This window comes from Cellulomonas sp. P1_C4 (genome assembly GCF_056406355.1).
Genome location: NZ_JBFUAI010000016.1, coordinates 1 through 57,671, shown reverse-complemented (window position 1 = coordinate 57,671; position 57,671 = coordinate 1). Strand labels below are relative to the sequence as shown.

Annotated in this window: 47 protein-coding genes, 2 tRNA genes and 1 pseudogene (1 of these 50 running past the window's edge); 13 read left to right on the top strand and 37 right to left on the bottom strand. The window is 72.0% G+C overall.

The window, feature by feature from the left end:
• Nucleotides 1-1,121, top strand: the 3' portion of a protein-coding gene (wecC, locus tag AC1DYZ_RS14015) for a UDP-N-acetyl-D-mannosamine dehydrogenase (RefSeq protein WP_477065793.1). The gene continues 136 nt to the left of window position 1, outside the view; 1,121 of the gene's 1,257 nt are visible here — the last part of the coding sequence; its start codon lies off the left edge, out of view; its stop codon occupies nt 1,119-1,121.
• A 4-nt stretch (nt 1,122-1,125) separates the two neighbouring features.
• Here the strand turns inward: wecC and wecB are convergent, their stop codons facing one another.
• Nucleotides 1,126-2,277 (bottom strand): non-hydrolyzing UDP-N-acetylglucosamine 2-epimerase, encoded by a 1,152-nt coding sequence (wecB, locus tag AC1DYZ_RS14010; protein WP_477065792.1) that lies wholly within the window; start codon nt 2,275-2,277, stop codon nt 1,126-1,128.
• Entirely contained in the window at nt 2,274-2,987 is a 714-nt protein-coding gene (locus tag AC1DYZ_RS14005; protein ID WP_477065791.1) for a hypothetical protein, read from the bottom strand. Before AC1DYZ_RS14005 ends, wecB begins: the two co-directional genes overlap by 4 nt.
• A gap of 183 nt (nt 2,988-3,170) precedes the next feature.
• On the opposite strand from AC1DYZ_RS14005, the gene AC1DYZ_RS14000 reads away from it, so the two are divergent.
• The 3 genes from AC1DYZ_RS14000 (at nt 3,171) to AC1DYZ_RS13990 (ending at nt 6,836) form a co-directional block, all read left to right on the top strand.
• A complete protein-coding gene (locus AC1DYZ_RS14000) occupies nt 3,171-4,100 on the top strand; it encodes a hypothetical protein (RefSeq protein ID WP_477065790.1) in 930 nt (309 codons plus the stop codon).
• A gap of 1 nt (nt 4,101) precedes the next feature.
• Nucleotides 4,102-5,457 (top strand): O-antigen ligase family protein, encoded by a 1,356-nt coding sequence (locus AC1DYZ_RS13995; RefSeq protein ID WP_477065789.1) that lies wholly within the window; start codon nt 4,102-4,104, stop codon nt 5,455-5,457.
• Nucleotides 5,458-6,047: 590 nt separating this feature from the next.
• A complete protein-coding gene (locus tag AC1DYZ_RS13990) occupies nt 6,048-6,836 on the top strand; it encodes a right-handed parallel beta-helix repeat-containing protein (RefSeq protein WP_477065788.1) in 789 nt (262 codons plus the stop codon).
• Nucleotides 6,837-6,855: 19 nt separating this feature from the next.
• On the opposite strand, the gene AC1DYZ_RS13985 is transcribed toward AC1DYZ_RS13990, so the two are convergent.
• Nucleotides 6,856-8,073, bottom strand: coding sequence for a glycosyltransferase family 4 protein (locus AC1DYZ_RS13985; protein ID WP_477065787.1), 1,218 nt, complete (start codon nt 8,071-8,073; stop codon nt 6,856-6,858).
• A 58-nt stretch (nt 8,074-8,131) separates the two neighbouring features.
• Here AC1DYZ_RS13985 and AC1DYZ_RS13980 point away from each other — a divergent pair, with 58 nt between their 5' ends.
• Nucleotides 8,132-9,028: a glycosyltransferase family 2 protein gene (locus AC1DYZ_RS13980; protein WP_477065786.1), complete on the top strand. Its 897-nt coding sequence runs from the start codon at nt 8,132-8,134 to the stop codon at nt 9,026-9,028.
• Here AC1DYZ_RS13980 and AC1DYZ_RS13975 read toward each other — a convergent pair.
• On the bottom strand, nt 8,958-10,316 hold the full coding sequence (locus AC1DYZ_RS13975) for a hypothetical protein (RefSeq protein ID WP_477065785.1): 1,359 nt from the start codon (nt 10,314-10,316) through the stop codon (nt 8,958-8,960). The genes AC1DYZ_RS13980 and AC1DYZ_RS13975 overlap by 71 nt on opposite strands.
• 434 nt (nt 10,317-10,750) lie before the next feature.
• On the bottom strand, nt 10,751-13,174 hold the full coding sequence (locus AC1DYZ_RS13970; RefSeq protein WP_477065784.1) for a glycosyltransferase: 2,424 nt from the start codon (nt 13,172-13,174) through the stop codon (nt 10,751-10,753).
• 68 nt (nt 13,175-13,242) lie between these two features.
• Here AC1DYZ_RS13970 and AC1DYZ_RS13965 point away from each other — a divergent pair, with 68 nt between their 5' ends.
• Nucleotides 13,243-14,109: a glycosyltransferase family 2 protein gene (locus AC1DYZ_RS13965; RefSeq protein WP_477065783.1), complete on the top strand. Its 867-nt coding sequence runs from the start codon at nt 13,243-13,245 to the stop codon at nt 14,107-14,109.
• Between the two features lie 17 nt (nt 14,110-14,126).
• Here the strand turns inward: AC1DYZ_RS13965 and AC1DYZ_RS13960 are convergent, their stop codons facing one another.
• The 7 genes from AC1DYZ_RS13960 to AC1DYZ_RS13930 form a co-directional block, all read right to left on the bottom strand.
• Nucleotides 14,127-15,662 (bottom strand): lipopolysaccharide biosynthesis protein, encoded by a 1,536-nt coding sequence (locus AC1DYZ_RS13960; protein ID WP_477065782.1) that lies wholly within the window; start codon nt 15,660-15,662, stop codon nt 14,127-14,129.
• Nucleotides 15,655-16,788: a DegT/DnrJ/EryC1/StrS family aminotransferase gene (locus AC1DYZ_RS13955; RefSeq protein ID WP_477065781.1), complete on the bottom strand. Its 1,134-nt coding sequence runs from the start codon at nt 16,786-16,788 to the stop codon at nt 15,655-15,657. Before AC1DYZ_RS13955 ends, AC1DYZ_RS13960 begins: the two co-directional genes overlap by 8 nt.
• Complete coding sequence (locus AC1DYZ_RS13950; RefSeq protein ID WP_477065780.1) at nt 16,785-17,504, bottom strand: NeuD/PglB/VioB family sugar acetyltransferase; 720 nt, start codon at nt 17,502-17,504, stop codon at nt 16,785-16,787. The genes AC1DYZ_RS13955 and AC1DYZ_RS13950 overlap by 4 nt, the downstream gene beginning before the upstream one ends.
• Before the next feature lies 1 nt (nt 17,505).
• Entirely contained in the window at nt 17,506-18,618 is a 1,113-nt protein-coding gene (locus AC1DYZ_RS13945) for a DegT/DnrJ/EryC1/StrS family aminotransferase (RefSeq protein WP_477065849.1), read from the bottom strand.
• A gap of 14 nt (nt 18,619-18,632) precedes the next feature.
• Entirely contained in the window at nt 18,633-19,640 is a 1,008-nt protein-coding gene (locus AC1DYZ_RS13940) for an NAD-dependent epimerase/dehydratase family protein (protein ID WP_477065779.1), read from the bottom strand.
• The gene (locus AC1DYZ_RS13935) at nt 19,637-20,695 is read right to left on the bottom strand and encodes a Gfo/Idh/MocA family protein (protein ID WP_477065778.1); all 1,059 of its coding nucleotides are present in this window, start codon (nt 20,693-20,695) and stop codon (nt 19,637-19,639) included. Before AC1DYZ_RS13935 ends, AC1DYZ_RS13940 begins: the two co-directional genes overlap by 4 nt.
• A 209-nt stretch (nt 20,696-20,904) precedes the next feature.
• Nucleotides 20,905-25,614, bottom strand: a complete 4,710-nt coding sequence (locus AC1DYZ_RS13930) for a DUF4082 domain-containing protein (protein WP_477065777.1) — start codon at nt 25,612-25,614, stop codon at nt 20,905-20,907.
• Between the two features lie 252 nt (nt 25,615-25,866).
• Here AC1DYZ_RS13930 and AC1DYZ_RS13925 point away from each other — a divergent pair, with 252 nt between their 5' ends.
• Nucleotides 25,867-26,469 (top strand): acyltransferase, encoded by a 603-nt coding sequence (locus AC1DYZ_RS13925; protein ID WP_477065776.1) that lies wholly within the window; start codon nt 25,867-25,869, stop codon nt 26,467-26,469.
• Here the strand turns inward: AC1DYZ_RS13925 and AC1DYZ_RS13920 are convergent.
• From AC1DYZ_RS13920 to AC1DYZ_RS13895, 6 genes are all read right to left on the bottom strand, one after another.
• Nucleotides 26,463-27,974, bottom strand: coding sequence for a sugar transferase (locus AC1DYZ_RS13920; RefSeq protein WP_477065775.1), 1,512 nt, complete (start codon nt 27,972-27,974; stop codon nt 26,463-26,465). The two genes, AC1DYZ_RS13925 and AC1DYZ_RS13920, sit on opposite strands and share 7 nt — an antisense overlap.
• Nucleotides 27,975-28,144: 170 nt before the next feature.
• Complete coding sequence (gene pth, locus AC1DYZ_RS13915; RefSeq protein WP_477065774.1) at nt 28,145-28,771, bottom strand: aminoacyl-tRNA hydrolase; 627 nt, start codon at nt 28,769-28,771, stop codon at nt 28,145-28,147.
• An 89-nt stretch (nt 28,772-28,860) separates the two neighbouring features.
• A complete protein-coding gene (locus tag AC1DYZ_RS13910) occupies nt 28,861-29,490 on the bottom strand; it encodes a 50S ribosomal protein L25/general stress protein Ctc (protein ID WP_456823130.1) in 630 nt (209 codons plus the stop codon).
• Nucleotides 29,491-29,752: 262 nt separating this feature from the next.
• Nucleotides 29,753-30,736, bottom strand: a complete 984-nt coding sequence (locus AC1DYZ_RS13905; protein ID WP_456823129.1) for a ribose-phosphate diphosphokinase — start codon at nt 30,734-30,736, stop codon at nt 29,753-29,755.
• Nucleotides 30,733-32,340: a bifunctional UDP-N-acetylglucosamine diphosphorylase/glucosamine-1-phosphate N-acetyltransferase GlmU gene (gene glmU / locus AC1DYZ_RS13900; protein ID WP_477065773.1), complete on the bottom strand. Its 1,608-nt coding sequence runs from the start codon at nt 32,338-32,340 to the stop codon at nt 30,733-30,735. The genes AC1DYZ_RS13905 and glmU overlap by 4 nt, the downstream gene beginning before the upstream one ends.
• 109 nt (nt 32,341-32,449) lie before the next feature.
• Nucleotides 32,450-32,521 (bottom strand) — tRNA-Gln (locus AC1DYZ_RS13895).
• A gap of 104 nt (nt 32,522-32,625) precedes the next feature.
• On the opposite strand from AC1DYZ_RS13895, the gene AC1DYZ_RS13890 reads away from it, so the two are divergent.
• Genes AC1DYZ_RS13890 through AC1DYZ_RS13880 form a run of 3 tightly spaced genes read left to right on the top strand, consistent with a single transcriptional unit; the run spans nt 32,626 to nt 34,965 of the window.
• The gene (locus AC1DYZ_RS13890) at nt 32,626-33,225 is read left to right on the top strand and encodes a TetR/AcrR family transcriptional regulator (RefSeq protein ID WP_477065848.1); all 600 of its coding nucleotides are present in this window, start codon (nt 32,626-32,628) and stop codon (nt 33,223-33,225) included.
• Between the two features lie 35 nt (nt 33,226-33,260).
• A complete protein-coding gene (locus AC1DYZ_RS13885; protein ID WP_456847032.1) occupies nt 33,261-33,785 on the top strand; it encodes a MarR family winged helix-turn-helix transcriptional regulator in 525 nt (174 codons plus the stop codon).
• Nucleotides 33,786-33,789: 4 nt separating this feature from the next.
• Nucleotides 33,790-34,965 (top strand): MFS transporter, encoded by a 1,176-nt coding sequence (locus AC1DYZ_RS13880; RefSeq protein WP_477065772.1) that lies wholly within the window; start codon nt 33,790-33,792, stop codon nt 34,963-34,965.
• Here AC1DYZ_RS13880 and AC1DYZ_RS13875 read toward each other — a convergent pair.
• A complete protein-coding gene (locus AC1DYZ_RS13875) occupies nt 34,962-36,278 on the bottom strand; it encodes an ABC-F family ATP-binding cassette domain-containing protein (RefSeq protein WP_477065847.1) in 1,317 nt (438 codons plus the stop codon). The genes AC1DYZ_RS13880 and AC1DYZ_RS13875 overlap by 4 nt on opposite strands.
• Nucleotides 36,279-36,280: 2 nt before the next feature.
• Nucleotides 36,281-36,749 (bottom strand): annotated as a pseudogene (locus AC1DYZ_RS13870) (ATP-binding cassette domain-containing protein); the annotation flags it as partial.
• Between the two features lie 86 nt (nt 36,750-36,835).
• Between AC1DYZ_RS13870 and AC1DYZ_RS13865 the strand changes: the two are divergent.
• Nucleotides 36,836-38,044, top strand: a complete 1,209-nt coding sequence (locus AC1DYZ_RS13865; protein WP_477065771.1) for an LCP family protein — start codon at nt 36,836-36,838, stop codon at nt 38,042-38,044.
• 62 nt (nt 38,045-38,106) lie between these two features.
• Here AC1DYZ_RS13865 and AC1DYZ_RS13860 read toward each other — a convergent pair whose 3' ends face one another.
• From AC1DYZ_RS13860 to rsmI, 11 genes are all read right to left on the bottom strand, one after another.
• The gene (locus tag AC1DYZ_RS13860; RefSeq protein WP_477065770.1) at nt 38,107-38,574 is read right to left on the bottom strand and encodes an SRPBCC family protein; all 468 of its coding nucleotides are present in this window, start codon (nt 38,572-38,574) and stop codon (nt 38,107-38,109) included.
• 13 nt (nt 38,575-38,587) lie between these two features.
• Nucleotides 38,588-38,932: an ArsR/SmtB family transcription factor gene (locus AC1DYZ_RS13855; protein WP_477065769.1), complete on the bottom strand. Its 345-nt coding sequence runs from the start codon at nt 38,930-38,932 to the stop codon at nt 38,588-38,590.
• A 47-nt stretch (nt 38,933-38,979) separates the two neighbouring features.
• Complete coding sequence (locus tag AC1DYZ_RS13850; RefSeq protein WP_477065768.1) at nt 38,980-39,918, bottom strand: 4-(cytidine 5'-diphospho)-2-C-methyl-D-erythritol kinase; 939 nt, start codon at nt 39,916-39,918, stop codon at nt 38,980-38,982.
• Nucleotides 39,915-40,853, bottom strand: coding sequence for a 16S rRNA (adenine(1518)-N(6)/adenine(1519)-N(6))-dimethyltransferase RsmA (rsmA, locus tag AC1DYZ_RS13845; protein ID WP_477065767.1), 939 nt, complete (start codon nt 40,851-40,853; stop codon nt 39,915-39,917). The genes AC1DYZ_RS13850 and rsmA overlap by 4 nt, the downstream gene beginning before the upstream one ends.
• 68 nt (nt 40,854-40,921) lie before the next feature.
• On the bottom strand, nt 40,922-42,208 hold the full coding sequence (locus AC1DYZ_RS13840; protein ID WP_477065766.1) for a ubiquitin-like domain-containing protein: 1,287 nt from the start codon (nt 42,206-42,208) through the stop codon (nt 40,922-40,924).
• Between the two features lie 354 nt (nt 42,209-42,562).
• Nucleotides 42,563-43,762, bottom strand: a complete 1,200-nt coding sequence (locus tag AC1DYZ_RS13835; RefSeq protein ID WP_477065765.1) for an aggregation-promoting factor C-terminal-like domain-containing protein — start codon at nt 43,760-43,762, stop codon at nt 42,563-42,565.
• A 166-nt stretch (nt 43,763-43,928) separates the two neighbouring features.
• Nucleotides 43,929-44,831: a TatD family hydrolase gene (locus tag AC1DYZ_RS13830; RefSeq protein ID WP_477065764.1), complete on the bottom strand. Its 903-nt coding sequence runs from the start codon at nt 44,829-44,831 to the stop codon at nt 43,929-43,931.
• Complete coding sequence (metG, locus tag AC1DYZ_RS13825) at nt 44,832-46,625, bottom strand: methionine--tRNA ligase (protein WP_477065763.1); 1,794 nt, start codon at nt 46,623-46,625, stop codon at nt 44,832-44,834. It abuts the gene before it with no gap.
• Nucleotides 46,626-46,774: 149 nt separating this feature from the next.
• Entirely contained in the window at nt 46,775-47,635 is an 861-nt protein-coding gene (locus tag AC1DYZ_RS13820) for a DUF559 domain-containing protein (RefSeq protein ID WP_477065762.1), read from the bottom strand.
• Between the two features lie 300 nt (nt 47,636-47,935).
• Nucleotides 47,936-49,060, bottom strand: coding sequence for a PQQ-dependent sugar dehydrogenase (locus AC1DYZ_RS13815; RefSeq protein ID WP_477065761.1), 1,125 nt, complete (start codon nt 49,058-49,060; stop codon nt 47,936-47,938).
• A gap of 54 nt (nt 49,061-49,114) precedes the next feature.
• Nucleotides 49,115-49,981 carry a 16S rRNA (cytidine(1402)-2'-O)-methyltransferase gene (gene rsmI / locus AC1DYZ_RS13810; RefSeq protein ID WP_477065760.1) on the bottom strand — a complete coding sequence of 289 codons (867 nt, stop codon included), beginning with the start codon at nt 49,979-49,981 and terminating at the stop codon, nt 49,115-49,117.
• 65 nt (nt 49,982-50,046) lie between these two features.
• Between rsmI and AC1DYZ_RS13805 the strand changes: the two genes are divergently transcribed.
• Nucleotides 50,047-51,822: a dolichyl-phosphate-mannose--protein mannosyltransferase gene (locus tag AC1DYZ_RS13805; protein ID WP_477065759.1), complete on the top strand. Its 1,776-nt coding sequence runs from the start codon at nt 50,047-50,049 to the stop codon at nt 51,820-51,822.
• 4 nt (nt 51,823-51,826) lie between these two features.
• Here the strand turns inward: AC1DYZ_RS13805 and AC1DYZ_RS13800 are convergent, their stop codons facing one another.
• The gene (locus tag AC1DYZ_RS13800) at nt 51,827-53,293 is read right to left on the bottom strand and encodes a family 20 glycosylhydrolase (protein ID WP_477065758.1); all 1,467 of its coding nucleotides are present in this window, start codon (nt 53,291-53,293) and stop codon (nt 51,827-51,829) included.
• 66 nt (nt 53,294-53,359) lie between these two features.
• Nucleotides 53,360-54,334, bottom strand: coding sequence for a bile acid:sodium symporter family protein (locus tag AC1DYZ_RS13795; protein ID WP_477065757.1), 975 nt, complete (start codon nt 54,332-54,334; stop codon nt 53,360-53,362).
• 99 nt (nt 54,335-54,433) lie between these two features.
• Here AC1DYZ_RS13795 and AC1DYZ_RS13790 point away from each other — a divergent pair, with 99 nt between their 5' ends.
• The gene (locus AC1DYZ_RS13790; protein ID WP_477065756.1) at nt 54,434-54,709 is read left to right on the top strand and encodes a GlsB/YeaQ/YmgE family stress response membrane protein; all 276 of its coding nucleotides are present in this window, start codon (nt 54,434-54,436) and stop codon (nt 54,707-54,709) included.
• 130 nt (nt 54,710-54,839) lie between these two features.
• Here AC1DYZ_RS13790 and AC1DYZ_RS13785 read toward each other — a convergent pair.
• The 4 genes from AC1DYZ_RS13785 to AC1DYZ_RS13770 all read right to left on the bottom strand — a co-directional run.
• Nucleotides 54,840-54,912: transfer RNA gene (locus AC1DYZ_RS13785), tRNA-Ala, on the bottom strand.
• Nucleotides 54,913-54,975: 63 nt separating this feature from the next.
• Complete coding sequence (locus AC1DYZ_RS13780; RefSeq protein WP_477065755.1) at nt 54,976-56,202, bottom strand: hypothetical protein; 1,227 nt, start codon at nt 56,200-56,202, stop codon at nt 54,976-54,978.
• A gap of 63 nt (nt 56,203-56,265) precedes the next feature.
• The gene (locus AC1DYZ_RS13775; protein ID WP_477065754.1) at nt 56,266-56,862 is read right to left on the bottom strand and encodes a GNAT family N-acetyltransferase; all 597 of its coding nucleotides are present in this window, start codon (nt 56,860-56,862) and stop codon (nt 56,266-56,268) included.
• Nucleotides 56,862-57,671 (bottom strand): molybdopterin molybdotransferase MoeA (locus AC1DYZ_RS13770; RefSeq protein ID WP_477065753.1); only part of this gene is annotated, 810 nt, incomplete at its 5' end. The genes AC1DYZ_RS13770 and AC1DYZ_RS13775, both read right to left, overlap by 1 nt.

Genomic DNA, 57,671 nt, shown 5'->3' with positions numbered 1-57,671 from the left:
CCAATGGCGAGGTGCCGTTCGTCGAGCCGGACCTCGCCGTGGGCGTGAGCGGCGCGGTCGGCATCGGCCGCCTCACGGCCACCACGACCATGCCCGAGGCCGACGCGTTCATCATCGCGGTGCCGACGCCCTTCCTCGACGACCGCACGGCCGACCTCGCCTTCGTCCACGCGGCGACAGTCTCGGTCGCCGCGGAGCTGCGCGGCGGCGAGCTGGTCGTCCTCGAGTCGACGTCACCTCCCGGGACGACCGAGCAGGTCAGCCGGTGGATCGCCGAGCTGCGCCCCGACCTCCGCCTGCCGCACGCCACCGACGGGGTGCCCGACGTCTTCGTCGCGCACTGCCCCGAACGCGTCCTGCCGGGCCGCATCATGATCGAGATGATCACCAACGACCGTGTGGTCGGCGGCATCACCCGGCGGTGCGCAGCCAAGGCGGCCTCCCTGTACCGAGTTTTCGCGCAGGGCAAGATCCTCGAGACCGACGCCGCCTCGGCAGAGATGGCCAAGCTGGTCGAGAACGCCTACCGCGACGTCAACATCGCGTTCGCCAACGAGCTGTCGCTGATCAGCGAGCACCTCAAGCTCGACGTGTGGGAGGTCATCCGGCTGGCCAACCACCACCCGCGCGTCAACATCCTGTCGCCCGGACCGGGCGTCGGAGGCCACTGCATCGCCGTCGACCCGTGGTTCATCGTCGGTGCCGCCCCCGGCCTCGCCCGGCTGATCCGCACCGCGCGCGAGGTCAACGACTCCAAGCCTCAGCACGTCGCGGAGCAGGTCGTCGCGAAGACCTCCCGGTTCCGCAACCCGACCGTCGTCTGCCTCGGCCTTACGTTCAAAGCCAACGTCGATGACATGCGCGAGAGCCCCGCGGTCGACGTCGTCGCCGCGATCGCCGACGCCCTGCCCGACCTCGACCTGCGCGTCGCCGAGCCGTACACCGACGACCTGCCGCGCGCCCTGCACGGCCGGCCGAACATCCGCCTGCAGTCGGCCAACGACGCCCTGGACGACGCCGACATCGTGGTGCTGCTGGTGGACCACGACCAGTTCCGCTCGATCAGTCGCTCGCGGCTGGAGGGCAAGGTCGTCTACGACACCCGCGGCGTCTGGCGCTGAGCGGTCAGGCCGCGCCCGGAACGAAGTCGTCCGGGCGCGGCCCCAGCCCGAACAAGTGCTCGATCGCCCCGACGACCCGCGCCGCAGCACGACCGTCGCCGTACGGGTTCACGGCATGCGCCATCGCGTCGTACGCGTCCTGGTCGGTGAGCAGGCGGGTGACCTCGTCGACGATGACCTCCTCGTCGGTGCCCACCAGTTTCACCGTCCCGGCCTCGACTGCCTCCGGTCGCTCCGTCGTCTCGCGCAGGACCAGGACCGGCTTGCCGAGGCTCGGTGCCTCCTCCTGGACCCCGCCGCTGTCGGTGACGACGAGCGTCGATGCCGCCATCACGCGGGCCATGTCGGCGTAGTCGAGCGGCTCGGTGACCCGAACGTTGTCCAGCCCGACCAGCGGCGGCAGCAGCACCTCGCGCACCCCAGGGTTCAGGTGAGCCGGCAGGACGAACACGGTGTCGGGGAACGCCTTGGCCACCCGGGCGAGCGCCCGGCCTGTCCGCGCCATCGGCTCGCCCCATGACTCGCGCCGGTGGCTGGTCACCAGGACCACCCGCTCGGCGTCCTCGATACCGGCCAGCGCCGGATCGGTCAGTGGGAGGTCCCGCTGGACCACGTCGAGCAGCGCGTCGATGACCGTGTTGCCGGTCACGACGACGTCGGCGGGGTCGATGTTCTCCGCCAGCAGGTTCGCCCGGGACGTCGGCGTCGGCGCGAGGTGGAGCGTCGTCAGGCTGGACGTGAGCCGGCGGTTGATCTCTTCCGGGAACGGGTTGTACCGGTCCCCCGTCCGCAGGCCGGCCTCCACGTGGGCCACCGGCACCTTGGCGTAGAACGAGGCGAGCGCGGCGGCGAACACGGTCGTGGTGTCGCCCTGGACCACCACGAGGTCGGGGCGCTCGTCCGCCAGCACGCCTGCGAGGCCCTCCAGCGAGCGCGTCGTGATGCCGGTCAGGTCGGGGCGGTCCTTGAGCAGGTCGAGGTCGTGCGCCGGCGTGATGTCGAACAGCCGGTTGACCTGGTCGAGCATGTGCCGGTGCTGGCCGGTGACCACGACGACCGGCTCGACCGTGCCAGACGCCTCCAGGGCCTTGACCACCGGTGCGAGCTTGATCGCCTCAGGGCGCGTGCCGTAGACGATTAGGACCTTGGGGGTCATGTGGCGCTCCCGGCCGACAAGCTCTCAGGTGCCCGGTCGACGGCGTCGTGGGCAGGACGTACATGCGACCGACGACCCGTCGATCGCATGGCGATGCGATCGACGCCCACGACCGCCGCCAGGGTGAGCAGGAAGCCCAGCAGCAGGATCGCCATCATGGCCCGCTTCGCCTGTGTAGAGATGAAGTAGACGACGGGCGACGTCGGAGCGTACTGCGTCGTGATCCGATTGAACTCGTCTGCACCGCCGCTGACCTGCAGCTCGTCGAGCGTGCTCTGAATCTGCTCGAGCAGGACGTTCAGCTCGGCGTGCACTGCTTCGCGCGACGGTCCGACGACCTGGACGTCGAGAACCGGGCGCGTGTAGTTGTCCGCCCACTGCCCGCCCGCGTTCGGGAGACGGACGGAATGCCCATCGCGGATGCCCTCGCCGACGAGGCTGACGCTGGACGACGACAAGGCACTCGACTTCTTTCCGTCGTTGACCCGCAGGGCGACGACGCCGGCTGTCGAGATGAGGCTCTGCGAGGTGACCTCGAGCGAGTTGGGGTTGCGAGCGCTCTGCGGGACGAGGAACACGACGTCCACCTGTGTCCAGAAGACGCCCTGAGCACGCTGTGCACCGACGCAGGCGAGCGCGACGACGAGAAGTCCCGCGACGGCGACGTACCACCGTCGCCGGATCGCTCCTAAGACGTCGGTCGCAGTCATCGGTCCCCCCTCACTCGCCCATCCTCCCAACGGGCCTCCCGATCTCATCCGCCGAAAGGGTCAATCGGGCGGATGAAATGTGACGAGTTGGGAGAGAAGCAACGCTTGTCGCGAATGCCCGACTTATGCTTCGAGAACGAGGATCGACCCACTCTGACCACCTACACGAGCAGGGGCCACACGATGCAGCTCAAGGATCTCAGCGGAACTCTCGTTCGTCGCTGGTACCTGACGCTCGCCGGCCTGCTCGCCGTCGGCGGGGTGTGCGTCGGCGTGTTCGAACTGATCCCGCCGACGTTCGAGACCGAGGCCAATGTCGTCCTCCTACCACCTGAGTCCAGCGTCGGTGAAGGCGGGAACCCGTACCTCTACCTTGGCGGTCTTGACCAGGCGGCCGATGTCCTCACCCGCGCACTGACCTCCGACGCCAGCCGCACGCAGGTGATGACCACGCTCGGGCACGCCGACTACGACGTGCTGCCCGACTGGGCCACCAGCGGTCCGATCCTCATCATCACCGGCCGCGGCGACTCCGCCGCACAGGCCGACGAGGTGCGGCAGGCCGTCCTCGAGAGCGTGCCGTCCACCCTGGTCGTCCTGCAGAAGGCGCTCAACGTCCCCGACGGCTCCCAGATCACATCGATGGTGCTGACGTCCGACGACAAGCCGACACCCGTGGTGAAGGCACGAATGCGCGCCGTCGCAGCGGCCGGGGCGGCGTCACTCGTCGCCGTCGTGATGCTCATCGGCCTGCTGGACGGCATGCTCAAGACCCGAACACTCCGTCGCTCGCGGCGACTGGCCGACTCGAACGCCTCCGCCGCCGCCATGTCGAGTACGGCCAGCGCCCAGTCCGACCCAACGCCGGCGGGGGCGGGAGCTCCCGAGCCGTCACGTCGATCCGTTCGTGACGACGCTGCGAGAGATCTCACGTCCGAGGGGAGCGAGGAGAGCGAGCCAAGTGCCGCGCTCGAGGCGTCGGGGGTGGCGGAGGACGCCGCGGAGTCGCCTGAGACCGAGCCCGCATTGGGATCGTCGATCGCGGAACTGAACGCTCTCCTCCAGCTGCCATCGCGCTACCCGGACCGGCCGACACACAATGACAACTGGTGAGGTGACCGCGGGCGGGCTTCCCGCGGTCGGCGACCTGACGGACGGCAAGCGCGCCGAGGGCGGCATCGACACCGTCACGATCCTCACCGTCTACATCGTCCTGCTCTATGCCCTGCCGTCGAAGCTCGTCTTCGCCCCGCTCGGGGGCGCGGGCACGCCCGCACTGCTCGTCGGCCTCGGCTGCGCCCTCTTGTGGACCTGGCACCACGTCCACCGGTCGACGCCCACCGGCGCAGGTCGTCAGCCGGTCCGGCTCGCCGCCGGAGTGTTCTTCCTTTGCGTGCTGACCAGCTACGTCGTCGCGATGATGCGCCCGATCCTCGCCGAGGAGAGCAGCACCGCGGACCTCGGCCTGGTGGCGGTCCTCGGGTGGACGGGCGTCCTCCTCATTGCGACCGACGGCATCTCGACGATAGAGCGCCTGACCACCCTGACCCGGCGCCTGGCCCTCGCCGGTGGTGCTGTCGCGACGCTGGGGATCGCACAGTTCGCCACCGGCCAGGCATTCGTGAACTACATCGACATCCCCGGCCTCACCGCGAACCAGGCCTTGACCGGCGCGGTCGCCCGCGACGGCTTCACCCGCCCGGCCGGAACCGCCAGCCACCCGATCGAGTACGGCGCGGTCCTCACGATGCTGCTGCCGATCGCCCTCAACAGCGCGATGACGAAGGATGGGCGAAGCGCCTTGCGTCGTTGGTACCCACCCCTCGTCCTCGGGCTCGCGATCCTGCTGTCGATCTCGCGCTCCGCGATTGTGGGCGCGGCGGTCGGGCTCCTCGTCCTCATTCCTACCTGGTCGCGCTCCGCCCGCGCCTGCGTTGCCGGTGTGGTCGCCGCAATGCTCCTGTTCGTGTTCGTGGCGGTGCCCGGGATGATCGGGACCATCACCGGCCTCTTCACCGGCATCGGCGGTGACTCGTCCGCCCAGTCGCGAACGGGGAGCTATGCCGTCGCTCTCGAGTTCATCGGCAAGGAACCCTTCTTCGGACGCGGCTTCTCGACGTTTCTCCCGCGCTACCGGATCCTCGACAATCAGTACCTCCTCCTGGCTATCGAGGTGGGTCTCGTCGGCCTCGCCGCGGCGCTCCTGCTCATCGCCACCGGGTTCTTCGCGGCCCGCGCCGCCCGCCGCGCGTCCATGTCGTCCGACGTTCGGCAGCTCTGTCAGGCGCTCGCCGCATCGATCGCGGCCGGGGGCGTCTCATTCGCCCTGTTTGATGCATTTTCGTTCTCGAGCGTGCCCGGCACGCTCTTCCTGATCCTCGGCATCGCGGGCGCAACATGGCGCCTCGTCCGGGTATCACCAAGCCTGTCGCCCGCGGCACTTGACGGCGGGAGTGCGCGAATCGGGTGATACGGTCGGGGCGGTTTGGGGCTGGATCGTGATTTTTCCGCCTCAAGGGGGCACCGCAACGCCTTGTCACCGACACTGAGGAGCACACCGACATGCGTCACGTGAAGTCGCGACGACGCGCGATCGTGAATGCGTCCCGCGTTCGACGAACCCTTCTGGCAGCCACGTGCGCCGTCCTCCTGCTCGCGACATCAGCGAGTGCCTCGTCGTGGCGGGGCCACGACCGCGGCGAACGGGGCGACCGCGGATACCACCAGGGCTGGTGGCCCTGGTCGGGGCACTGGCACAACCACGGCGGGAGTTCCAACGGCTCGGCAACGCCCTCGCCGTCACCGACCGACTCCGGCACCACGAGCCCGGACCCGACGACGGAGCCGACTCCGACCCCAAGCGACAGCGCCACACCCACGGCCACCCCGACTCCGACGGCAACGGCGACGCCCGAGCCGACGGCCTCGGCGACGCCTACGCCGACTGCTTCCGCCACTCCGAAGCCGACGGCGACGCCCACCGCACCGCCGACGACGCCGCCGCCGACGACGCCGCCGCCGGTGACGCCACCCGGGTCGAGGCCCACAGGATGCGCCTCGGTGCCGAGCGCCTGTGGCTATCCGGACGCCACCAACACTGGGGTGCCCAAGGGCGTCACCTTGCGCGCGTCCGGGTCAGTCACCGCGTCCACTCCCGGGCAGGTCATCGATGGGCTCGACATCACGGGTGAGATCAACGTGACCGCACCCAATGTCACCATCAAGAACACGAAGGTGACCGGCGGACGCGGCGCCGGCGCAGCCGACTGGGTCATCATCCTTCGACCGGGTGCCACCGGCCTCACTGTCGTCGACTCGGAGTTCACGACACCCGCCGGCAGCGCACAGGACATCGCCTGCATCTTCAACATCGGCGACGGCGCACCCACGATCACCCGAGTGAACATCCACGGATGCAGCGCAGGCATCTCATCGGGGGGCGGGACGGTCACCGACTCCTACATCCACGACATGGCCCAGGTTCCCGGGTTGTCGCACGATGTCGGTATCGCCTCCAACGGCGGCGGCGGGATGACGATCCGGCACAACACGATCTTCAACCAGCTGTCCCAGACCGCGACCATCGCGTTCTACCAGGACTTCGCGCCGGTGCAGAAGAACAACCTCGTCCAGGACAACCTGATCGCTGGCGGGGGCTACTGCCTCTATGGCGGCGACGGGAAGTTCGGCGCAACGTCGAACATCCGCTTTGTGGACAACCGGCTGAGCAAGAAGTTCTTCTCCGGGTGCGGCAGCTACGGCATCATCGCGTCGTTCACCGAGTCCAACTCTGGCAATGCGTTCACCGGCAACTACTGGGACGAGAACCTCGCCCCGGTGAACAACTGACCACAGGCTCGCGGGCGGATCAGCGCGGCTCGTTCGCCTGACCGCCCGCGAGCTCGTCGTAGAGGGCACCGATCCAGTCGATCTTGCTCTCCCAGAGCCCGATGGTGGCCGCTCGTTCGCGGGCGGCACGCCCCAGCTGGGCTCGACGGTCGGGCTGGGTGACAAGCTCACGCACGGCCTCAGCGATGTCCTCCGCGTATTGCTCCGGGGTGACCGGCGTGACTCGCACGCCGCAGGTGTCGTCGACGACGTTGGCGGGGCCGCCGCGATCACTGACGACCAGGGGCAGGCCGTAGCCCATGGCCTCGAAGGCGACGTTCCCGCCGGGCTCCCGGTAGCTCGGGAACACGAACACGTCCGCTCGACGGTACGACTCGGCGACGGCGTCGCGGCCGGCCATGCCGTGGAAATGCACGCGGTCGTCTACACCGAGTTCCGCGGCGAGACGCTCGCATGCCTCACGGTCGAAGCCGTCCCCGACCACATCGAGCCGGACCGACAGGTCATGCAGGTGTGCCATGGCACGGACAGCGTCCCTGGCGCCCTTGGTTCGTACGAGCCGGCCCACGAAGACGAGGCGCACGGGCGCATCACGATCCGAACGGTCCACCGGCTCCGGAAGCACCTCGAGCGCGGTCTCCGGCAGGTACTCCATCCGTCGGATGGACAGGCCGCGGAGTGCGTCGCCGACGTAGGGGGCGATGCCGAGCACGCAGTCCGCATCCTCGTAGGTCCGTCGCAGCGTCCGGTCGTGGCGTAACCGCCAACCGTCGAGGCGACGCAGTCCGACATACCAGGGCGCGGTGTCGTCCCCCTCGAAACTTGGGGGCGAGTCCAGGCTGCCGCCGACCGGCCCCACGACGAGCGGAATGCCGAGACCAGCTGCCGGCGACGGGTAGCGCATGGCGACCGGGACTACCTGGTGCGCGACGTCGAATTCGGCGCCTCGACGCTGCGCGTCCTTGATCCAGCGGCGGGCGCGGCGGTAGAACGCCACGTAGCCCGGCTTCAGCAGGCTGTTCAGGCGCTCCGCACGACCGACGAGCGGCGGTTCCACCCACTCCACTACTCGAGCGCCCGGAAGCTGGGACGCGATCGACGGCTTCCCCCGCTTGCGGTAGGTCAGGACCGTCAGCTGATGACGCTCGGCCAGTCGGCTCGCCCACTGGTAGGCGACCCATGCCTCGCCGACGTCCGCTTGGTCGATAGTCGGGGCGATGAGCAGGACATTCAACACCTCGCTACCTCCCTGAGCGGAACGTTGTCGGGCCGGGCTGTACCCGTACTATCGGGCCGTGCCTGCGGATGTCACGGTCGTCGTCATTACCTACAACAGTTCGCACGTCGTGGAGGGATTGCTCGACTCCCTGCCAGCGGCCCTCGACGGGATGCCAGCCGATGTCGTGGTCGTCGACAACGGGTCCACCGACGACACCCGGGAGGTCGTCGCCGCTCGCGACGACGTCCGCCTTGTCGCGTCGACGAACACCGGATACGCGGGCGGCCTCAACACCGGCGCAGCGGCTGCCCCGGACACGCCGGCGATCCTGGTCCTCAACCCGGACGCGAGGCTCGCTCCTCGTGCGGCGCGGCTGCTTGTCGAGCGCCTCGGCGGTCGCACGGGCATCACAGCGCCACGGGTCCTCGGTGCCGACGGCCACCTGCAGCTCTCGCTCCGACGAGAGCCGACGATCGGCCGCGCCTCCGGGCTGGCCTGGACAAAGCGTCCCGCCTTGTCGGAATACGTCCAGGACGAGCGTGCCTACGAGATCGAGCACGACGTCGACTGGGCGCTCGGTGCCGTGCTGGCCGTCTCTCGGGCCTGCTACGACGCGCTCGGCGGCTGGGACGAGTCCTACTTCCTTTACTCGGAGGAGACCGACTTCTGCCTCCGGGCACGCGACCTCGGCTGGGTCACGACGTTCGTGCCTGGCGCCGGCGCCATCCACATCGGCGCGCAGTCGGGCACGTCTCCAGAGATCCATGCGATGCAGATCCTCAATCGTGTGCGCCTCTACCGGCGGCGGCAGGGCACGCTGCGTGCGAGCGCCTACTACGCCGTCACGGTCCTCAGCGAGCTCAGCTGGTGGATTCGCGGCCATCGGCAGTCTCGTCATGCCGTTACCACGCTGCTGCGCCCTTCGACGCGTCCGGTACAGCTTCCGCGCGACCCGGGTCTGATCCCCCGCTGACCTTTGCGGCGACGCAGAGGTTGACCAGGAGCGCGACGGTCGACGGACCCGCGTCGACGGAGCCCTCGACGAGCCTCTCGAGCCACCCGGCATCGAAGACACCGAGCTGTGCGACGCCGGCGAGCTCACTGGGAGTGGCACGCCAGTGCTCGACGACCCGGCTCGCTAGCACGTCCGCGCCCGCCGGAGGTCGACGGGTCCGGGACAGGCGCTGCGCGACCTTCCCCTTCATCCGACGCGCCTCGGTTAGACCGAGAGTGACCGTCCGTCGGGCTCCCGTGGTCGCGAACGTGGCGGGTGCGGGCCGACCATCCATGGGGATCGAGGCCAGCTCGTCGTCGAGCTCAACGAGGATCGAGCTGAGGTACCGCGCGCCACGCTTCTCCCGCGGAGCCACGCTCCGGGCGAGATCGAGGAAGCGGTGGTCCAGCATCGGGTTGACGACCGCGCGGTCGAAGGCGGTTGCCGACGCGAGCGTTCCCGCCCACCGTCGCATGCGCTCGCCCAGGTAGAACTCGTCGGTGGCATCCCACCATGACGCGTCCGTCGCGACGAAGGCGTCATGGATCGCGTCGACGGCGGTCGACGACGCCCAGCGGTCGAACTCCGGGTCGAGCGCGGACCGGTCGACCGACTCGTTGGGGAACATGCGCCACCGTGCCAGGCGCTCCACGCGCGCGCGAGACACCGGAAGCTCGCGAAGTCGCCCGAAGTAGTAGAACCCGCGGGCGAACTCACCGCCGAGGCCAGACAACCGCGGGCGTGGTTCGATCCGCGACTCCGGGAACGCCAAGGACGCGTACGCGACCGGGTCCGCGCTGCAGTCGAGGCGGACCGCCGCCCGGCAGCACAGGTCGTACGCCTCCGAGGGCTCGAGCTCCTCCGCACCCTCGAGCGTGACCACGTGATGCCTCATCCCGTACCGCTTGGCGATCGTCGCGGCGATGTGGGCGTCCTCGCTGCCGGGGACGGCGAGTGTCATCACGTCCACCTCGCGGCGACGAGAGCGCGGGATCGCACCGAGAAGTATGCGAGAGTCCTGCCCACCGGTCAGCTGCAGGATGGCATCGGGATGCTCATCGAGGAACGCCGACAGCAGCTCCCGGAGCAGCTGGGCCGCAGCGGGGGCAGCATCGGCGAGACTGCGTCGCGGCACGTGCGGCCGCCGAATCGCCGGCGACGTGTCGAGCCGTCCGGCCCGCAGCTCAACAGCGGCGCCCGGCCCGAGGACCGAGACCCCCTCGAACGGCGTCGCACCGCCGACCTGCCACCCGAGTCGCGACTGCACAGCGATCGCAGCCCGATCCACTCCGCGTCGCAGTGCAGACGCAAGGGCGATCGATGACGTCGATAGCCCGACAGCATCCGCAGTCGCCGCGGAGTAAATCTGGCGGAAGCCCAGTGAGTCGGTCCTCACCGTCGTGACGGAGCCGTCCCGGACAGCCACGGCGAAGGGCGGCAGGACGTCACGACCTCCGCCCACCGCGGCGGCGCGCGCGGCCTCGGGAGCGAGATCTCGAGCCTCGTTGCGCGCACCGAGCACCAGGACTGTTCCCGCACCGTCCGCGGGAGCATCGACGGCACCCCACGTCACGGTCGTTCCAGCGCCGTCGTCGGACACGCGCAGGGTGCTGCCGACCGCGTGCCTGATCCGTGCCGCGGAGTCGACCGGTACCGATCCTTGGAGGACCACGAGTCCGGCAGCGGACGACAGGTCGGGGATCATCGGTCGCTCTCTTCGGACAGCATCGCGATCATCGACTCGAGTTGTTCGGCTCGCGCCGCCCACGACTGTCCTCGAGCAATCTCGCGCCGTTCCGCCCGCGCGGCGGGGGTCCCGCTCTCCCGCAGCGCCTCGTTCACCTCGTCCACGAACCCGTGCGACGTCCGCGCTAGCCGGACGTGCGCGGTGTCGAGCGCGCGGGCCGCCGGCAGGTCCGTCGAGACAACGGGAAGGCCCGCTGCGAGGTACTCCAGCGTCTTGAGCGGGGCGCTGGCCCGATTGAACGGGGTGTCCAGGTAAGGAGTAAGTCCGACGTCGATCGCCGCCATCCAGGACGGGAGGTCCTCGAACGGTTGCCGGCCCACCCACTCCACGTTGTCGAGCTCGATGAGTCCGTCGAGCCGGGCGATCGTCTGAGGCTGCTCCTCGTACCGGGGACCGACGAGTAGGACGCTCGTCCCGGAGCGCGCGACGGCCTCAAGAAGGCCGATGTCCAGCCGGTCGTTGAGCTGACCCACGACCCCGGCGACGGGAGAGGCCAGCGTGGTGGTCGCCGGCACGAGCCGGTCGACGTCCGCGAACAGCGCGGGGTGGCAACCATTGGCCAAGACCCCGGCGGGGTGGCCGGAACGACGCAGGATCGCCGCCAGCTCTTCGGTCACCGCGACCGTCAGGTCCGCCGACCGCAGGTTCGACGTCCGAGCGCGGGACGCGTGTCGTACAGAGGTGCCGAGGATTCGGGCCCCCGCGACGAAGTCGTCCGTCGCGTAGTAGATCGTCGGCGCGACGCCCCGCCAGCCCCGCAGGGCTGCCTCCGGACTGGATGCGACGACCGCAGCCACCCGATGGGCCGACCGCGACAGCACTCGACGCGCATGCGCGAGCACCTGAACTTGCGCGACGTCCCTGAGCACCGGGCGGCTCACCCCTGGAAGGACGACCGTGTGCACCCTTACGATCCCCTGACCCACAGTCGACACCGGGGGCGTGGTCTGACCACGGCGACGGCGGGACCACCACGACACGGGTGGGTCGACCCACAACACCGGACCATGCGCCGCCAGCTCGACTGCGAGATGCCGGTCGGTCCCGGTGACCGCGTCCCACGGAGCCCCGGCCAGGTACACGAGAACCGCGTCGTTGCGTCCCACGGCCGGCGACGCCGTCGTGGCCGGGCGCCGCGCCGCGGGCGCGTCCGATCGGGCGACCGGGCGCGCGTTGAAGTCGTCCGCGGCACCCCTGCCGAGTGCGCGGGCGAGCTTGCGTCGGCCCTGGTAGGCCAGGTAGCCGACCCCAGCACGTGCGAGGTCGGGGATCCCGGGTCCGCAGGCACGTTGCACCGCACCTTCGTAGACGGCGAGCTGAAGATCCGCCGCATGCTCGACCGAGAAGTCGTCATGGACGAGCGAGCTTCCATAGGCCCCGAGGTGAGCTCGTCGCGGGGCATCGGGAAGGAGGTCGTCGAGGATCTTGCGGAGCTCGTCGGCGCCGCAGTCGGCGTCCTCGCCGTACCCGTACCATCCGGCCCAGCGGAACTCGGGCTCGGACTCGGGGGTCAGGAGCCGCCAGTATCCGTTCTCGCCCTGGACGACCAGCGGAGCGCCGAAGGCCAGCGCACGGAGCGCGGACCCTCCCATACCGAGCGAGAGGTCGGCGACGGCGTAGGCCGGTCGGGGGTCCGACAGCTCGCCCGTGAGCACGACGCACCCGTCGCCGTGCAGCGCGTTCGCCGTGGCAGCAGCCGCCTCGACCGTCGCGCGGGCAGGACCGTCCCCCACCACGAGCAGCCGGACCGGCACCGACTCTGCGAGCTCGGACACCACGCGGATCGCCGTCAACAGACCTTCGAGCTTGAGCTGCTGCGCGAATCGGGTCACACAGACGACAGTCAGCCGGTCTGGCGTGAGTCCCCACTCGGCACGAAACTCGTCGAGACCGGAAACGTCCGCGGGGTCGTTGTGCACGAGGTCGACGGGCGGCTCGATGACCTCGACGTGCAGACGCCCCGACGCACGCTCGACGGCGGCGATCTGCGCGGTCCCGACCACCAGGTCGACCGACTTCGGCAGGAACGGGGCTACGGCCATAGACATCACGGTCCCCACCACGGCAGTTCGGTCCCGCGAGCGCGCCGCAAGTGTGGCCTCCAGGATCGGCGGCCACTCGTATCCGTGGATCACGTCGACCTGACGCTCCTGAACGAGGTTGGTGAGCGCGCGGACCACCGCCGGACTCGGGCGGCGTCGCGGATCAGGCGACTCGATGAACTCAAGGCCGAGCTGACGAACCCGGTCGACCAGGGGACCGTTCGGGCCGAAGACGATGCACTCGTGCCCCCGCGCCCGCAGGGTAGCGGCGATCTCGATGGCGTTGAGCTGGCTCCCGCCGACCGACAGGTCGTGGGGGTAGACCACGATCCTCACGACGGCTCCTCACGACGGCGGGACATTGTGTCTTCTGCGGCCATGTTCGTCCGTGCCACCATGTGGGCGTGGAACCCCTCGGCACCGCCACCCCCACGATCGGTGTCGTTATCCCGGCTCATGATGAGGAACGGCAGATCGGTCGCCTGCTCGACGCGCTGCTCGACGGCGCGCGACCCGGCGAACTCGAGATCGTCGTCGTGTGCAACGGCTGCCACGACCGCACCGCGGAAATGGCCCGACACCGCGGGAACGACGTGACAGTGCTCGAGATCCCCGAGCCATCGAAGCGGCTGGCGCTGCGAGCCGGTGACCGGGTGGCCGCCGCGCTCCCCCGGATCTACGTCGACGCCGACGTAGTCCTGGACATCGACTCGGTCCGCGCGCTCGCGGCCAGGCTCCGGGACGACGACGTGCACGCTGCCGCACCACGTCGTGTGCTTCCTCGCGACGGCGTCGCTCGGCTCGTCAGCTGGTACTACGACGTCTGGGAGAGCCTCCCCCAGGTGGAGGCCGGCCTGTTCGGTCGGGGTGTGGTGGCTCTCGACGACATCGGAGTGTCCCGCGTCGGTGCGCTGCCGCCCTCGATGTCCGACGACCTCGTCATGTCGGAGGCCTTCGCGCTCGACGAGCGGGCGGTCGTCAGCTCCGCAACCGTTGTGGTGCGCCCCCCCAAGACCTTGCGCGACCTGCTTAGGAGGCGCATCCGCGTCGTGACCGGCAACGCCGAGGCACAGCGAGCGGGCTTGCGGTCGGACGAGGCCAGGACGTCGCTGCGGACCCTCGGCCGACTCGCGCGCGAACAGCCGCGGCTGATCCCGAAGGTGCCGGTGTTCGCCGGTGTCACCGTCGCCGCACGGCTGAGCGCGCGCCGCCGGATCCGCCAAGGCGACTTCTCGACGTGGCTCCGTGACGAGAGCAGCCGCACGTCCTAGCCGCAACAGCTCCATGGTTATGCCACCCCGCTGGTGGCGGTGGCGTTGCCGCGGAATCTGCTGGTCAGCTCGAAGCGCATCGGGTAATAGACGGCGGCACAGGCGACCGAGACGGCGACGCCGCCGACGACGAGCTGCAGCAGCGGGCCGGGCACCGCCTCCAACACCGCCAGCCCGACCGCGATCGTCAACACCGTCGCCGCGACCGGACGCGCCAGTGCGCCCACCAGGCCGGCGACCTTGACATGGCTGCGGTGCAAGATCCACAGCGCGGCGGGAAGCACCACCAACCCGGCGACGAGCGAGTGGCCGATCGCCACGCCGACGATCCCGTCCGCGCGGGCGCCGATGATCAGCGCGGGCACGAGCGCGGCCACCCAGAGGACCTGCAGGCCCAGGTTGATGCGGCCGCGGCCGACGGCGACCAGGTAGTCGTAAACCAGCTCGAGGGCAACACGCAGCGCGCCGAGCGCGCAGAGGGCTCTGAGCGCCCCGGCCGACGCGAGCCATTGCTCGCCGTACAACACCCGGATCGTCGGCGTGGCGAATACCGCGAGGAACGCGCACATCGGCAACGTCAGCGCCATCACGAGGCCCGTCGAGTGCACGAACGAGCGTCCAACGCGCTCGTACTCGGTCGCGATCCGTGAGAATCCCGCGAACGAGACGCGCCTGATCGCGGCCGACACCAGATTGACCGGCCAGGAGCAGAGATTGAACGCCATGAGGTACAGCCCGAGCTCGAGGCTGCCCAGCTCGTGCCCGACGACGATGTAGTCGACGTTGAGCATGAGGAAGAGCACGAGGCTCGACGCAGCGAGTGGGAGGCCGAAGTGGAGCAGCTCGCGGGCGACCTCGCGATCGAAGCCGGGCCAGAACCGCTGTGGCGCGAGCACGAAGGCGAGTACGCCGGCGAGCACGTTCGAGAGCCCGAAGCCCCACACGATCGACCACGCCCCTGCGCCACCGGCGGCGAGCGCAATGGACAAGAGGGTGCCGACGAAGAACGCCACGAGGTCGATGATCATCCGGCGTCGCTGGAGGAACTCGCGGGTGATCAGGGCGGACGGGACAGCCGAGACAGCGTCGACGAGGACGCACAGCGACAGCACGCGGATCATCGTCACGGCCTCAGGTGCGTTGAGCGCAGTCGCGATGGCGGGAGCGCCGAGGTAGCACGCGGCGTAGAGCACCACGCTCCAGACGAGTGCGATCGTCGACACCGTCGGAGCGATCCGGTCGACCCGGCCCTCCCACCGCACCACGGCAAGGCTGACACCTAGCTCGTTCATGCTGAGCACGGCACTGAGCACGATGAGGGCAACCGCGAAGACTCCGTAGTCCTCGGGAGCGAGGAGACGAGCCAGCAGGATGCCCGACAGCACGGTCGCGACACGGCTCACGACATTGTTGAGGAAGCTCCACGCCAGTGCACCGCTGACCGTCTGGGAGAGGACGCCGGGTGCCATGACCGCATCCGTGACGCTCGACTCGTGCAGCGAGCCGTCACCGAGTGGCGGCTCGTCGGTGCGCTGGAGGCCGGGCTCAGGCATCGAACGAACGCGTTCCGGGTTGTTCGACGACGCTCGCAAGCACCTCGACGACGCGCTCCTGCTGCGCCGCCGACAGGTGCGGGAACATCGGCAGAGACAGGATGCGCGTCGCAGCGGCCTCGGCCACCGGAAACGCACCCGCACCGAGACCCAGTCCCGCGTAAGCACCGGTCAGGTGCACGGGCGTCGGGTAGTGGATCCCCGCCCCGATCCCGGCGGCGTTGAGCTCACCCAGCACACGGTCGCGCTCATCGACCTGGACGACGTAGAGGTGCCACACGTCCTGGTTTCCGGCAGCGCTCACCGGCACGGTGACGCCGTCGACGCCCACCAGCAGCTCCGCGTACCGCACGGCCGCCGCGCGACGAGCGTCGTTCCACCGGGCGAGCCGGCGCAGCTTGGCCTCGAGCACGACGGCCTGCACGGTGTCGAGCCGCGAGTTCATGCCGATCGCCTCGTGCTCGTACTTCTTGGCCGATCCGTGCGCCGAGAGCACCCGGACGGTACGTGCCACCTCGGCGTCCGACGTCGTCACGGCCCCGGCGTCGCCAGCTGCTCCCAGGTTCTTGCCCGGGTAGAAGCTCGTCCCCGCGGCGAGCCCGAACGAGCCGGCCGCGCGGCCGTGCCGCAGCGCTCCCTGCGACTGCGCCGCGTCCTCGATCATCGGGACGCCGGCGTCGGCGGCGATCTTGCCGATCTCCTCGACGGGCGCGACCTGGCCGAACAGGTGCACGGGCACGATCGCCTCGGTGCGCGGGCCGACCGCGGCCCGGACGGCGGCCGGGTCGATGAGCAGGTGCACGGGGTCGACGTCGACGGGCACCGGCACGGCACCGATCCGCGACGCTGCCTCGGCGGTCGCGATGAACGTGTTGGCCGGAACGATCACCTCGCCGCCCGGGCGCACGCCGGCCGCCCGCAGGGCGAGCTCGAGCGCGTCGGTGCCATTCGCGACGCCGACACAGTGCGTGACCTGCGAGAACGCAGCGTAGGCGGCCTCGAACCGGCCGACAGCCGGTCCACCGACGAACGCCGTGGTGGCGAAGACCTCGTCGAGGCCGGCGCGCACCTCCTCGGCGATCTCGGCCTGTTGGGCCCCCAGGTCCACCAGTGGGATCGTCGTCATGCCCGTGCTCCTTCGTCGACTGTCTCGGCGAGCTCCGCGGTCGCGGGCCACTGTTCGCTGCGGTGTCTCGCGTTCCCCGTCGGCGTGCCGAGAGGTCGAGCGGGGACGCCCACCCACGTCTCGTCGTCCGGCTGATCGACCAGCAGCGCGGCGCCCATGCCGAGCGTCGCCCGCTCCCCGACGCGCACGTTCTCTCGGACGCTCGAACTCATGCCGAGGTAGGCGGCACGCCCCACGACGACTCCTCCGCCGAGCGCCACGCCCGCGCAGACCGTGCCGAAGTCCTGCACCACGCAGTCGTGGGTGAGCGTGACGTTCGGCATGACGACCACGTGCGACCCGACGGTCACTGCGGTTGTCAGCACGACACCGGCCAGCAGGACCGAGCCCACGCCGATCTCGCAGCCCGCCGGGACGTCGACGGAGCGGTGGACCACCGTCGCGTAGCGGATGGGGAAGACGCCCAGCTCGTCGAGCCTCTCGACGAGCCGCTCCCGTACCGCCCCGCGCCCGGCGCAGACGAGCAGCTCGGGCTCGGGGTAGTCGACGACGTCGTCCAGGCCGCCGAGGACGGGCACGCCGTCGAGCATGGTCCCGTGCCGGGCGATGTCGTCGTCGAGGAAGCCGACGACCTCGTACTCTCCTGTGGCACGCACGGCCGCGAGGACCTCGCGGGCCAGGCCGCTCGCCGCGACCAGGATCAGGGGACGCGCCACGTCACGCACCCGCCGACCGCAGGGCGTCCACGACGCGGGACTGCTCGGACTCCGACATCTGGTGGAACACCGGCAGGATCAGGGTCGAGTCGGTGAGGTGCTCGGTGACGGGCAGCGGCGCGTGCGGGGTGCCGGCGTAGGCCGGCTGGCGGTGCGTCGCCATGATCCCGCGGCGTGCAGAGATCTCAGCGTCGGCCAGGTGGGCCAGCAGCCCGTCGCGGTCGAGCGGGAACTCGACCCCGACCTCGACCCAGAACGACTGGAAGTTGCAGGTCCCCCACTCCGGGTCCGCGACGGCGCGCAGGCCCGGCAGCTCGGCGATCTGCTTGGCGTAGGTGGCGGCAATCTCGCGCCGCCGAGCGACGACCTCCGGCAGCCGGCCCAGCTGCACGATGCCGACGGCGGCCTGCAGGTCCGTCATCCGGTAGTTGTAGCCGACCTCGAGGTACTCCTCCGGCGGCGCCAGGACGCTCGCGTGGCGGGCAGCCGCGGACACGCTCATCGCGTGCTCGCGCAGCCGGCGCGCCCGCTGCGCCCACTCGGCGTGCGGCGTCGTCAGCATGCCGCCCTCGCCGGTGGTGACGATCTTGCGGGGGTGGAACGACCACGCCGCGACGTCCGCACCGGCACCGACGGGGCGGCCGCGGTACGTCGAGCCGGCGCCGCACGCCGCGTCCTCCACGACGACGATGCCACGCGGGTCGGTCACCGCGCGGATCGCGTCGAGGTCCACCGGGACCCCGCCCTGGTCGACGACGATCACCGCGCGCGTGGCGTCCGTCAGCGCCGCCTCGACCGAGGCCGCGGTGAGGTTGCCCGTCACCGGGTCGACGTCGGCGAACACCGGGCGAGCACCCACGTACACGGGTGCGTTTGAGGTGGCGATGAACGAGAACGACGGGACGACCACGTCGTCGCCGGCCTGGACGCCCGCGACGACCAGAGCGAGGTGCAACGCCGTCGTGCAGGACGACGCCGCGACCGCGTGCTCGACCTGCATGGCCTCGGCGAACGCGGACTCGAAGGCGGCGACCCGGGGACCCTGAGCTACCCACCCGGACGCGATGACCTCGCTGACCGCGGCGATCTCCTCGGGCCCGAACCAGGGCTGCATGACGTTGATGCGGCTCACGGGCGTGCACCCGCACTGCTCAGCGCGCGACCCGCGGCGATCTCGCTGCGCAGCGGCCGCCACCAGGCCACCAGCTCCCGCAGCCCCTCCTCGAGCCCGATCGCCGCCTCGAACCCGAGGTCGATGCGCGCGGCCGAGGTGTCTGCCAGCCGACGGGTCACACCGTTGACCGCACGGTCCGGGCCGTGCTCGACGGACAGGTCGGAGTCCATGGCCCGTAGCAGCGCTTGCGCGAGACCGAGCAGGCTCGTCTCCGTGCCGCTCGCGATGTTGTAGACGCCGTCCACGACGTCGCTGCTCGCCGCGAGCAGGTTGGCGCGCGCGATGTCGGTGGTGACGACGAAGTCCATGGTCTGCAGGCCGTCGCCGAAGATGAGGGGCGGCTGGCCGTCCGCGATGCGCTCCATCCAGCGCACCAGCACCTCGGTGTACAGGCCGTGCACGTCCATGCGCGGGCCGTACACGTTGAAGTAGCGCAGCAGCACGTAGTCGAGCCCGTACATCGCGCGGAAGCTGCGGGCCATGCCCTCGTTGAACGACTTGGCCGCGCCGTAGAACGTGTCGTTGTTGTGGTGGTGGTGCCGCTCCCCCGTCGGGAACTGCTCCGCCAGCCCGTACACCGAGGCGCTCGACGCGGCGATCACCTTGTCCACCTTGTGCTCAGCGGCCGCCTCGAGCACCGTGAACGTCCCGTCGACGAGGACCTCGAGCGCGAGCCGCGGCTCCTCGGCGCACTGCGTGATCCGGATGGCGGCCTGGTGGAACACGAGGTCCTGGCCGCGCGTCACGTCGTGCACGAGGTCACGGTCGCGCAGGTCGCCCTCGACCAGCTCGACCTTCCCGGACGCGAGTGCGTCCGCGAGGTTCTCGCGGCGGCCCCGCACCAGGTTGTCGAGGACGACAACCTTGGCGACGCCGGCGTCGACAAGCTGGTCGACGATCGTCGAGCCGATGGTGCCGGCCCCGCCGGTGACGAGGACACGAGCCCCCTGAAGCTTGCTCATGCGACGGTCTCCAGTGCTGGTGCGTTGTGGGAAGCGACGGGCGTCAGGCGGCCGCCGTCCTCCAGGCTGAGGGAGGCGGACTCGAGGACATCGAGCACCCGCAGGCCGGCGTGGCCGTCCGTCCGGGGCGCGCGGCCCTCGCGGATGGCGGACGCAAACTCGGCGACCATGACGCCGAGCGCCTCCTTCTCGGGGAGGGCGGGTGCCCACGCGTCGCCGAGGCGGTAGGAGATGTTGGCGGTGGTCTTGTCCGGCGCCGGCTGACCGAGCTCGACGCCGCGGTCGTACACGGTGAGCCGCTGCTGAGGTGACAGGTCGTCCCAGACGAGCGTGCGCTTGCTGCCGCCGACGACCATCTGCCGGATCTTGGTCGGGCTGAGCCAGTTGACGTGCACGTGGGCGATGGCGCCGCCGGGCAGCGGGAGCGTCAGGTAGCCCACGCAGGTCTGGCCGGTGCCCAGCGGGTCGGCGCCCTGCGCCGCGACGCCGGAGGGCACGAGGCCGCCGGGGAGGATGAAGTCGAGGATCGAGAGGTCGTGCGGCGCGAGGTCCCAGAACACGTCGACGTCGGGCTGCACGATCCCCAGGTTGATGCGGACCGAGTCGACGAAGAGGATGTCGCCGAGGTGCCCCTCGGCGATGAGCTCGCGCATCTTGAGCACCGGCGGGGTGTAGCAGAACGTGTGGTCGACCATGAGCACGCGGCCCAGCTCGGCGGCCCGCGCCACCATGGTTCGGGCGCCGACGCCGCGGTCCGCGATCGGCTTCTCGACGACAACGTGCTTGCCTGCCTCGAGCGCGGCGAGCGCGATCGGCGCGTGGGTGCGGGCCGGCGTCGCGATCGCGATCGCGTCGACGTCGTCGCGGGCGAGGAGGTCGCTCACCGACGTCATGACGTCCACCGTCGAGCGCGGGCCGACGACCTTGCGTGCGCGCTCGGCGTCGAGGTCGCACACGGCGACCAGGTCCCAGTCCGGGCTGGTCCGGAAGTTGCGGGCGAGATTGGGTCCCCAGTACCCGGCCCCCACCACAGCCGCGCGCAGCTGCTCGGTCATGTCGTGCCCCTCACGTATCGGTGGGCTCCAGTGTCACGAACCCAGAGGGGCATGTCCGCAGATATCGGACATTTTCACCCCGCGAGAAAGGGGTGAACACCCGAACGGCGGCAGTGGCTCCCCGCTGGTCACCCGGATGCCGACAGACCCGTGGCCGCCGGGGTCGGAGGACGACATCCCGACGGCCACGGGCCGGACGTGGGTCCGGGTCAGCCGGACGGGACGAACACGAGGTCGACCCCGTAGGACGCCGTCGAGCTGCCGGACGGGAAGCCTGTGCCGTAGACGTAGGCGCCCCCCGGGACCACCGTGGAGAGCGGGCCGCTCGTCCGGACCGCGGCGAGGCCGTTGGAGGTGACCGCGTACATGCCGGTCGTCGAGTGGTACGCGGCCGTGTAGGTCTGGCCGGGTACGAGCACCACAGGGGTCGGCAGTGCGACCGTCTGCCATCCGGCACCCGACTCGGCCGTCGACGGAGCCTGCGCCAGCAGGTTGTTCGTCGGTCCCCACAGGTTGACCGTGTGCACGCCCGTGTTCGCCGCGCCCTTGTAGAACCTGATCGCCGTGACGCTGCCGGCCACGCTCGTCGTGAACCGTGTCCCCACCTGGACGGCCGCCGGGTCGTTCCAGGCCGGGTTCGTCGGCACCTCCGTGTCCGCCCACAACGAGACGCCCACCGGGGCACCTGTCGCGACGGTGAAGGTCCACGCGCCCGACCCGAGCGCGGTGCCTGCAAGTGTCGTCGCCGTCGAGATCGTCGCTCCCGCCGGGAGTCCCGCGCTCGGCGTGAACGAGACCGTGAGCGTGGCCGGGTCGTAGGCACTGGTGCCGGCGATCGCGCCGCCCGGCCCCGTGAGTGCCAGGACCGGCGTGCCCGACGGCGGCGCCTTGGAGAGGGTCGCCGCCACCGTCGCGGTCGGCGAGACGCCCGTGGCGCCTGCCGGCGGTGCCTGCACCGACACGGTCGGCGCGCTCGGCGGTCCGTTGGTGAAGACGACGTCGACGAAGTAGTTCGTCTGCTGCCAGGTGTCGGTCGGGTAGCCACCGCCGTACTTGTAGCGGCCGTTGCCGACCGCCGGCACGGTCAGCGGGCCGACGGTCTGGTTGGCGACGAACGCGTTCGGCGCAGCCGCGTAGTGGCCCTGCGGAGCCAGGTAGGAGATGACGTACGTCGTTCCCGGCGTGACCTCGTACGGGGTCGAGAACGTCGCCGTCTGCCAACCGGTCGCACTCTCGCCCGTGAAGGTGACCGTCCGCAGCTGCTGCCCGGTCGCGCTCCACAGCGTCCCCGTGTGGGTCCCGCCGTTGCCGGTGCCCTTGTAGAACCGGACGCCGCTGATCACGCCGGTGGCAGTCGGTGTGAATCCGACACCCAGCTCGACGGCTGCGGAGTCGTTCGCCGCCGGTGTCGCCGGTAGAGCTCCACCGAAGATCGTGCAGGGGCACCCGCCCGGAGCGGCGGTGGTGAACGACCAGGTCTGCGCCACCAGGGTGGCGCCGTCGGTCGAGGCGAGGCCGCTCGCCGTCGCCGTATAGACGGTCGAGGTGGCGAGCGCCGCCGACGGCGTGAACGTCAGGGTCCGCCCGTCCGACGACTTCACGCTGGTCCCTGCGACCGTTGTCGTGCCGACCTTGAGGCCGAGCACCCCGGCCGCGGTGAGCGGCGCGTTGAACGTCACAGATACGGGCGCGCTCACCGAGGCTCCGGGATCGCTGGGCGCGGGCGTCTGCGCCACGACCGCGAGCGGCGACGCGTCCTGCGTAAAGACGACGTCCACCAGGTAGCTCGTCGAGCTGGTCGAGCCCGGGTAGGCGTCGGCGTAGGAGTACGACCCGCTGGTCGTCGCGGTCCGCAGGGGTGCGCGCTGGACGCCGGTACCGGAGAACGCCCCGATCGTGGCGGAGTACCTGCCGACGGTCGTGCGGTAGGACGCGACGTACTCGGTGTCCTTGGAGATGTGCACCGGCGTGGCGAACGTAACTGTCTGCCAGCCCTGCGTGCTCTCAGCGGTGAACGTGGCCTGCGCGAGTGGCGTGCTGCCACCGACGGCCCAGAGTGCACCGACATGGGTCCCGGTGTTGTTCGGTCCCTTGTAGAACCGCACGCCGGTGACGGTCCCGTCCACGCTGCTGGCGAACCGGACGCCGAGGGTCACAGGAACCGTGTCGACGTCCTCGAGCAGACCGGGCACGGTCGACTCGTCGTACAGGGACAGCGTGCGCGCGCCGGCAATCTGCGGTGCTGCGGCGGTCGTGAACGACCACGTCTTCGCGCCACTGATGCCTGCTCCGGTCGAGTCGACCGCCGCGACGGTCGCGGTGTACGTCGCCGCGTTCTCCAGGGCCGCGCTCGGCGTGAACGTCACGGTCCTGGTGGCCGCGGTGTAGGCCGTCGTCCCGGCAACAGTGCCGCCGCCGTTCTTGCTGAGGGTGAGCGTCGGTGTGCCGGCGGCGGGCTTCGAGAGGACGACACTCACCGCCGTGCCCGTCGAGACGCTGGACGACCCTGGAAGCGGCTGACTGCCGCCGATCGTCATCGGCGTCCCGTCGACCGTGCCGAACTGCACGTCCACGAAGTAGTTGCTGGCGGAGAAGCTGCTGGCCGGGAAGGTGCCCGCGCCGCCGTAGATCCCCGCCGGCGCGCTGCCGAACCCTCCGGTGGTCGACAGCGGTGCGGCGACCTTGGCCTCGGAGGCGAAGTAGTTCGCGGCGACCGCGTAGTGCCCGGCGGGCGCCGTGTACGACACGACGTAGGCGGTGCCCGGCGTGAGCGCCACGGGGGTCGCGAACTGTGCCGTCTGCCAACCGGTTGCGGTCTCTCCTGTGAAGACGACGGATCCGAGCAGCTGACCGCTCGAGCTCCAGAGCCTGCCGGTGTGAGTCCCGGTGTTACCGGTGCCCTTGTAGAACCGGACTCCGGTCGCGTAGCCGTCGATCGAGGAGGTGAAGCGCAGGCCCAGCTCGACCGCGTCGCCGTCGTTGGCCGCCGGGGTCGCCGGGACCGTCGAGCCGAGCACGCTGCACGGGCACGAGACCGTGACGTTGCGTGTCGTCGGCGTGCCGCCGATGTTCGCACTGTCGTCGACCGCACGAACCTTGATCGGCACCGAGCCGGTCCCGGCCTGCAGGTACGTGTATGTCCACGCTGTCGTCCCGGTGGCGGGGTGCCACCGGGTGCCGCCATCGGTGGAGACCTCGACACCCGCGACGCGCCCGCCGACGTCCGACGCCGTGCCGGTGACGGTGACAGAGGCACCGTTGGCGATCGCCGCACCGGCGGCCGGCGATGTGATGGTTGCGGTGGGAGCGGTGACGTCGGTGGACTTCGTCGCGGCGACGAGGCTGGCCATGAGGGTGGTCGGCTGCGCGGACATGTCGGCGAGGAGGTTCACCGTTGCCTGCTGCATCCGCGGGTCCGCCGCGGCACCGTCACCGTCGTGCGTCTCGTCGAGACCCCACGACCACTGCACGCTGCCCGCCGAGAACACGAGGGCTCCACTGGGGGCCTTGTACATCGTGAGGTGGTGCGTCGTCGTCCCGGGCAGCACGTTGTTGCCGAAGTCCTGCAGATACTCGGGGACGGACCCGACCGTCGTCGACAGCCGCACGAGCCCCGCTGGGCGCGCACCATTGTCGAGGTCCTCGTCGGACTCGTAGCCGACGGTGTGGGCCGCGAGAGCGGCGGTCGTCCCCGTGGCGAGCGTCGCGAGGCTCGTGCCCCGCCAGAGCCGGTACTTGCCCTCGTCCGAGGAGACCGTCACGGGCAGGTCGGAGAAGTTCGACATGTAGATCGTGCCGGTCAGTGCGTTCTCCGGCTTTCCGGCGCCTGCTGTGGTGGAGGCGAACCGGGGGTCGCGCCACGTACCGGTCCACTCGGCGGTCGGGTCGATCTTGGCGTTCGACCACGTCTCCTTGTACGAGACCAGAGTCCGGTACGCCGTGGCCGTGCCGGCGACAGAGTTCTCGTACCGCGTGTGCCAATAGACCTCGTTCCCGCTGAAGAACGCGAGATTCACGCCCGCGTCTCGCGCGGCCTCGACGTTGGCGCGCTGTGCGGCGGACCAGTACTCGTCATGGCCGACCGAGAGGAAGACCTTGTGGTTCTTGATGAGGGCGCCACGCCGGTCCGAGTCGACCCCGGCCATGTAGCTGACGTCGTACCCGTTGCGCTCGAGGAAGCGCACCATCGGGTACTCGGCGCCGAAGTAGAAGTCGCGCTGCGTGACACCGCCCCGCGTCGCGAAGGGTCGGTTGTAGCTGACTTTGTACGCACGGCCGTTGGCGGCGCCCTGGTAGAAGTCCGAACCGCCGTACGTGTTGTACGCCTGCCAGGTCGGGTCCGACGTCTGGAATACCACCGCAGACGTGCTCGCGTCGTTGCGGACGATGAAGGTGATCTGGCTCTCGTCGTCCGTCGCCGGGTCGTGGAGCCGGGCGATGTACACGCCGGACACCGCGGTCGACGGCACGGCCCAGCTGGCCGAGACGGCCCAGTTGCCGCAGTCGTAGATCTCGGTCCCGGCATCCGTGACGCACTGCGGCTGGGTCTGCGGAAGGCTGGCCGACGGAGTGACCGACGCGATCTTGCGAGCGCCGAGGCCGCCGTAGTAGCCCGTGCGGTAGATGTCGATCGTGTAGGCCCGTGCGGCCGTCTTGATCTTGAAGCCGATCGTGCTCCCGACGTTCACCGAGATGTCGGTGGAAAAGCCCTGGATGCCGTTGTCACCCGCGCCGTCGATCTCCCACTCCGAGGGGTCCGCGCCCGGCTTCGAGTTCTCGCAGGCCACGGGGTTGCCACCGGTGCCGCAGGGGTCGGCGGCCGTCGCCGGCGTCGCACCTGCGACGACGAGCAGGGACGCACCAACGGCGAGGGACGCCACGAAGGCGACCGTGCGGCGGGGAGCGAGTCGGGAACGCATGGGTTGCTCCGTAGGATCGGGATCGAGCTCCGGTCGAGCGCGCCTGCCCGGACGCGCCCTTGTCGACGAGGGAGACTCTGTGAGGACTCCTGATACCGGACGATAAGGGACATCTCGGGCGTAAAGCCCCGTTATAGGTAGATATCACCCGGCGTGACACGCGACGTCGCCCAGATGACCTAACGGCCGTCGACCGTGGTGTGCCGGGCACGCCACAATCAGCCGACGACCGATCCCCCTCCAGGAGCTCCCGTGCAGGACAGCAGCCCGACGATCGCCCCGACCGCCGACGTCGACCCGCGCGCCACGATCGGCGCCGGCACCCGGATCTGGCACCTGGCCCAGGTTCGCGAGGAGGCCCGGGTGGGGTCCGACTGCATCGTCGGCCGCGGCGCGTACATCGGCCCGGGCGTCGTCGTCGGCGACCGGTGCAAGATCCAGAACCACGCGCTCGTCTACGAGCCCGCGGTGCTCGAGGACGGCGCGTTCGTCGGCCCCGCGGTGGTGTTCACCAACGACTACTACCCGCGGGCGATCAACCCCGACGGCTCGCTGAAGTCGGCCGACGACTGGCACGCCGTCGGGGTCACCGTCCGCACGGGCGCGTCGATCGGGGCTCGGTCGGTGTGCGTCGCGCCCGTGACGATCGGGCGCTGGGCGCTGGTCGCGGCGGGCTCGGTGGTCACCAAGGACGTCCCGGACTTCGCGCTGGTCGCGGGCGTGCCGGCACGTCGGATCCGCTGGGTGGGTCGCGCCGGGGCGCCGCTGGAGCGCGCCGGCGACAACGCGTGGGTGTGCCCGACGACGGGCGAGCGATACCTCGAGGAGAGCGGCGAGCTGACGCTGGTTCAGTAGGCCCCGGAGCCGCCGAACACCGCGCGCCCCGTCTTCCACAGGATCATCAGGTCCATCGCGACGGACCAGTTGTCGACGTAGCGCAGGTCCAGCCGGACCGACTCGTCCCAGGAGAGGTCGGCGCGCCCGCTCACCTGCCACAGGCCCGTGAGCCCGGGGCGCACGTGCAGCCGGCGGTAGACGGCGTCGTGGTACTCGTCGACCTCGGCCGGGAGCGGCGGGCGGGGGCCCACCAGCGACATGTCCCCGCGGACGACGTTCCACAGCTGCGGCAGCTCGTCGATCGAGTAGCGACGCAGCACCTTGCCGACGCGGGTGATCCGCGGGTCGTCGTGCATCTTGAACATCAGGCCGTCGCGGTCGCTCCGGATCAGCAGGGCCGCCTTGCGCTCCTCGGCGTCGATGTACATGCTCCGCAGCTTCCACATGGTGAACTCGCGCCCGTCCACGCCGATGCGGCGCTGGCGGAAGAACGCGGGACCGCGGCTGGTCAGCCGCACGGCGAGCGCGGCGAAGGCGATGACCGGCGAGGCCGCCAGGAGGATCGCGGCGCCGAGCGTGCGGTCCAGCGCGGACTTCGCGAGCATCCGCCGACGGGGCGACGAGGTCTCGACCTCGAGCAGCGACAGGCCGGCGGTCGGGCGCAGGTGGACCCGCGGGCCGAGCACCTCGACGAGCCCAGGAGAGACGACGAGCTCGACACCGGCCCGGCCGAGCGCCCACGAGAGCCGCCGCAGCGCCTCGCCCGACAGTTCGCTGCCCGAGACGATGACGACGTCGACCTGGTGGTCGTAGGCAACCTGCGGGATGTCGGCGAGCGCGCCCAGCGTGGGGACGCCGTCCTGCGGGGGCTGGTCGGTGATCGCCGGCAGGCACACGCCGACCACCTGGTAGCCGTGGTAGGTGGCGCCCCGGAGGTCGTGGATGAGGTGGTGGACCGACTTGGCGTCGCCGACGACGAGCGTCCGGGACATCGCGATCCCGCGGCTGCGACGCCTGTGCAGGGACCGGCGCAGGAGGTGTCGCCCGATTGCCGTGGCGATCGTCAGGAGGACGATCGTCGCAGCCACCTGGACCCGCGGCAGCGGCATGGCGAGCGCGACGCTGCCGAGAGCGACGATCGCCGCAGCGCCGACGCCGGCGCGCAGCACCGCCTGGAACTCGACCGGCCCGTCACCGAGCGACTTGCTGTCGTATCCGCGCCCTGCGGCGACCATGAGCAGGAAGGCGACACCGGCGACGGCGGCCCACCAGCCCGACGCGGCGCCGAAGGCCGCGGCCGCGCTGATCACGAACGCGGTGATGACGAGGTCCAGGACGAGGGCCTGCCGCACGTAGTGGCCGGCCACCGTGCCCCAGTGCTCCGCGTCGTACGCGGCCAGCGCCGGGCGAGGGTGCGTGACGAACGGCTGCGTCGATGCCCACGAGCGTCGCGGGCCGGTTGCGGCCCTGCGCCGGTCGAGGAGAACATCCATGTTCTCCGCCGGATCCTCGAGGATCGTCATCGTCTACCCGTCCGCCGCCCCTGTGGACCATGTGTCCGAGTCGGAGGCTATGCGCGTAGAACGATACGAGATAGGCCCTTTTGTCCGTTTTCACCCACAGTTCACCCCCTTGGGGCGCTTTGGGCGTCCGGCGCGCTAAGGGCAGGAGCGGCGGTGCGCCGCCCGACAGGTCAGCCCTCGCGCTTCGTGTGGAACTTCAGCTGGGCCGCCTCCAGACCCTGGGTAACGACGAGCTCGACCGCGTCAGCGGCGGCGTCGATCAGCCAGGGCAGGTCCTTGACCTCGGGCTTCGCGAAGTCGCGCAGGACGAAGTCGGCCGCATCCATGCGACCGGGGGGCCGGCCGACGCCGACGCGCACGCGGACGTACTCCTTGGTACCCAGCGCCTTCGTGGTGTCGCGGAGCCCGTTGTGGCCGCCCTCGCCCCCACCGCGCTTGAGCCGGACGTCGGCGAAAGGGATGTCGAGCTCGTCATGCACCAGGACCGTACGGTCGGCGGGCACGTCGTAGTACTTCGCCAGCGCGGCAACGGGGCCGCCGGAGACGTTCATGTACGTCGTCGGCTTGGCCAGCACGACGCGCGGGCCCGGTGCGCCGCCGGGCAGGACCCCGAGGCGCGCCTCGGCGACGGCCGCCTGCGGTCGGCGGGACAGCAGCCCCGACGCGCGGGAGCCGAAGGTGGCCCCCGTCCGGCGCGCCAGCTCGTCGAGCACCATCTGGCCCACGTTGTGGCGGTTGCCCGCGTACTGCGGTCCGGGGTTGCCGAGGCCGACGACCAGCCAGGGTCCGTCGCTCATCGGGTCTCCTCCTGCGGGGTGGGGCGGGGGAACAGCGACGCCCGGCACCGTCAGGAACGGTACCGGGCGTGCTGGGACTACTGGGAGGCTCAGGCCTCGGACTCGGCGGCGGCGGCCGAGGCGGCGGACTGCGACGCAGCCAGGTCCGCGGCGGCGGCGTCGGCGGCAACGTCCTCGGCCGAGGCGTGCGGGACGGTGACGGACACGACGGTGATCTCCGGGTCGGTCAGCAGGACGGAGCCTGCAGGCAGCGTGACGTCGCCGGCGTTGACGCTGGAGCCGCCCGCGAGACCCTCGATGGAGACCTCGACCTCGGTGGGCAGGTGCGTCGCCTCGGCCTCGAGGGACAGCGTCTGCGTCTCGACGACGTGGATGGTGCCGGGCGCCGACTCGCCGACGATCGTCACGGGGACGTCGACGGAGACCTTCTCGCCCTTCTTCACGATGAGCAGGTCGACGTGCTCGATCGTGTTCTTGACGACGTCGCGCTGGACGTCCTTCGTGATCGCGAGCGTGGTCTTGCCGTCGAGCTCGATGGCGAAGAGCGCGTTGGCCTGCTTGACCGCGAGCATCGTGGCGTGGCCCGGGAGGGCGACGTGCAGCGGGTCGGAGCCGTGCCCGTACAGGACGGCGGGGATCTGGTCGGCGCGGCGCAGGCGGCGCGCGGCCCCCTTGCCGAACTCGGAACGGGTGGTGGCGACGAGCTTGACCTCGGACACGTGTACTCCCAAGTGCTGACGTCGGCGCAGTGGACGCGACGTGGCGGCTGTGATGGCGTGGCGTGCGCGACGAAAGCCGCGCGACGCGGATCTAGACAGATGTGGTGGCCTCGACGCGGGACGCAGGACGGGCACGCGGAGGCGCTCGCCCAGTCGATCACGGAGCGCAGATGGTCGTGGAACTTCGTCGACCGTCCTTCGTCCCTCGCCGAGGCAACCTGGAGAGCCTACCCGGTCGAGGGCGCTGAGCCCAACCCGCTGGTCAGGCCTGGCCGTCGAACAGCGAGGTGACCGAGCCGTCGTCGAAGACCTCGCGAATGGCCCGCGCGATCAGCGGCGCGATCGACAGCACCGTGAGGGTGGGGAAACGGCGGTCGTCGGCGATGGGCAGGGTGTCCGTGATGACGACCTCGCGCGCGCCGCAGTTCTGCAGGCGGTCGACGGCGGGGTCCGACAGCACGCCGTGCGTCGCGGCGACGATGACGTCCTTGGCGCCGGCCTCCAGGATGACGCGCACGGCGCCGGCGATGGTGCCCGCCGTGTCGATGAGGTCGTCGACGAGCACGCAGCTGCGGCCCTCGACGTCGCCGACCACGCGGTTGGCGACGGTCTTGTTGGGGCTGCGGATGTCGCGCGTCTTGTGCACGAACGCCAGCGGTCCGCCGCCCAGCTTCGCGGCCCACTGCTCGGCCACGCGGATGCGGCCGGCGTCGGGCGAGACGACCGTGACGTTGGTCGTGTCGACCCGGCTGCGCACGTACTCCGTGAGGATCGGCATGGCCCACAGGTGGTCGACGGGGCCGTCGAAGAAGCCCTGGATCTGCGCCGCGTGCAGGTCGACGCTCATCAGCCGGTCGGCGCCCGCGGTCTTGAACAGGTCCGCCATGAGGCGCGCGGAGATCGGCTCGCGGCCGCGGTGCTTCTTGTCCTGGCGGGCGTACCCGTAGAACGGCGCGACGACGGTGATCGTCTTGGCGGAGGCCCGCTTCAGCGCGTCGACCATGAGCAGCTGCTCCATGATCCACGTGTTGATCGGCGACGCGTGGGACTGCAGCACGAAGGTGTCGGCACCGCGCACGGACTCCCCGAAGCGCGTGTAGATCTCGCCGTTCGCGAACTCGTACGCCGTCGTCGGCAGGAGCTCAATGCCCAGGTGGGCCGCGACGCTGGTGGCGAGGTCGGTGTGCGCGCGCCCCGAGAGGAGCACCAGACGCTTCTCGCCGTCCGAGGAGATGATCCCGGTCATCGTGCGGAGTCCTTTGTGTTCGAGTCGGTCGGGGAGTCGGGACGGGCGGGCGGTGGGGTGTCTGCCGACGCCGACGAGGCGCGCTCGCGCTCGGCCCGGGCCTGCGGCGACAGCTCGTCGGCAGCCGGACGACGGACCACGGCGGCCGCGGCGGGGGTGCCGGCCCGCGCGCGGGCGACCCAGCCCTCGATGTTGCGCTGCGCACCGGCGCTCACGCCGAGCGCCCCGGAGGGCACGTCGCGACGGATCACGCTGCCGGCTCCGGTGTAGGCCCCGTCGCCGATGGTCACGGGCGCGACGAACATGTTGTCGGCGCCCGTGCGGGCGTACGAGCCGATGGTCGTGCGGTGCTTGTTGACGCCGTCGTAGTTGACGGTCACCGAGGCCGCGCCGATGTTGGTGTGCTCACCGATCGTCGCGTCGCCCACGTAGGACAGGTGCGGGACCTTCGAGCCGGTGCCGATCTGGGCGTTCTTGGTCTCGACGAACGTGCCGATCTTCCCGTCGTCGCCGAGCACCGTGCCGGGGCGCAGGTAGGCGAACGGGCCGACGCTGGCGTCCGCACCGATCACCGCGAGCAGGCCGTGCGTCCGCACGACGCTGGCCCGGGGGCCCACCTCGACGTCCGTCAGGGTGGTGTCGGGGCCCACCGTCGCGCCCTCGCGGACCACCGTGGCGCCGTGCAGCTGCGTGCCGGGCAGGAGCGTGACGTCCCGCTCGAGCTCGACGTCGACGTCGACCCACGTGGTCGCCGGGTCGACGACCGTGACGCCCTCGCGCATCCAGTCGTCGAGGATGCGGCGGTTCAGCTCCGCGCGCAGCACCGACAGCTGGACGCGGTCGTTGACGCCCTCGACCAGCACCGGGTCATCCGTGCGCAGCGCCCGCACGTGGCCGCCGTCGGTCCGCGCGATCGCCAGGACGTCGGTCAGGTAGACCTCGCCCTGCGCGTTGTCGCGGCCGAGCCGGCCGAGCGCGCCGCGCAGCACCCCGGCGTCGAACACATAGATCGAGGAGTTGATCTCGGTGATCGCGCGCTGGGCGTCGTCGGCGTCCTTCTCCTCGACGATGCCGAGCACGTCACCCGTGCCGGGCTCACGCAGGATCCGGCCGTAGCCGGTGGGCTCCGCCACCTCCGTGGTGAGCACCGTGACGGCGTTGCCGTCGGCGTGGTGGGCCTCGAGCAGCTCGTGCAGCGTCGCGGCGTCGAGCAGCGGCACGTCGCCGGCGATGACGACGACGGCCCCGACCACCTGCGCGTGCGTGGCCGAGCCGGCGGTGGTGTCGGCGGCGGCGTCCGCCTGCGCGGCGGCGTCGAGCGCCGTCATCGCGACCTGGACGGCGCGGCCCGTGCCGGGGATCTCGTCCTGGTCGGCCAGCAGCGCCTGCGGATCCACCTCACGCACGTGCGCGGCGACGCGCTCGCGCTCGTGGCGGACGACGACCAGGACGCGGCCGGGGTCGAGGGCGCGCGCGGTGGCCAGCGCGTGGCCGACCATGCTGCGGCCGGCAAGGGTGTGCAGGACCTTGGGAGTCGCCGAGCGCATCCGGGTTCCTTCACCTGCGGCGAGGACGACGACGGCGGCTGGGCGGGGGAACGTCACCTGGGGGTGCTCCTCGCGGATCTGCCCGGGTCCCGGGCGGCGGATCTCGTGCGCACCGTGCACTCTACCTGCGCGCGGCGGTCGCTTCCGCCGCGCGGGGTCCTCACGGCTCCGCCCCCAGGATTCGAACCTGGACTGCACGGCTCCAAAGGCCGGCGTGCTGCCGTTACACCAGGGCGGACCGACGCCGAAGGCGCCGCGGTCGCCAAGTCTGCCAGGCAGGGCGGGCCCTCACGGCATGATGGGCGCGTGGCCACCGACAGCAAGCGCGCACCCCGCTCCCGCATGACGGGGACGCAGCGGCGCGCCCAGCTGCTCGACGTCTCGCGCCGCCTGTTCGCCGAGAAGGGCTTCGACGGCACCAGCGTCGAGGAGATCGCCGCCCGCGCCGGGGTGTCCAAGCCCGTCGTGTACGAGCACTTCGGCGGCAAGGAGGGCGTCTACGCCGTCGTCGTCGACCGCGAGATCCAGGCCCTGACGACGGCCCTCACGGGTGCGCTCGAGGTGGGCGGGCACCCCAAGGAGGTGGTCGAGCGGGCGACACTGGCGCTGCTCGGGTACATCGAGGCCTCCGAGGACGGCTTCCGCATCCTGGTGCGGGACTCGCCCGTCGCCCAGGCGACCGGCACGTTCTCCAGCCTGATCGGGGACGTGGCGACGCAGGTCGAGCACCTGCTGGCGGACCAGTTCAAGAACCAGGGGCAGGACCCGAAGACGGCGCCCATCTACGCGCAGATGCTGGTCGGCATGGTCGCGCTCACGGGGCAGTGGTGGCTCGACGCCCGCAGCCCGAGCAAGAACGTGGTCGCCGCCCACCTGGTGAACCTCGCGTGGAACGGGTTGTCGGGGCTCGAGCGTCGGCCCACGCTGACCGGCAGCGGATGACGGGGATCTCTGTCGACGTCGAGTAATCTCGCGTCATGGTGGCACGCACGTCCCCGGACGCCCCGGGGTCCCGCGACGAGGTCGATCGGATCGTCCTCGCCTGGGAGCGCGAGCGCCCGGACCTCGACGTCCGCCCGCTGACGGTCCTCTCGCGTGTCAGCCGCCTCGCGCGGCACCTGGACCTCGCCCGCCGGTCGGCGTTCGCCCGTCACGACCTGGAGACGTGGGAGTTCGACGTCCTCTCCGCGCTGCGGCGGGCCGGCGCCCCCTACCGCCTCTCCCCCGGCGCGCTGCTCACCCAGACCCTGGTCACCAGCGGCACCATGACCAACCGGATCGACCGGCTCGCGGAGCACGGCCTGGTCGAGCGGCAGCCGGCTCCCGACGACCGCCGCGGCGTCCTGGTGCAGCTCACCCCGGCCGGGCTGGCCCGGGTCGATGCCGCGTTCGCCGACCTGCTCGACGTCGAGCGCGGCCTGCTGGGCGACCTCGACGAGGCCGACCGCGACCGGCTCGCCGACCTGCTGCGCGAGGTGACCGCGCCGTTCGACGCGTCGTGAGGGCATGACGGCGGCGCGGTCCGCCGCCCGGGGACTCCTGCTCGCCGCCGTCCTGCTGTACGCCCTGAACCTGCGCGCGCCGATCACCGCGCTGGCCCCGGTGGTCGACGACGTCCGCGCCGACCTCGGCCTCAGCGCCGCGAGCGTCGGCCTGCTCACCGGCATCCCGGTCCTGTGCTTCGCGCTGGCGACGCCCCTCATGGCGGTGCTGCTCGGGCGGCTGGGCACCGGTCGGGTGGTCGCGGCGTCGCTGGTCACCGTGCTGGCCGGCACGCTGCTGCGGTCCTCCGACGGGTTCGCCACCGCGCTCGTCGGCACCGTCCTCATCGGCGTCGCCATCACCGCCGGCAACGTCGCGGTGCCCGTGGTCATCGGCCGCGACTTCCCCGGCCACGTGCCGCGCGTCACCGGCCTCTACACGGCCGCGCTCAACGGCGGGAGCGTGCTGACCACCACGCTGACCGCCCCCCTGGCCGCCGTGGTCGGCTGGCGGTGGGCGCTCGCGTCGTGGGGGCTGCTCGCGGTGGCGGCCCTCGTGGTGTGGCAGCGCGCGTACCCGTTCGGGAAGGCCGAGCCCGTCGTGCTCGTCGCGACCACGGGCGCCCCGAACGTGTGGCGGCGACCCGTCACCTGGCTCCTCGCGGTGGCGTTCGCCGGGCAGGCGTTCGGCTACTACGCGGTCAGCGCCTGGCTGCCGTCGCTGCTGCACGACACCCTCGGGCTCGAGCGCGCCGCGTCGGGCGGGGCCGCGGCGCTGTTCCAGCTGTTCGGGATGGTCGGCGGCATCGCGGTGCCGATCGCGCTCGGGCGGCGCGCGCCCGTGGCGGCGGTGTCCGCGGCGATCGCCGTCGGCTGGATCGCGCTGCCCGTCGGCCTGCTGCTGGCCCCGGCGGGATGGGCCCTGTGGTGCACGTTCGCGGGCGTGGCGCAGGGCGGGAACTTCGCCGTCATCTTCACCGTGATCGCCTCGACCGCCGGCTCGCAGGCCGCCGCCCGTCGCATGTCCGCGACCGTGCAGAGCATCGGCTACGGCTGCGCGGCGCTCGGTCCGAGCGTGCTCGGCGCGGTGCACACGTCGAGCGGGGGGTGGACCGCGCCGCTGCTCGTCGTGCTCGGGGCGGTGCTCACCATGGGCACGGCGTCGGCGCTCGCCCTGCGCAGCATGCGACGCGAGGCCTAGCCGACGATCTCCGCGGCCTCCATCCAGGCCGTCTCCAGCTCGTCCTTCTCGACGGCCAGCGCGCGCAGCTCCGCGTCGAGCGCGACGACCGCCTGGTGGTCGGTCGCCTGGTCCGACATGCGCTGGTGCAGGACGGCCTCCTGATCGGCGATGCGGGACAGGCGCCGCTCGATCCGGGCGATCTCCTTGCGGGCGGTGCGCAGGTCGGCGGTCGAGACCGTGGCCGGCGCCGCCGTGGTCGCGGGCCGGGCGTCCAGCGGGGACGACGCCGTCGCCTCCGCGTTCCGGCGCAGGTCGAGGTACTGCTCGACCCCGCCCGGCAGCTGGCGCAGCAGGCCGTCGCCCAGCAGCGCCATCTGCGTGTCGCACACGCGCTCGAGCAGGTAGCGGTCGTGCGAGACGACGATCAGGGTGCCCGGCCAGCCGTCCAACAGGTCCTCGAGCGCGGCCAGGGTGTCGGTGTCCAGGTCGTTGGTCGGCTCGTCGAGCAGCAGCACGTTGGGCTCGCCGACGAGCAGCCGCAGCAGCTGCAGCCGGCGCCGCTCACCGCCCGACAGGTCGCGCACGGGGGTCCGGGACCGCTCGCGGTCGAAGCCGAGCCGTTCGACCAGCTGGGCCGCGGTCAGCTCCTTGCCGCCGACGACCACCGACCGCTTCTCGCTCTCGATCACCTCGATCACGCGCATGGCGGACAGCTCGTCGAGCTCCTCGACGTCCTGGGTGAGCTCGGCGACCTGGACGGTCTTGCCGCGCTTCACCCGGCCCGTGGTCGGTTGCTGCCGTCCGGACAGGAGCCGCAGCAGCGAGGTCTTGCCGGCGCCGTTGACGCCGACCAGGCCGACGCGGTCGCCGGGGCCGAGCCGCCACGTGATGTCGTGCAGCAGCACCCGGTCGCCGTAGACCACCGACGCGTCCTCGATGTCGAGCACGTCCTTGCCCAGCCGGGCAGTCGCCATCCGGGTGAGGCTCAGCTGGTCGCGCGGCGGCGGTTCGTTCTCGATGAGCGCGTTTGCCGCGTCGATCCGGAACTTGGGCTTCGACGTCCGGGCCGGCGCGCCCCGGCGCAGCCAGGCCAGCTCCTTGCGGAGCAGGTTCTGCCGCTTCTCCTCGGTGGTCGACGCGGTCCGCGCCCGCTCGGCGCGCGCCAGCACGTAGGCCGCGTAGCCGCCCTCGTACTGGTCGACGGTCCCGTCGTGCACCTCCCACGTCCGCGTGCAGACGGCGTCGAGGAACCAGCGGTCGTGGGTGACGACGACGAGCGCGCCGTTGGAGCGCTGGAAGCGCTCGACCAGGTGCCCGGCGAGCCAGGCCACGCCCTCGACGTCGAGGTGGTTGGTGGGCTCGTCGAGGACCAGCACCTCGTCGTCGCGGACCAGCAGCGCGGCCAGGGCGACGCGGCGGCGCTGGCCGCCGGACAGGGTCGCGACGTCGGCGTCGAGCGCCACGTCGGCGAGCAGGCCCGTGTGGACCGAGCGGATGCGGGAGTCGGTCGCCCACTCGTGCTCGTCGGCGGACCCGTGCACGACGTCGAGGACCGTGCTGCCCGCCAGGAGGTCGTCGCGCTGCTCGAGGACGGCCACGCGGACGCCGCCGGCGCGCGTCACGCGTCCGTCGTCGGGACCCTGGATGCCGGCCAAGACGCGCAGGAGGGTCGACTTGCCGGCGCCGTTGGGGCCGACGACCCCGATCCGCTGGCCGTCGTCGAGCCCGAGGGAGACCTCGTCGAGGAGGGTGCGCGTGCCCAGCGTGAGCGTGACGCGGTCCGCGCCGAGAAGGTGAGCCATTTGCGTGAAGGCTACCCGCAGACCCGCACCAACCCTCCACGCCGACGGCCCATACCGGCCCTGACCTGCGGGCTAGCGTCCGGAGGATGACGCAGCACGCGAGGGAGCGCCGTCGGACGTGGCCGCGGGCGGTCGGCCTCGGGGTGGTCGGCCTCCTGGCGTTCGGCGCCGGCGGCACGGCCGCCGTCTACCTGAGCCTGCAGTCCAACATCGAGGAGGTCGACCTCACCGGCCTGGTGGGTGACGAGCGATCGCGACCCTCGCCGAGCGCGTCGGCTCCGGGCGACGCGCGGGCCGGGTCCGCGGTGAACCTGCTGATCATCGGGTCCGACGACCGCAGCGGCGAGAACGCGTCGATCGGCGGCGCGAACGAGGGGATGAGCTCCGACACCACGATCGTCGCCCACGTTTCCGCCGACCGGTCGCGGGTCGAGCTGGTGTCCATCCCCCGCGACCTGCTGGCCGACCGCCCGTCCTGCACGATGTCGGACGGGTCCACGACCCCGGCCCGGTCGAACCGTCAGTTCAACGAGGCGTTCGCGGTCGGCTGGGACCACGGCCACGACGTCGAGTCCGCCGCCGGGTGCACGTGGAAGACGGTCGAGAGCCTCACCGGCGTCCGGCTGGACGGCCTGGTGCTGGTGGACTTCGTCGGCCTGCGCGACATGGTCGACGCCATCGGCGGGGTGCCGATGTGCCTGCCCACCGACCTCGACGACTCGCTGACGGGCCTGCACGTCAAGGCCGGACCGCAGGTGTTCGACGGCACGACGGCCGTGCAGTTCGCCCGCGCCCGGCACGACATCGGCGACGGCTCCGACACCGGCCGGATCACCCGCCAGCACGACCTCATGGCCGCGATGTCCCGCTCGGTGCTGAGCCGGGACGTCCTGACCAGCCCCACGGCGCTGCTGCAGTTCGCCCAGGCTGCGACGAGCTCGCTGACGGCCAGCTCCGGGTTCCGGAACCTCACCGACCTGACCGGCTTCGGCCTGTCGCTGCGCAACCTGCAGGCGGACCGGATCGTGTTCGCGTCGATGCCCACGGCGGTGGCGCGGTCGGACACGAACCGTCGGGAGGCCACGCCGGAGGCGGCCGAGCTGTGGGCGCGGATCGCCGCGGACCAACCCGTCGGCGAAGAGCCGGCCCCACCGGTCGCGGCGGCCGACCCGGCAACCGCTCCCCCGCCGGTCGCGACGACCGACCCCGCGACCGCTCCCCCGTCGGTCGAGACCCCGTGGACCCCGCCGGGCGGCGTCCTGACGTCGGCCGACGGCGCCACCGGCTGCGCCTGAGCAGGTCGAACCCGACCTGAGTGCCGTCTCGACGAACCGAGGCGGCACCCAGGTCGGGTTCGTCAGCGCGCGAGGTACGCCGCGAGGGTCTCGAGGATGCCGCGGAAGCCCTCCTCGCGCCCGCTGCCGTCCTCCTTGCCGTCCAGGTAGACGCCCTGCTCGGTGAACGTGACGCGGGTGCCGCCGTCGACGGCCTCGAACTCGGTCGTCGTCAGGCTCGTCGACAAGTGCTCGCCGTCCACCCACATGTCGTAGGTAGACACGATCCGCTCGCGCTCGACGATGTCCGTGTAGGTGGCGACGTACCGGCTGGTCGGCCCGTTGTGCCACTGGCCATCCTGCACGCTCTGCCCGCCGACGCGGAACTCCTCGGAGGCCTCGGTCTCGGTGAAGTTCTCCTCGGTGCCGAACCACTGGGCGTGCTGCTCCGGGACGGCGAACGCGTCCCAGACCCGCTCGATCGGCGCGTCGAACGTGCGGTCGATGACGAAGGTCGCGTGCGCGATGCTGCTGCTGGTCTGCGTGGTCATGATGGTCGTCCTCTCAGGTGGGTCGGATGTCGTCGCCCGTCGGCGCCTTGAGAAAGTCGCCGAGCCGGTCGAGCCGACGCTCGGCCGGGAGCCGCTGCCTGCCCAGCCACTGGCCGGCACCCGTCAGGGCGTCAGTCGCGAGCTGGACCGTGCGGACGCGGCCGATCTTGTGCGAGGTGACGATGCCCGCGTCCTCGAGCACGGCGAGGTGCTGGTGGACGGCGGGCAAGGACATCGCGAACGGCTCCGCGAGCTGGCTGACGGAGACCGGGCCGCGCACCAGCCGTTCGACCATCGCGCGTCGGCTCGCGTCGGACAGGGCCTTGAAGACCTTGTCCAGCTCGCCATTGTTAAGCATGCACTTAAGTATTGCCCCCGACGAAGCGGTGTCAAGGGGTGTGCGGATCAGTCGGTCGTGCTGACCACGCGCGCGCCCGCGACCGGGCCGGCGCCGGTCAGCACACGGTCGGCGACCCCGGAGGCCGTGAACGCCGCCGCGAGCACCAGGGCGTGCTGCCGGCTGCGGCCCAGGGCGGCGATCGTGGGCCCCGAGCCGGAGACGACGACGCCCAGCGCGCCCGCGTCCTGCGCGACCGCGAGCGGCTCGGCCAGACCGGGATCGAGCTCGAGGGCCGCCATCTGTAGGTCGTTGTGCAGGGCCGCGCCGAGCGCCCGCGGGTCGCCCGCGCGCAGCGCCTGCATGAGCGGGACGTCGTCCTCCTGGTCGGGCACGATCGCCGAGCCGTGCAGCTCGTCGAAGGCGGCGTAGACCGCGGCGGTCGACAGCCCGCGGTCCTGCACGGCGAACGCCCAGTGGAACTCCCCGCGGCACAGCGCGGGCGTGAGCAGGTGACCCCGGCCCGAGCCGACCGCGGTGTGGCCGGCCAGCGCGAACGGCACGTCGGAACCGAGCTCGGCAGCGAGCCCCAGCAGGTCGTCCCGGCTCAGGCCGGTGCGCCAGAGGGCGTCGCACGCGACGAGCGCGGCCGCGGCGTCGGCGGACCCCCCGGCCATGCCGCCCGCCACGGGCACGCCCTTGTTGAGGTGCAGGTGCACGCCGTCGTCGATCCCCGCGTGCTCGGCGAGCAGGGCCGCGGCACGCAGCGCGAGGTTGGTCTCGTCGGTGGGCACCAGCTCGGCCTGGGGGCCGCTGACGCTGAGCTCCCGGCGGTCGGCGGGCGTCGCGACGACCTCCTCGAACACCGACACCGCCTGGAACACCGTGGACACGGCGTGGTACCCGTCGTCCTCGCGTGGACCCACCCGCAGCGAGAGGTTGACCTTGCCAGGCGCGCGGACCTTGACCTCGTGCTCGGGCAGCGGGGCCACGGGGGTCAGCGTCACGGCTCCACTGTGCCAGGCCGCCCGGCGACCGGCGCGAGATGCTCAGCGATGCGCGCGAACCCGCCGATGTCCACCCGTTCGCCGCGGGCCTGCGGGTCCACGCCGGCCGCCTCGAGGGCCGTGACGGCCGCGTCCGCCGAGCCGGCGAGGGACGCCAGCGCCGACCGGAGCATCTTGCGGCGCTGCGCGAACGCGGCGTCGACCACCGCGAACACGGCTTCCCGCGAGGCGTCGGTGACCGGCGGCTCGCGGCGGTCGAACCGCACGAGCGCCGAGTCGACGTTCGGGGCCGGCCAGAACACCGTCCGCCCGACGGTGGCCGTCCGGCGGGCGGACGCGTACCAGGCGGCCTTCGCCGACGGGACCCCGTAGGTCCGGCTGCCGGGGGGCGCGGCGAGGCGGTCGGCCACCTCGGCCTGGACCATGACGAGCACCCGCTCGAGCGAGTCGAACCGCTCGAGGAACGTGAGCAGCACCGGCACGGAGACGTTGTAGGGCAGGTTGGCGACGAGCGCGACGGGCGGGGGGCCCGGGAGCGCGCGCACGTCGAGCGCGTCGGAGAGCACGATCGTCAGGCGGTCGCGGCCGGCATCGTCGCGCAGCACCACGGGTTCGTCGTCGGCCCCCGCCACGACGGTCAGCCCGGGGACGTGCCGGGCCACCGTGTCCGGCAGGAGCCGGGCCAGCGTCGGGTCGATCTCCACGGCGACGACGTCCGCGCCGGCCTCCAGCAGGCCCAGCGTCAGCGACCCGAGGCCGGGGCCGATCTCCACCACGCGGTCGCCGTCGGCGACGTCGGCCTGGCGCACGATCTTGCGCACGGTGCCGCCGTCGAGCACGAAGTTCTGGCCGAGCTGCTTGGTCGGGCGCACGCCCGCGCGCTCCGCCAGCTCGCGGATCTCCGCAGGCCCGAGCAGCGTGGTGGTGGTCGACATGCGCACGAGCCTAGGCGAGCACCACAGAAGCCCCCGCCCGGAGGACCGGGCGGGGGCTTCTGAGGCGATCAGCTGAAGAGGTTCTTCCCGCAGACGGGCCACTGGCCGGCGCCCGAGCGGTTGTAGAGCATCTTCGCGCGAGCCGTCTGCTCGTCGGGCGACGCCTGCGACGGGAGACCGGAACCGCCGACGGCGGCCCACGTGCTCAGGGAGAACTGGTACAGCCCGTAGTACTTGCCGCTGCCGGAGACCGACGCGGGGTTGCCGCCGGACTCGCAGCGGGCCAACGCGGCCCAGTTGAGCGAGTCGGCGCTGCCACCGGCGGTGACCGGCGTGCCGGCCGACGCGGGAGCACCGGCGGCCGCGGGAGCCTTGGCAGCTGCGGGCGCCTTCTTGACGACGACCGGGCGCGCCTTGGTGCCGACGCTCAGCACCTCGTCCACGGGGGCCTGGGTGACCGCGTCGGATAGCGTGACGCGGCCGGACTCGGCGCCGTCGACCGTGGTGACCCGCTCGACGATCGTGCGGACGCCGGGGACGCCCGCGGTGACCGTGCGCTTCTGGTCGACGTACAGCGTCGCGTCCTGCTGCGTGCTCGACGCGAACGCGACCTCCTGCGTCGTCGTCACGTCCTGCGTCACGATGCGGTTCACGACGACCTGGACCCGACCCGCGTCGGTGCGCACGACCGAGACGCGGTCGAGCGGGTTGAGCGTCACGCCGAGCTCGCCGAGCACCTGGGCGACGCGCGCGTCGGCGTCGACGACCGGGAGCGTCTGCCCGTCGACGACGACGTCGGCCGGCCCATGCACGGCGAGGTCGAGGGACATCTCCGGCCGGCCGCCGGCGGCGGACCGCGAGGCGACGAGCGCGACCGACTGGCCGCGGGCCGACAGGGAGTCGAGCGCCTCGTCGGCGGACAGCGCGGTCGTCCAGACGGACTGCTCCTGCCCGTCGACGTTCACGGCGACCTGGTGCGCGTGGCGGACGACGATCTCGGCGCCCTCGCCCAGCGAGCCGTCCTGGCTCACGACGTCACGGGCGCCGACGACGACACCCTCGTTCTTCAGCAGCCCGTCGACCGAGCCGGCGAACGTGCTCAGCTGCGTGACGTCGCCGTCCACGTCGAGCGTGACCGACTTCTGCGCGTGCGCGAACGCTGCCGAGCCGCCCGCGAGGACGAGTGCCAGGGCGGCGGCGGTGATGGGGAGGATGCGTGCCCGACCGGACCGACGGTCCTTCGTGCGGGGCTGGTCCGGGCTCTCGGGCTCGGACGTGGCGCGGGATCGCGCGGAAGGACCAGGGGTAAGGGTCGAGAACTGCACGGGGCTCCAGCCGTCGAGGTGCCCGGGCACGGGGGGCGGGACGCGCCGCGTGTGCGACACCCGGCGGTAGGCCCGGAGGCCTTGCGGACACCCGGAGGGGGGCGTCACCCGTCGGTCCCGGATCCCCGATCCGGCCGTCACGGCGGCCCACACGGAGCGGGCGCCGACGCCCAGCGGGACCGGTCCTCGGCACAGGTGGGCCGATGTCCAGATCGCGAGGCGAGATCGACCGTAACCGGATCGTGACCCGATTGCCAAGCGCGCCTACCCGGCTCCGCGCTAGAAATGTGCCGCTTTTACGCCCACATCGGGCGTCGGCCCACGTCAGCAGGCGTGAGCGCCGTCACAGGGCCAATTGCCCATGCACCGGGTGAATCCGGTGAATCAGTACCAGCCCGCGGACTCGTGGTGCGACCAGGCGCCGCACGGGTTGCCGTAGCGCCCGCCGATGTAGTTGAGGCCCCAGGTGATCTGGGTGGCCGGGTTGGTCTGCCAGTCGGCCCCGACCGACGCCATCTTCGAGCCCGGCAGCGCCTGCGGGATGCCGTAGGCACCGGAGGACCGGTTGGCGGCGTTCACGCGCCAGCCGCTCTCCTGGTTCCACAGCGAGAGCAGGCACGCGAACTGGTCGTCGCCCCAGCCGCGGGCCGCCGCCAGCTCCTTGCCCAGCGCCTGTGCGGTGCCGGGCGCGACGGCGACGACGGTGGGGTCCGGGAGCTCGCCGGTGCCGACCTTGGTGACCTGCGTGACCGGCGCGGTCGTGACCACCGAGGCGAGCGGGGTGCGGCCGACGACGACTCCGCCGACCACCTGCAGCTCGTACGTCGTGGTGCGCACGCCGGCCCGGCCCTTGGTGGTGACGACCGTGTTGCCCTTGACCATCCCGGGGTCCTCGACCTCCTGGGACTCGAACGGCACGGCCTCGGTCACCGTCTCGCCGGTGGTGCTCGCGCGGGTCACCAGGACCACCAGCCCGTCCACCGCGGTGGCGTCGAGCGGGACCGAGACCTGGTCGCCGTCCTGCAGGACGAGCCCGATGTCGCGCAGCGAGTCGCGCACGGTGGCCGCGCTGCTCACGCCGTCGATGACCTGGCCGTCGACCACGAGATGGATCGTCTTGAGCGTCGAGACCCGGAGCACGTCCCGGCCCAGCTCCGCGGAACGGGACGCCGAGAGGCGCACTTCGTCGTCGCGCAGCCCCAGCCCGTCCACGGCCTCGCCGACGGTCAGCGCCGTGGTCCAGACCGCGCGCTGCGCGCCGTCGACCTCGACGGCCATCTCATGCCCGTGACGCACGACGATCTGGCCCGCGCGGGAGATCGGCTGGTCGACCGCGGGGGCGACCAGGTCGCGCTCGCCGACGGCGATGTCACCGCTCGCGAGCATGTCCCCGACGGTCCGGCCGAACGCCTCGACCTGCACCGACGTGCCGTCGACGTCGACCGTCACGGTCTTGTGCAGCACCGCGAACGCGCTCGTCGCACCCGCCACGACGGCGAGCACGGCGGCCTGGGCCACCACCTGCACGGCTCGCCGTCCACGGAGTCGGCGACGCTGCGTCGCACGCTCCTGGACGGGGCTCACGCGGTGGTTCCTCTCGGCCGGTGCCCGCCGCGGCGATCGGACAGGTGTCCAGGTGCGCGTCGGGCAGCACCGACCGTAACCGATCCGTGACCCGGGCGGGTAGTCGAGGTCCGCCCGCCGGGACCTCGGTCACCCGTGTGTCCGTCGACAGAACGGGACATATGCCTCACCACGTCCCGTAGACCGCCTCGGACGTCGCCGACAGGTCGGCGCAGACGTCCGGCAGGGGTCGCTCGGTCACCTCGGCGATCGTGCGGACGGTCCCCGGCAGCAGGTACGGCGCGTTCGGGCGGCCTCGGAACGGGTGCACCGTCAGGTAGGGCGCGTCGGTCTCGGCCAGCAGCAGGCTCGGCGGGACCTCTCGCAGCGCCCGGCGCAGCTCGTCGTTGGCCTTGAAGGACACCGGGCCGGCGAACGAGAGGTACCACCCGTAGTCCACCGCGAGCCGGGCCAGCCCGGCGTCGCCGCTGAAGCAGTGGAACACCGTGCGGTCCGGGGCGCCGTCGGCCAGCAGCACCTCGACCACCTCGTCGTGCGCGTCGCGGTCGTGGATCTGTAACGCCAGGCCGAGCTCCTTGGCCAGCGCGATGTGGGCGCGGAACGCCTCGCGCTGGACCGCCCGGCCGCGCGGCCCGGCGCGGAAGTGGTCGAGGCCGGTCTCGCCGATGGCACGGATGCGCGGGTTGCCTCGCGCGACCCTGGCCACCTCGTCGATGGCGTCCGCCAACGAGACGTCGTACGGCTCCTCCGGGTCCAGGCCGTCGGGCGCGTGCTCGACGACCTCCGCGTGCCGGACCGCCTCGTTCGGATGGATGGCGACGGCGCCGAGCAGCTGGTGGTGCTCCCGCACGGCCGTGTCTGTCCACGCGATCGCGGGCAGGTCGCAGCCCACCTGCACCATCCGGGTCACGCCGACGGACGCGGCGCGCTCCAGGTGGTCGTCGAGGCTCGGGTCCCAGCCGTCCGCCTCCCATGGCAGCACCGTGTCGAAGTGCGTGTGGTTGTCGACGACCGCGACCGGCAGGGGCTCGGGCGGCTCGGGCCAACCGCGATCCCTGGTGCGCGCCACTCAGGCCTGCCGGAGCCGCTCGAGCTCCTCCTCGACGATCGAGTCGTCGAGCTTGGTGAACACGGGCACCGGCTTGCCGATGGGCGTCCCCGGCACGATCGGGTTGGACGCCCACGGCGCGACTGTCCGGCCGAGCTCGTAGTCGCCCGTGATGATCGGGTACTGCCGCGAGTCGTCGTCGAGGTCGGTGACCTCCTCGATCCGCGGCAGCGGCGAGAACGTCCCCGTGCCGCCGAGCGTCTCGTGCACCTTCTGCGCCGAGTGCGGCAGGAACGGCGCCAGCAGCGTGTTGGCGTCGCTCACGGCCTGCGCGGCGGTGTGCAGCACGGTGCCCAGGCGGTCGCGGTCGCCCGTGAGCTTCCACGGCTCGGTCTCGGAGATGTAGCGGTTGGCCTCCTGGACCACCCGCATCGCCTCACCGATCGCCGCCTTGTTGCGGTGGCCGCCGAGCAGGTCGCCGACCTTGCCGAACCCCGCCGCGGTCGTCGCGAGCAGGCCCTGGTCCACGGGGAGCAGCTCTCCGGGCGTCGGGACCTCGCCGAAGTTCTTGTGGATCAGGCTCGCGGTGCGGTTGACCAGGTTGCCCCAGCCCGCGACGAGCTCGGAGTTGGTGCGCGTCTTGAAGTCCGCCCACGTGAAGTCCGAGTCCTGGTTCTCCGGGCCGGCCACCGACAGGAAGTACCGCAGCGCGTCCGGCTGGTAGCGCGAGAGCAGGTCGCGCACGTAGATGACGACGCCGCGCGACGAGCTGAACTGCTTGCCCTCCATGGTGAGGAACTCGCTGGACACCACCTCGGTGGGCAGGTTGAGCGTGCCGAACTGGCCCGGCGCGCCGCCCTTGGTCCCGCGGCCGTCGTAGGCCAGCAGCTCGGCCGGCCAGATCTGCGAGTGGAACGTGATGTTGTCCTTGCCCATGAAGTAGTAGCTCAGGGCCTCGGGGTCGTTCCAGAACGGGCGCCACGCGTCCGGGTCGCCGCTGCGGCGCGCCCACTCGATCGACGCCGACAGGTACCCGATGACCGCGTCGAACCAGACGTAGAGGCGCTTGTTCGGGTTGTCCTCCCAGCCCTCCAGCGGGACCGGGATGCCCCAGTCGATGTCCCGCGTCATGGCACGCGGGCGCATGTCGTCGATGAGGTTCAGCGAGAAGTTGAGGACGTTGGGGCGCCAGCCCTCGCGCGTCCGCAGCCACGCCTCGAGCGCGCTGGCGAACGCCGGCAGGTCGAGGAAGAAGTGGTTCGACTCCACGAACTTCGGCGTCTCGCCGTTGATCCGGCTGTGCGGGTTGATCAGGTCGATGGCGTCCAGCTGGTTGCCGCAGTTGTCGCACTGGTCGCCGCGCGCACCGTCGTACCCGCAGATCGGGCAGGTGCCCTCCACGTACCGGTCGGGCAGCGTGCGCCCGGTGCTCGGCGAGATGGCCCCCATGGTCGACTGCTCGATCATGTAGCCGTTCCTGTGCACCGTGCGGAACATCTCCTGCACGACCGCGTAGTGGTTGCGCGTGGTCGTGCGCGTGAACAGGTCGTAGCTGAGCCCGAGGTTGGTCAGGTCCTCGACGATCACCCGGTTGTACCGGTCCGCCAGCTCCTGCGGGCTCACGCCCTCCTGCTCCGCCAGCACGAGGATCGGCGTCCCGTGCTCGTCGGTGCCGGACACCATGAGCACCTCGTTGCCCGCCATCCGCATGTAGCGGCTGAAGATGTCCGACGGGACACCGAAGCCGGCGACGTGACCGATGTGGCGGGGGCCGTTCGCGTAGGGCCACGCGACGGCCGAGAGGATGCGAGACATGCCGCGATCCTAGGCGAGCGGGCCGGGGCGTCGTCGTGGCGTCCGTCCAACCCTGCCGCACTTGTGACGGGTGGGCGGGGTGGTGTGGACGCGGCGCCACTCACGCCACACGCGTCACAAGTGCGGCGGGGTCGACCGGGTTCGGACGCTCAGCGCCGGGCAGCGCTGACGGCAGCGGCGACCACCGCCACCAGCCGCGGGATGTCCCGCAGCACGTCCTCGGCGGTGAATCGCAGGACGACGTAGCCCTGCAGCGCGAGCTCGCGGTCCCGACGCCGGTCCTCGCGGAACTCGCGCCGGCCGGAGTGGAACGCGAACCCGTCGAGCTCGACGACGACCCGTCGGCCGACGACCAGATCGACCTCCCCCACCATCGGAATGACGACCCCGACCTCGACCGCCAGCCCGGCCGCGCGCAGAGCGAGCCGCGCAACGGTCTCGATCGGCGACCTGCTCCTGCCGTCCGCCCTGCCCAGCGCGACGCGTGCCGCGACGGGCGCAGTCAGGCCGAGCGAGCTCTCGATCGCCGCCCTCGTCGTCAGCCGTCGGTTCAGAGCGCTGTCGATGGCGACGACGGCATCCTCCGGGGAGCAGCAGAGCAGCATGCGCGCGAGGGCCGCCGCTAGCGGGACGGCGATACGTCCCGGAGTTCGTCGCCCGCCAGCCGCAACCTCACGATGGATCACGCACGGGGTGCTGTCGCGGACGGCGGACCGCAGCGTCCCGCGGTTCCGAGGTACCGCGACGTGCGGACGGTCCGGCTCTCGCAGGACGGCAACACCGGCCAGCTCGGCGGCGGAGATGCAAGCCACGAGCGCACCGTGCGTCGCGGCTGCCACGACGGCGTCCGGTGTGCCTGGCAGCCGGTACACGCCCCGCCCCACGCGGAGAACCGTCCCGTCGGCGACCGCCCGACCCAGCGCGTCGTCGTCGGCACGTCGTCGCACGAGGTCGCTGCGCCGCCCGGCACCGCCGAGCGCCGCCAGCCGCTGAGAGATGGGAGACCACACCCGGGGATCCGACCGCGGCTGCGATGGCAGGCGGATCGACGTGCGGCGGTTCTGTGGGCACACGGGCATGTGTCGGGTGCTGGGGGCGGGTGGGCGACGGGGGGCGTCGTCGTCGGAGGCTGCCGCACTTGGTGCGTGTGAGCGCCAACGCGCACCTCCAGCCGCCTCAACAGCACCACCGGTCACAAGCGCGGCAGGGTCGAGCGCCCTCGGCGGCGGCCTGCGCCATGCGGCGGCCGGCACCGAGCCGCGGCCTGCGCCACGCGGCGGCCGGCACCGAGCGGCGGCCTCCGCTCTCCCTCAGCCGACGACCACGCGCAGGATGCGGTCGTCGCCCGGGCGCGGCTCCCCGCGGCCGTCGGTGTTGTTGGTGACCACCCACAGCGACCCGTCCGGCGCGACCGCGACCGCGCGCAGGCGCCCGTACTCCCCTACCAGCAGCGCCTGCGGCGTCCCGACGCCGTCGGCGGTCAGCGGCACACGCCAGAGCCGCTCCCCGCGCAGCGCGGCCAGGTACACGCCCTCGTCGGTGACGGCGAGGCCGCTCGGCGAGGCGTCGTCGGTCGCCCAGGTGGCGACCGGCGCGACGAACGCCGGATCGTCGGACTGCCCCTCGACCGCCGGCCAGCCGTAGTTGCCGCCAGGTTCGATGATGTTGAGCTCGTCCCAGGTGTCCTGCCCGAACTCGGAGGCGAACATCCGACCGTCCGGCGCCCAGCCGAGACCCTGCACGTTCCGGTGCCCGAGGCTCCACACGGGCGAGTCCGGCTCGGGGTTGCCCGGCGCGGGGTCGCCGTCGAACGTGACCCGCAGGATCTTGCCGTTCAGGCTGTCGGGGTCCTGCGCGGAGGGCCGGTCGCCGGCGTCGCCCGTCGTGACGTAGAGGTAGCCGTCGGGGCCGACCGCGAGCCGGCCGCCGTCGTGGTTGCCCGCCTTGTGGATGCCCGTGACGATCGGCCGCAGCTCCCCGAGCGTCGAGCCGTCGAGGGCGCCGACCAGCACGCGGTTGTCGTCGGCGGCCGTCGCGTAGAGGGCCAGGTCGACCGCGCTTCCCGACGACCTCAGAACGGCCACGCCCAGCAGGCCGCCCTCGCCGGCCGGGACGACGAGATCCGTCAGCTGGTCGGCGCCCGGTCCGGTCACCGTCGTCGCGGCGCCGTCCGCTCCCACCCGGATCAGGCGCGCGGCATCGCGGAGCGTGACCACGGCCACGCCGTCCGGCAGGAACGCGAGACCCCACGGGACGTCGAGGTCGCCGATGATCTCGTCGACCGAGGTCACTTCGACGGTGGCCGGGGCTGCGGGAGCGGTCGACGAGGACGACGACGCCGCCGGCGACGGGCTCGGCGCCGGCCCGTCGGGGCCACAGGCCGCGAGCGCGACGGCGCAGACGGCCGCCGCGACCGCCCGACCCAGCCAGCTCATGCTCCAGCCCAGCACGGCCCGCGCTCGCCCGCACTCTGGGGCCACGTGCGGCGGTCAGCGGCTCTTTGCCGCCAGGGCCGCGGCGTACAGGTCGCGCTTCGGGACGCCGGCCGCGGCGGCGACCTCCGCGACGGCGTCCTTGAGGCGCTCCCCACCGTCCGCGCGGGACAGCACCTCGGCCACCAGGTCGGCGGTCGAGAGCTCGACGGCGCCCACCGCTCCGCCGACCACGACGACGATCTCGCCGCGCACCTGGTCGGCCGCGGCCCACGCCGCCAGCTCGCTGAGCGGGCCACGGACGATCTCCTCGTAGGTCTTGGTCAGCTCGCGGCAGACGGCGGCGGGCCGGTCGGGGCCGAACGCCCCGGCCATCGCGCCCAGGGTGTCGTCCAGCCGGTGCGGCGCCTCGAAGAACACCATCGTGCGGCGCTCGTCGGCCAGCAGCTCGAACGCCCGTGCGCGCTCCCCGGGCTTGCGGGGCGGGAAGCCCTCGAAGCAGAAGCGGTCGGTCGGCAGACCCGACAGCGCGAGGGCCGTGAGCACCGCGCTCGGCCCGGGCGCGGCCGTGACGGGCAGCCCGGCGGCGACCGCCGCACCCACCACGCGGAAGCCGGGATCGGAGACGGCGGGCATCCCGGCATCGGTCACGACGACGACGGTGCCGCCGCCCGCGACGACCGCGAGCACGTCCGCCGACCGCTCGACCTCGTTGTGCTCATGGAAGCTGACCACCCGCCCGCCGATGTCCACGCCGAGGCGCGCGGCGAGCGCACGCAGCCGTCGCGTGTCCTCCGCGGCGACGACGTCGGCCTCCGCGAGCAGCCGTCGCAGGTGCGCGGAGGCGTCCTCGGTATTGCCGATCGGCGTCGCGGCCAGCACGAGGCGGCCCGGGGTCTGCGCGGAGGGGCTCACGGGGGTCACACGCTGCAGCCTGCCACCTGGACGGCCCCCTCCCGCAGCACAGCCCCCACCCCTACGATGACCCGGTGCCGCCCACCGGAGACGCCGACGCCTCGACCCTGACCGAACGTCAGGGAGTCGCCGCCGCCTCCCCCGGTCCCGACGACGCACCGACGGACTACCTGCCCGCGGACGCGTCGGCGCCCACCGAGACCGACGTCCCGGTCGAGGTCGTGCCCGACGGTGAGCCGCGCGCCGTGGAGGGACCGCAGGAGTCGCACCGCGGCCGGTTCCTGCGCCGGCTCCTCGGCGACGACAGCCTGGCGCTCGACCGCGACCCGCGCGCTCGCCTGACGGGCTGGGCGTGGGCGCTCGCGGTGACGCTGCTCGGCGGGCTCCTGCGGTTCTGGGACCTCGGCCGCCCGCACAAGCTGGTGTTCGACGAGACGTACTACGTCAAGGACGCGTACTCGCTGCTGGTCAACGGCTTCGAGGCGCAGTGGGGCGACAACCCCAACCCGGCGTTCGAGGCCGGCAACACCAGCGGGCTGACCGACGTCGGCGAGTACGTGGTCCACCCGCAGATCGGCAAGTGGCTGATCGCGCTCGGGATCCACGTCGGCGGCGGGGTCGGCAGCTCCGCGGCATGGCGGCTCTCGGCGGCCATCTGCGGGACGCTCGCGGTGCTCATGGTCGCGCGCATCGGGCGCCGGCTGTTCGCCTCGACGGCTCTGGGCACGACGGCCGGCCTGCTCATGGCGGTCGACGGCGAGGCGATCGTCATGTCGCGCGTCAGCCTGCTCGACCCGTTCCTCATGTTCTTCCTGCTCGCGGCGTTCGGCGCGCTGCTGCTCGACCGCGACCAGGCCCGACGACGACTGGCGGACCGGGCCGCGGCGCGCCTCGACGCGGGCGAGGAGCTCCAGGACGGTCCACGCCTCGGGGTCCGCTGGTGGCGCCTCGCGGCGGCGGTGCTGCTGGGCCTCGCGCTGGGCACCAAGTGGTCGGCGATGTACTTCCTCGCGGTGTTCGGCCTGTTCTCCGTGGCCTGGGACATCACCGCGCGACGCACCATCGGGGTCCGGCACTGGATGCGTGCCGGGATCGTCAAGGACGGGATCGTGGCCGGGGTCGCGATGGTCGGCATCGCGGTCTCCGTCTACCTCGCCTCGTGGTGGTCGTGGTTCGCGCACCGGCAGTCGTACGGGCGGCTGTGGGCCGAGCAGAACCCCGACCAGGGGGTCCAGTGGCTGCCGCCGGCGCTGCGCTCGTTCTGGAAGTACCACCAGGACATGTGGGCGTTCCACAACGGTCTCGAGACCCCGCACTCCTACGCGGCCCACCCGCTCGGGTGGATCGTGCAGTGGCGGCCCACGTCGTTCTTCTACCCGACCGAGGTCTCCGGGCTCACGGGCCAGGCGGCCCAGGACGCGTGCGGGGGCCCCAGCTGCTCGCAGGCGATCGTCGCGCTGGGCAACCCCGTGCTCTGGTGGTGCGCGGCGGCGGCGATCATCGTCGCGGTCGTCTGGCTGTTCCGCTACTGGGACTGGCGCGCCGGCGCCGTGCTCTCCGGCATCATCGCGGGCTGGCTGCCGTGGTTCGCCTACGCGCACCGCACGATCTTCACGTTCTACTCGATCGCGTTCACGCCCTGGGTCGTGCTCACGCTCGTCTACGTCATGGGGCTGGTGGTCGGCCCGAAGGACCTGGACCCCCGCGGCAGGCGGTGGGCGATCATCGGCTGCGGGCTGCTGGTCGGCCTGATCGTGCTGGTCAGCGCGTTCTTCTACCCGGTCTGGTCCGCGTGGGTGGTGCCGTACGACTTCTGGCACTCCCACATGTGGCTGCGCACCTGGATCTAGCCGGTCAGCTCGGCCAGTCCACCTGCGGGCTGCGGTAGAAGGGCAGACCCAGCCGGTCCCAGAACGGTGCCTGGCGGGCGACGCGGGTGCGGAAGTCCTCCCAGTCGCGCCGCTCCGGCGTCGACCAGGCCACCTCGGCGATCGCGGCCAGGCGCGGCAGCAGCATCTGGACGAGCGACGGCAGGTCGCGCAGCGTCTCGGTCCAGACGGCCGCCTCCACGCCGATCACCGATGCCGCAGGCACGCCCTCGATGAGGGTCGACGGCTCCCAGTCGTAGGCGTCGCGCAGCTCGATGTGCCCGGCCCACTCGAGGCCCAGCTCGGTGCTGGCGTCGTACTTCATGTCCAGGTAGGCCTTCGACCCCGGCGACATGAGCAGGAGCGCCCCCGCCTTCGCCGCCTCGACGAACGGCGCGGGATCCACCCGGGTGTCCCAGTACTGCACCACCGTGCCGGGCTCGAGCGGGGTGTGCGCGATCTCCTGCCAACCGACCACCTTCTTGCCCGCCGCGCGGACCGCGTCCGACGCGGCGGCCACCAGGGTCGCGTACTCGTCGGCCTCCATGGTCAGCACCTCGTCGCCGCCGATGTGCACGTAGTCGCCCGGCGTCATGGCGGCGACGTCGGCGAACACCTCGCGCAGGAACGGGCCGGTGGCGGGCAGGTCGGCGTGCAGCCGGCTGAAGCCGACCTCGATGCCCGTGTACTCGTCGGTCGGCTCCCCGGACGGGGTCAGGTCGCCGTAGGCGTGCGTGGCGGCGTTGACGTGCCCGGGGACATCGATCTCGGGCACCACGCGGACCCCACGCACCGCGCCGTACGCGACGATGTCGGCAAAGTCCTCCGCCGAGTAGTAGCCGCCCGGGTCGCCGTCCACGGCCGTGCTGCTGGACAGCCGCGTCAGCAGCGGCCTCGACCGCACGTGCAGCCGCCAGCCCTGGTCGTCGGTCAGGTGCAGGTGCAGCACGTTGAGCTTGTAGTGCGCCATCAGGCCGATGACGACCTTGAGGTCCGGCACGGTGACGAAGTGCCGGGCGACGTCGACCGACAGGCCGCGCCACGCGTAGCGCGGCCAGTCCTCGATGCGGACCGCGGGCACCCGGACGGTCCCGCCGGGAGCGGTCACCACCAGCTGGCGCAGCGTGACGATGGCGCGCACCAGACCGGCGGGCGTCCGCGCCTCGAGGTCGATACGGCCGTTGCGCGCGACCAGCCGGTAAGCCTCGTCGCTGGGCGGCAGGGAGTCGACCAGCCGGAGCCGCACGATGTCGGACGCCCCGGCCTCGGCGTAGCGCACCTCGACGGCGTGGCCGCTGACGCGTCCCAGCAGGTCCGCGGCGAGCACCGCGATGCCGATGAGGTCCGGGCGGCCGTCGACGACCACCGTGGTCGCCTGCGTGAACACGAACGGCGCGTCGGCGGTCCGGTCGAGCACGGCTGGCTGGGGGACGACGGCGATGACGTCGGGCACGAAAGCTCCTCGGCGGGGTGTGCTGATGGGCTCGGATCGACTCTGTCGAATCGTTCCGGGGAGACGCTACTCGACCTGCGCGGCCAGCCGGCGCGCGAGCACCGCGCATGTCGCCAGCTGCAGCTGGTGGAACACGATCACGGGCAGGGCCACGGCGGCGGCGAGGGTCGGGCTGAACAGGACGGCCGCCATCGGCAGGCCCGTCGCCAGGCTCTTCTTCGACCCGCACATGAGCAGCGCGACCCGGTCGCCGCGATCGAGCCCGAGCCGCCCGCCTCCCGTCCACGTGAGCACGAGCATCGTGGCGAGCATCGCCGCGCAGACCGCCACGAGGACGACGACGGCGACCCAGGTGACGTGCGCCCACGCGCCGGAAACTGTCGCCGCGCTCACCGAGGCGTAGGCGATGAGAACGATCGAGCCACGGTCGGCCACGCGGGTGAGACGTGCGTGCGCCCGGACCCAGGGGCCGATCCACCGGTGCACCAGCCGGCCGACGGCGAACGGCAGCAGCAGCTGGAGCAGGATGCCCGCCGGGTTCCCGACGCCTCCCGTGGTGCGCACCAGGAGCAGGCCGACCAGCAGGGGCGTGAGCACGATGCCGACCAGGTTCGAGATCGTCGCCCCCGTGATCGCGCCCGCGACGTTGCCGCGCGCGACCGAGGTGAACACGATCGAGGCCTGCACCGTGGACGGCAGCAGGGACAGGTACAGCAGACCCGTCTTGACCTCGGGCGAGACGAGCGCGTCCGGCAGCAGCTGCACCAGCAGCCCGAGCAGCGGGAACGCGACGTAGGTGGCCGCGAGCATCGACCCCTGCAGCCGCCAGTTGCGCAGCCCGGCGCGGACCTCCGCCGTCGACATGCGGGCGCCGTAGAGGAAGAACAGCAGAACGATCGCCGCGGTGCGCAGCAGGTCGAGGACGTCGGCCGCGGTGCCGCGGGCCGGCAGCAGGAGCCCCAGCAGCAGGGCCGAGAGGATCAGCACCACCAGCGGATCGATCCATCCGCGGAGCGTCCGGACGGGCGCGATCAAGGGCACGGCGACAGTGTGTCACCGCGCTCAGCGCGCGGATCCGGCGGATCCCCCCTAGATTCACTCGTCGTACTCGAACGAACCCCTCGAAGTCAAGGAGTTCCCATGACCCCCGAAGGCATCATCTCCGCCATCATCATCGGCGCCGTGATCGGCATCCTCGGCCGTCTCCTCGTGCGCGGTCGTCAGCGCATCTCGGTCCTGCTGACCATCGTCATCGGCATCGTCGCGGCCCTCATCGGCACGTGGCTGGCCAGCCTGGTCGGCGTGCAGAACACCGACGGCGTGGACTGGATCGAGCTCCTGTTCCAGGTCGTCCTCGCCGCGGTCGGCGTGGCCGCGGTCTCCGGCAGTCGCAGCCGCCGCCGCAGCCTGATCTGAGCATTGCGTCGAAGGCGGCCCCACCCGTGGGGCCGCCTTCGCCATCCCTAGCCACGTCACGCAGGCGACCAGAAGACCCTGAGAACGGCGAAGGCGGCCTCCCGGATGGGGGGCCGCCTTCGTCTGCGGGTGGAGCTGAGGGGATTCGAACCCCTGACCTTCTCATTGCGAACGAGACGCGCTACCAACTGCGCCACAGCCCCGCGAGCGGGCTAAAGACTAACACCAGCGTTGGGCCTATCGCGAAATCGCCAGAGCCACGCCGCTCACTCCCCGGCTGCGCGGCGCTTGGCCAGGACGGCGTTCAGGTCGATGCTGCCGGTCGTCTCCACCGGCGCCTCGAGCGGTGCGCGCTCGGCGTCGGCGGGCGCCTCGACCTCCGCCGTGCGGGCGGCCGTCGAGCCCTCGAGGTTGTCCAGCGGGGCCGGCTCGCGGCGGGGGGCCGACGCCTTCATCGTGTAGGTCGGGCGGGGCACCGGGACCGGGGACCACGCCTCGTCCTCGTCGGTCGGCGTCGCGCGGTCGGTCACCGAGCGGCGGACCACCGGGACCTGCCCGGTCGACGCGTGCCGGGCGGGTCCGTCGGACTCCCCCTTGTCCTCGACGATGCGCTCGAAGATCTCGGTGCTGGCGTCGGACGGGTGGACGGCGCGGCCCGTGACGAAGGCCATCGGCGCCGCGGTGGGCGCCGCCGTCGCGGTCTCGGCCGCAGTCTTGGCAGCGGCAGGCTTGGAAGCCGACGTCGTGGCAGCGGTGGCCTGGGAAGCCGACGTCTTGGCAGCGGTGGCCTTGGAAGCCGACGTCTCGGCAGCGGCCGGCTTGGCAGCGGCGCTCGGTGCGGCCGCGCTCGAGGCGGTCGCCACCGCCCGCATGGCGCCGGTGCGCGGCCCGGAGGCCACGCGGCGCTCGTCGGCGATCTTCTGCTCCCAGGCCTCGTCGGCCTCGCGCCCCGCGAGGACCGCACGACGGCCGAGCACGAGGACGGAGCCGAGCAGGACGGTGGGCACGGCGCCGGCGACCCACGTCACCATCGGGCTCAGCCCGACGGCGGCCCAGCCGAGGACGGTCGCGACCACGAGCAGGCCCGCCAGGACGGCGCGTCGGCGCGCGGCAGCGGCTCGGCGGGCGACCGAGGCCGCTCGGGCGGCGCGTGCCTGCGCGGCGCGGCGTGCGGCGTCGGCGGTGATCCGGTCCTGGGTGCCGTGCGGTCGGTCCACGGTGGTGCCTCCTGTCGCGCTCCCGGTGGCCACCGGGAGCCCCTTGCTCGGGGTCAGCAGCCCCGCGGTACTGCTTGCCGTCGGCCCGCACTCCGCGGAGGCGGCCTCCTGGCGGATGCGCCGGTCGCTCACCGCGACCACGCGCAGCGCCTCGGAGAACCGGTCGTCCGCCCGGGACTCGAGCAGCTGCTGCCGGTGCCGCAGCTTGTGCGGCACCAGGTACGCCACCCACAGGACCACCAGCGCGAGCGCGACCGGTCCTGCGAGATCGTTCACGTCACGACGGTAGGCGCCGGGGCCGCACCTCTCCGGGACCGCCCCGGCGTGTCGGCCTGTGCGTCACCCGTTCCGGGCCCGCCAGCGCGCCAGCAGCCCGTCGGGGACGTCCTCGACGGTCAGGGCGAACGTGCGGTGGTCGCACCAGCGGTCCTGGATGTGCAGGTACTTCTCGCGCAGCCCCTCGTCGCGGAAACCCAGCTTCTCGACGACGCGCAGGGACGGCCGGTTCTCCGGGCGGATGTTCACCTCGACGCGGTGCAGCCCGAGCGCGGTGAAGCAGTGGTCGGTGGACAGGGCCACGGCGGTCGGCGTGACGCCGAGGCCCGCGACGTGCTCGGACACCCAGTACCCGATCGCCGCCGACCGCAACGAGCCGTACGTGATCGAGGAGACCGTGAGCTGGCCGACGAGCGTGCCGCGCAGGTCGACGGCGAAGGGCAGCGTGACGCCGGCGCGCGCCTGCGAGGACAGCGAGCGCACGAACGTCCCGAACGACGGCCGCGGCCCCGTCACCGGCACCGGGCTCGTGGCGTCCCACGGCTCGAGCCACGCGGCGTTCTGCGCGCGCAGCGCCATCCACGTCTCCTGGTCGCGTCGCCGCAGCGGACGCAGCCGCACGTCGCCCTCCACCAGCACGGCGGGCCAACCCGGTGCCATCAACCCTCCAGCACGAGGCAGTGGATCACCTGGCGGGGGTGCACCGTCAGGTCCTGCTCGCCGACGACCGCGAGCGCGTTGGCCTGCGCGAGCGCGTTGATCGTGGGCGCCGACGGGTCACCGATGGGGGTGAGGTGGTACCCCTCGTCGGGCGAGCCCAGCACCGTGGCGGGCACGAACTGCCGGAGCCCGGGCGGGGACAGCCAGCCCTCGGTGACCTCCGCGGCGACCGACGGCCGGAACAGCTCCGCGTGCCCGGCCATGGCCCGCAGCGCGGGCCGGACGAAGACCTCGAACGACACCTGCGCGGCGACGGGGTGCCCCTGCAGGGCGAAGATCGGGACGGACTTGTCGCTGGCCAGCTCGTCCGCGACCGTGCCGAAGCCGTGCCGCTGCCCGGGTGTCATCGCGATGTGGTCGAGCCGCACGCTACCCATCGGCGCCAGCACGTCCTTGACCGTGTCGTTCGTCAGCTCCGACAGGCCACCGGTGATGACGATGAGGTCGGCGCGGACCAGCTGGTCCTCGATCGCCTCGCGCAGGATCGCGCGGTCGTCGCCCAGGATGCCGACCCGCACCGAGGCGGCACCGGCGTCGCGCACCGCGGCCTCCAGCGCGTGCCCGTTGGCCTCGAACACCCCGTTCCCGGACCGGTCCGCGTTCGTGCCGGGCTCGACCAGCTCGTCGCCGACCGAGAGAAGGACCACGCGCGGCGTCGGGTGGACCCGCAGCCGGCCGCGGCCCATCGCTGCGGCCAGGGCCAGCTGGCGGGCGCCGAGCCGGGTGCCCGCCGCCAGCACGACGTCCCC

Coding starts and splice junctions, on each gene's coding strand:
- AC1DYZ_RS13775 (WP_477065754.1), bottom strand. CDS start 56,862: ATGGCACCGGGTTGGCCCGCCGTGCTGGTGGAGGGCGACGTGCGGCTG.
- AC1DYZ_RS14000 (WP_477065790.1), top strand. CDS start 3,171: ATGCAGCTCAAGGATCTCAGCGGAACTCTCGTTCGTCGCTGGTACCTG.
- rsmA (WP_477065767.1), bottom strand. CDS start 40,853: ATGTCGACCACCACCACGCTGCTCGGGCCTGCGGAGATCCGCGAGCTG.
- AC1DYZ_RS13790 (WP_477065756.1), top strand. CDS start 54,434: ATGACCCCCGAAGGCATCATCTCCGCCATCATCATCGGCGCCGTGATC.
- AC1DYZ_RS13890 (WP_477065848.1), top strand. CDS start 32,626: ATGACGGGGACGCAGCGGCGCGCCCAGCTGCTCGACGTCTCGCGCCGC.
- AC1DYZ_RS13960 (WP_477065782.1), bottom strand. CDS start 15,662: ATGCCTGAGCCCGGCCTCCAGCGCACCGACGAGCCGCCACTCGGTGAC.
- wecB (WP_477065792.1), bottom strand. CDS start 2,277: ATGACCCCCAAGGTCCTAATCGTCTACGGCACGCGCCCTGAGGCGATC.
- metG (WP_477065763.1), bottom strand. CDS start 46,625: ATGTCTCGCATCCTCTCGGCCGTCGCGTGGCCCTACGCGAACGGCCCC.
- AC1DYZ_RS13815 (WP_477065761.1), bottom strand. CDS start 49,060: ATGAGCTGGCTGGGTCGGGCGGTCGCGGCGGCCGTCTGCGCCGTCGCG.
- AC1DYZ_RS13885 (WP_456847032.1), top strand. CDS start 33,261: ATGGTGGCACGCACGTCCCCGGACGCCCCGGGGTCCCGCGACGAGGTC.
- AC1DYZ_RS13905 (WP_456823129.1), bottom strand. CDS start 30,736: ATGACCGGGATCATCTCCTCGGACGGCGAGAAGCGTCTGGTGCTCCTC.
- AC1DYZ_RS13865 (WP_477065771.1), top strand. CDS start 36,836: ATGACGCAGCACGCGAGGGAGCGCCGTCGGACGTGGCCGCGGGCGGTC.
- AC1DYZ_RS13930 (WP_477065777.1), bottom strand. CDS start 25,614: ATGCGTTCCCGACTCGCTCCCCGCCGCACGGTCGCCTTCGTGGCGTCC.
- pth (WP_477065774.1), bottom strand. CDS start 28,771: ATGAGCGACGGACCCTGGCTGGTCGTCGGCCTCGGCAACCCCGGACCG.
- AC1DYZ_RS14005 (WP_477065791.1), bottom strand. CDS start 2,987: ATGACTGCGACCGACGTCTTAGGAGCGATCCGGCGACGGTGGTACGTC.
- AC1DYZ_RS13855 (WP_477065769.1), bottom strand. CDS start 38,932: ATGCTTAACAATGGCGAGCTGGACAAGGTCTTCAAGGCCCTGTCCGAC.
- AC1DYZ_RS13935 (WP_477065778.1), bottom strand. CDS start 20,695: ATGACCGAGCAGCTGCGCGCGGCTGTGGTGGGGGCCGGGTACTGGGGA.
- AC1DYZ_RS13940 (WP_477065779.1), bottom strand. CDS start 19,640: ATGAGCAAGCTTCAGGGGGCTCGTGTCCTCGTCACCGGCGGGGCCGGC.
- AC1DYZ_RS13920 (WP_477065775.1), bottom strand. CDS start 27,974: ATGACGATCCTCGAGGATCCGGCGGAGAACATGGATGTTCTCCTCGAC.
- AC1DYZ_RS13945 (WP_477065849.1), bottom strand. CDS start 18,618: ATGCAGCCCTGGTTCGGGCCCGAGGAGATCGCCGCGGTCAGCGAGGTC.
- AC1DYZ_RS13860 (WP_477065770.1), bottom strand. CDS start 38,574: ATGACCACGCAGACCAGCAGCAGCATCGCGCACGCGACCTTCGTCATC.
- AC1DYZ_RS13955 (WP_477065781.1), bottom strand. CDS start 16,788: ATGACGACGATCCCACTGGTGGACCTGGGGGCCCAACAGGCCGAGATC.
- AC1DYZ_RS13880 (WP_477065772.1), top strand. CDS start 33,790: ATGACGGCGGCGCGGTCCGCCGCCCGGGGACTCCTGCTCGCCGCCGTC.